Origin of the sequence: Enterobacter sp. DTU_2021_1002640_1_SI_PRY_ASU_LCPMC_013 (genome assembly GCF_032389435.1) — a bacterium.
Lineage (GTDB): Bacteria > Pseudomonadota > Gammaproteobacteria > Enterobacterales > Enterobacteriaceae > Enterobacter > Enterobacter hormaechei_C.
Map to the genome: position 1 here is coordinate 3,506,952 of NZ_CP135594.1, position 57,671 is coordinate 3,564,622.

At 56.3% G+C, this 57,671-nt stretch carries 49 protein-coding genes and 1 pseudogene (2 of these 50 cut by a window edge); 24 read left to right on the plus strand and 26 right to left on the minus strand.

The genetic code is table 11. From position 1 onward, the window contains the following. Both narQ and acrD read left to right on the plus strand, forming a co-directional pair. Positions 1-1,256, plus strand: partial view of a nitrate/nitrite two-component system sensor histidine kinase NarQ gene (gene narQ / locus RS584_RS16755; protein ID WP_315748354.1) — the 3' portion only. 439 nt of this gene lie to the left of the window's left edge; 1,256 of the gene's 1,695 nt are visible here — the last part of the coding sequence; its start codon lies off the left edge, out of view; its stop codon occupies positions 1,254-1,256. A gap of 141 nt (positions 1,257-1,397) precedes the next feature. Beyond that, complete coding sequence (gene acrD, locus RS584_RS16760) at positions 1,398-4,511, plus strand: multidrug efflux RND transporter permease AcrD (RefSeq protein WP_017383494.1); 3,114 nt, start codon at positions 1,398-1,400, stop codon at positions 4,509-4,511. Between the two features lie 109 nt (positions 4,512-4,620). On the opposite strand, the gene ypfM is transcribed toward acrD, so the two are convergent. Further along, positions 4,621-4,680, minus strand: a complete 60-nt coding sequence (gene ypfM, locus RS584_RS16765; RefSeq protein WP_015572204.1) for a protein YpfM — start codon at positions 4,678-4,680, stop codon at positions 4,621-4,623. Positions 4,681-5,067: 387 nt separating this feature from the next. Here ypfM and RS584_RS16770 point away from each other — a divergent pair, with 387 nt between their 5' ends. The 3 genes from RS584_RS16770 to RS584_RS16780 are packed head-to-tail and all read left to right on the plus strand — an operon-like array spanning position 5,068 to position 6,777. Then, complete coding sequence (locus tag RS584_RS16770) at positions 5,068-5,424, plus strand: ArsC family reductase (protein ID WP_015572203.1); 357 nt, start codon at positions 5,068-5,070, stop codon at positions 5,422-5,424. 3 nt (positions 5,425-5,427) lie between these two features. Further along, positions 5,428-6,555 (plus strand): succinyl-diaminopimelate desuccinylase, encoded by a 1,128-nt coding sequence (gene dapE / locus RS584_RS16775; RefSeq protein ID WP_017383496.1) that lies wholly within the window; start codon positions 5,428-5,430, stop codon positions 6,553-6,555. A gap of 24 nt (positions 6,556-6,579) precedes the next feature. Then, positions 6,580-6,777, plus strand: a complete 198-nt coding sequence (locus RS584_RS16780; protein WP_000383991.1) for a YpfN family protein — start codon at positions 6,580-6,582, stop codon at positions 6,775-6,777. Positions 6,778-6,816: 39 nt separating this feature from the next. Here RS584_RS16780 and ypfH read toward each other — a convergent pair whose 3' ends face one another. From ypfH to dapA, 6 genes are all read right to left on the minus strand, one after another. Further along, positions 6,817-7,512, minus strand: a complete 696-nt coding sequence (gene ypfH, locus RS584_RS16785) for an esterase (RefSeq protein WP_023295120.1) — start codon at positions 7,510-7,512, stop codon at positions 6,817-6,819. Between the two features lie 73 nt (positions 7,513-7,585). Then, positions 7,586-9,532, minus strand: a complete 1,947-nt coding sequence (locus RS584_RS16790) for a GNAT family N-acetyltransferase (RefSeq protein WP_315748355.1) — start codon at positions 9,530-9,532, stop codon at positions 7,586-7,588. After that, complete coding sequence (locus RS584_RS16795; RefSeq protein ID WP_001303362.1) at positions 9,532-10,401, minus strand: neutral zinc metallopeptidase; 870 nt, start codon at positions 10,399-10,401, stop codon at positions 9,532-9,534. Before RS584_RS16795 ends, RS584_RS16790 begins: the two co-directional genes overlap by 1 nt. A 120-nt stretch (positions 10,402-10,521) precedes the next feature. After that, positions 10,522-11,235, minus strand: coding sequence for a phosphoribosylaminoimidazolesuccinocarboxamide synthase (gene purC / locus RS584_RS16800; RefSeq protein WP_001171626.1), 714 nt, complete (start codon positions 11,233-11,235; stop codon positions 10,522-10,524). Positions 11,236-11,344: 109 nt separating this feature from the next. Then, positions 11,345-12,379 carry an outer membrane protein assembly factor BamC gene (gene bamC / locus RS584_RS16805; RefSeq protein ID WP_006811481.1) on the minus strand — a complete coding sequence of 345 codons (1,035 nt, stop codon included), beginning with the start codon at positions 12,377-12,379 and terminating at the stop codon, positions 11,345-11,347. 16 nt (positions 12,380-12,395) lie between these two features. Then, positions 12,396-13,274 carry a 4-hydroxy-tetrahydrodipicolinate synthase gene (gene dapA, locus RS584_RS16810; RefSeq protein ID WP_003860542.1) on the minus strand — a complete coding sequence of 293 codons (879 nt, stop codon included), beginning with the start codon at positions 13,272-13,274 and terminating at the stop codon, positions 12,396-12,398. Between the two features lie 145 nt (positions 13,275-13,419). On the opposite strand from dapA, the gene RS584_RS16815 reads away from it, so the two are divergent. Together RS584_RS16815 and bcp are read left to right on the plus strand one after the other, a co-directional pair. After that, entirely contained in the window at positions 13,420-13,989 is a 570-nt protein-coding gene (locus RS584_RS16815) for a glycine cleavage system transcriptional repressor (RefSeq protein ID WP_000213743.1), read from the plus strand. Beyond that, positions 13,989-14,459 (plus strand): thioredoxin-dependent thiol peroxidase, encoded by a 471-nt coding sequence (bcp, locus tag RS584_RS16820; protein ID WP_315748356.1) that lies wholly within the window; start codon positions 13,989-13,991, stop codon positions 14,457-14,459. Before RS584_RS16815 ends, bcp begins: the two co-directional genes overlap by 1 nt. Before the next feature lie 138 nt (positions 14,460-14,597). Here bcp and RS584_RS16825 read toward each other — a convergent pair whose 3' ends face one another. Further along, entirely contained in the window at positions 14,598-15,662 is a 1,065-nt protein-coding gene (locus RS584_RS16825) for an AI-2E family transporter (protein WP_003860546.1), read from the minus strand. A gap of 220 nt (positions 15,663-15,882) precedes the next feature. Here RS584_RS16825 and bepA point away from each other — a divergent pair, with 220 nt between their 5' ends. Both bepA and arsC read left to right on the plus strand, forming a co-directional pair. Next, the gene (gene bepA / locus RS584_RS16830) at positions 15,883-17,346 is read left to right on the plus strand and encodes a beta-barrel assembly-enhancing protease (protein ID WP_015572197.1); all 1,464 of its coding nucleotides are present in this window, start codon (positions 15,883-15,885) and stop codon (positions 17,344-17,346) included. A 13-nt stretch (positions 17,347-17,359) separates the two neighbouring features. Further along, positions 17,360-17,716, plus strand: a complete 357-nt coding sequence (gene arsC, locus RS584_RS16835) for an arsenate reductase (glutaredoxin) (RefSeq protein WP_315748357.1) — start codon at positions 17,360-17,362, stop codon at positions 17,714-17,716. Here the strand turns inward: arsC and RS584_RS16840 are convergent. Further along, on the minus strand, positions 17,713-18,537 hold the full coding sequence (locus tag RS584_RS16840) for an XRE family transcriptional regulator (RefSeq protein WP_315748358.1): 825 nt from the start codon (positions 18,535-18,537) through the stop codon (positions 17,713-17,715). The two genes, arsC and RS584_RS16840, sit on opposite strands and share 4 nt — an antisense overlap. A gap of 147 nt (positions 18,538-18,684) precedes the next feature. Here RS584_RS16840 and celB point away from each other — a divergent pair, with 147 nt between their 5' ends. The 3 genes from celB to RS584_RS16855 are packed head-to-tail and all read left to right on the plus strand — an operon-like array spanning position 18,685 to position 22,382. After that, a complete protein-coding gene (gene celB, locus RS584_RS16845; RefSeq protein WP_315748359.1) occupies positions 18,685-20,004 on the plus strand; it encodes a PTS cellobiose transporter subunit IIC in 1,320 nt (439 codons plus the stop codon). A 3-nt stretch (positions 20,005-20,007) separates the two neighbouring features. Continuing rightward, positions 20,008-20,964, plus strand: coding sequence for a N(4)-(beta-N-acetylglucosaminyl)-L-asparaginase (locus tag RS584_RS16850; RefSeq protein ID WP_017383506.1), 957 nt, complete (start codon positions 20,008-20,010; stop codon positions 20,962-20,964). Then, the gene (locus RS584_RS16855; RefSeq protein WP_315750004.1) at positions 20,964-22,382 is read left to right on the plus strand and encodes a leucyl aminopeptidase family protein; all 1,419 of its coding nucleotides are present in this window, start codon (positions 20,964-20,966) and stop codon (positions 22,380-22,382) included. Before RS584_RS16850 ends, RS584_RS16855 begins: the two co-directional genes overlap by 1 nt. Before the next feature lie 133 nt (positions 22,383-22,515). On the opposite strand, the gene RS584_RS16860 is transcribed toward RS584_RS16855, so the two are convergent. From RS584_RS16860 to RS584_RS16875, 4 genes are all read right to left on the minus strand, one after another. Beyond that, entirely contained in the window at positions 22,516-23,217 is a 702-nt protein-coding gene (locus RS584_RS16860; RefSeq protein WP_211482948.1) for a DnaA inactivator Hda, read from the minus strand. 96 nt (positions 23,218-23,313) lie between these two features. Continuing rightward, positions 23,314-24,603, minus strand: a complete 1,290-nt coding sequence (uraA, locus tag RS584_RS16865) for a uracil permease (RefSeq protein ID WP_063616413.1) — start codon at positions 24,601-24,603, stop codon at positions 23,314-23,316. Between the two features lie 82 nt (positions 24,604-24,685). Next, complete coding sequence (upp, locus tag RS584_RS16870) at positions 24,686-25,312, minus strand: uracil phosphoribosyltransferase (protein ID WP_003860560.1); 627 nt, start codon at positions 25,310-25,312, stop codon at positions 24,686-24,688. A 226-nt stretch (positions 25,313-25,538) separates the two neighbouring features. Then, positions 25,539-26,969 carry a 6-phospho-beta-glucosidase gene (locus tag RS584_RS16875; protein ID WP_315748360.1) on the minus strand — a complete coding sequence of 477 codons (1,431 nt, stop codon included), beginning with the start codon at positions 26,967-26,969 and terminating at the stop codon, positions 25,539-25,541. Positions 26,970-27,235: 266 nt separating this feature from the next. Between RS584_RS16875 and purM the strand changes: the two genes are divergently transcribed. The 4 genes from purM to ppx all read left to right on the plus strand — a co-directional run bounded on the left by purM (position 27,236) and on the right by ppx (position 32,742). Continuing rightward, positions 27,236-28,273, plus strand: a complete 1,038-nt coding sequence (purM, locus tag RS584_RS16880) for a phosphoribosylformylglycinamidine cyclo-ligase (RefSeq protein WP_193042349.1) — start codon at positions 27,236-27,238, stop codon at positions 28,271-28,273. Further along, on the plus strand, positions 28,270-28,911 hold the full coding sequence (gene purN, locus RS584_RS16885; RefSeq protein WP_315748361.1) for a phosphoribosylglycinamide formyltransferase: 642 nt from the start codon (positions 28,270-28,272) through the stop codon (positions 28,909-28,911). The genes purM and purN overlap by 4 nt, the downstream gene beginning before the upstream one ends. Before the next feature lie 228 nt (positions 28,912-29,139). Then, entirely contained in the window at positions 29,140-31,200 is a 2,061-nt protein-coding gene (ppk1, locus tag RS584_RS16890; protein ID WP_015572188.1) for a polyphosphate kinase 1, read from the plus strand. Positions 31,201-31,203: 3 nt separating this feature from the next. Continuing rightward, the gene (gene ppx, locus RS584_RS16895; protein ID WP_032671813.1) at positions 31,204-32,742 is read left to right on the plus strand and encodes an exopolyphosphatase; all 1,539 of its coding nucleotides are present in this window, start codon (positions 31,204-31,206) and stop codon (positions 32,740-32,742) included. Between the two features lie 4 nt (positions 32,743-32,746). Here the strand turns inward: ppx and RS584_RS16900 are convergent, their stop codons facing one another. After that, entirely contained in the window at positions 32,747-34,987 is a 2,241-nt protein-coding gene (locus tag RS584_RS16900; RefSeq protein WP_315748362.1) for an EAL domain-containing protein, read from the minus strand. 368 nt (positions 34,988-35,355) lie between these two features. On the opposite strand from RS584_RS16900, the gene RS584_RS16905 reads away from it, so the two are divergent. From RS584_RS16905 to RS584_RS16915, 3 genes are all read left to right on the plus strand, one after another. Then, complete coding sequence (locus RS584_RS16905) at positions 35,356-35,526, plus strand: YfgG family protein (RefSeq protein ID WP_017383512.1); 171 nt, start codon at positions 35,356-35,358, stop codon at positions 35,524-35,526. Between the two features lie 154 nt (positions 35,527-35,680). Continuing rightward, on the plus strand, positions 35,681-36,148 hold the full coding sequence (locus tag RS584_RS16910) for a DUF6130 family protein (RefSeq protein ID WP_315748363.1): 468 nt from the start codon (positions 35,681-35,683) through the stop codon (positions 36,146-36,148). A gap of 10 nt (positions 36,149-36,158) precedes the next feature. Further along, positions 36,159-36,905 (plus strand): alpha/beta fold hydrolase, encoded by a 747-nt coding sequence (locus tag RS584_RS16915; RefSeq protein ID WP_193042352.1) that lies wholly within the window; start codon positions 36,159-36,161, stop codon positions 36,903-36,905. 129 nt (positions 36,906-37,034) lie between these two features. Here RS584_RS16915 and RS584_RS16920 read toward each other — a convergent pair. Next, positions 37,035-37,118: pseudogene (locus RS584_RS16920) on the minus strand (MipA/OmpV family protein); the annotation flags it as partial. Positions 37,119-37,373: 255 nt separating this feature from the next. Between RS584_RS16920 and RS584_RS16925 the strand changes: the two are divergent. Then, entirely contained in the window at positions 37,374-37,853 is a 480-nt protein-coding gene (locus tag RS584_RS16925; protein WP_003860591.1) for an RrF2 family transcriptional regulator, read from the plus strand. 65 nt (positions 37,854-37,918) lie between these two features. Here RS584_RS16925 and oqxB read toward each other — a convergent pair whose 3' ends face one another. Together oqxB and RS584_RS16935 are read right to left on the minus strand one after the other, a co-directional pair. Next, on the minus strand, positions 37,919-41,071 hold the full coding sequence (oqxB, locus tag RS584_RS16930) for a multidrug efflux RND transporter permease subunit OqxB (RefSeq protein WP_047365235.1): 3,153 nt from the start codon (positions 41,069-41,071) through the stop codon (positions 37,919-37,921). Positions 41,072-41,094: 23 nt separating this feature from the next. Beyond that, positions 41,095-42,270, minus strand: a complete 1,176-nt coding sequence (locus tag RS584_RS16935; RefSeq protein WP_023295135.1) for an efflux RND transporter periplasmic adaptor subunit — start codon at positions 42,268-42,270, stop codon at positions 41,095-41,097. Between the two features lie 337 nt (positions 42,271-42,607). Here RS584_RS16935 and RS584_RS16940 point away from each other — a divergent pair, with 337 nt between their 5' ends. Beyond that, positions 42,608-42,961, plus strand: coding sequence for a helix-turn-helix domain-containing protein (locus RS584_RS16940; protein ID WP_047365237.1), 354 nt, complete (start codon positions 42,608-42,610; stop codon positions 42,959-42,961). 101 nt (positions 42,962-43,062) lie between these two features. Here the strand turns inward: RS584_RS16940 and guaA are convergent, their stop codons facing one another. Both guaA and guaB read right to left on the minus strand, forming a co-directional pair. Then, entirely contained in the window at positions 43,063-44,640 is a 1,578-nt protein-coding gene (gene guaA / locus RS584_RS16945) for a glutamine-hydrolyzing GMP synthase (RefSeq protein ID WP_062933291.1), read from the minus strand. Between the two features lie 67 nt (positions 44,641-44,707). Then, the gene (gene guaB, locus RS584_RS16950; RefSeq protein WP_003860601.1) at positions 44,708-46,174 is read right to left on the minus strand and encodes an IMP dehydrogenase; all 1,467 of its coding nucleotides are present in this window, start codon (positions 46,172-46,174) and stop codon (positions 44,708-44,710) included. Positions 46,175-46,333: 159 nt separating this feature from the next. Here guaB and xseA point away from each other — a divergent pair, with 159 nt between their 5' ends. Genes xseA through RS584_RS16965 form a run of 3 tightly spaced genes read left to right on the plus strand, consistent with a single transcriptional unit; the run spans position 46,334 to position 49,136 of the window. Beyond that, complete coding sequence (xseA, locus tag RS584_RS16955) at positions 46,334-47,707, plus strand: exodeoxyribonuclease VII large subunit (RefSeq protein ID WP_032654466.1); 1,374 nt, start codon at positions 46,334-46,336, stop codon at positions 47,705-47,707. 58 nt (positions 47,708-47,765) lie between these two features. Beyond that, a complete protein-coding gene (locus RS584_RS16960; RefSeq protein WP_063136595.1) occupies positions 47,766-48,785 on the plus strand; it encodes a M4 family metallopeptidase in 1,020 nt (339 codons plus the stop codon). Then, complete coding sequence (locus RS584_RS16965) at positions 48,786-49,136, plus strand: protealysin inhibitor emfourin (protein ID WP_006811517.1); 351 nt, start codon at positions 48,786-48,788, stop codon at positions 49,134-49,136. Here the strand turns inward: RS584_RS16965 and RS584_RS16970 are convergent. The 7 genes from RS584_RS16970 to bamB all read right to left on the minus strand — a co-directional run. Continuing rightward, positions 49,133-49,354 (minus strand): zinc ribbon domain-containing protein, encoded by a 222-nt coding sequence (locus RS584_RS16970; RefSeq protein ID WP_015572176.1) that lies wholly within the window; start codon positions 49,352-49,354, stop codon positions 49,133-49,135. The two genes, RS584_RS16965 and RS584_RS16970, sit on opposite strands and share 4 nt — an antisense overlap. A 50-nt stretch (positions 49,355-49,404) precedes the next feature. Beyond that, on the minus strand, positions 49,405-50,439 hold the full coding sequence (locus tag RS584_RS16975; RefSeq protein ID WP_315748364.1) for a Gfo/Idh/MocA family oxidoreductase: 1,035 nt from the start codon (positions 50,437-50,439) through the stop codon (positions 49,405-49,407). Between the two features lie 61 nt (positions 50,440-50,500). Next, entirely contained in the window at positions 50,501-52,042 is a 1,542-nt protein-coding gene (locus tag RS584_RS16980; RefSeq protein ID WP_015572174.1) for a peptide MFS transporter, read from the minus strand. A gap of 517 nt (positions 52,043-52,559) precedes the next feature. Next, entirely contained in the window at positions 52,560-53,027 is a 468-nt protein-coding gene (locus tag RS584_RS16985) for a DUF6392 family protein (protein ID WP_062938252.1), read from the minus strand. Continuing rightward, positions 53,024-54,079, minus strand: a complete 1,056-nt coding sequence (locus RS584_RS16990) for an S-type pyocin domain-containing protein (RefSeq protein ID WP_315748365.1) — start codon at positions 54,077-54,079, stop codon at positions 53,024-53,026. The genes RS584_RS16985 and RS584_RS16990 overlap by 4 nt, the downstream gene beginning before the upstream one ends. An 839-nt stretch (positions 54,080-54,918) precedes the next feature. Further along, complete coding sequence (der, locus tag RS584_RS16995) at positions 54,919-56,391, minus strand: ribosome biogenesis GTPase Der (RefSeq protein WP_022648998.1); 1,473 nt, start codon at positions 56,389-56,391, stop codon at positions 54,919-54,921. A gap of 112 nt (positions 56,392-56,503) precedes the next feature. Continuing rightward, positions 56,504-57,671 carry the 3' portion of an outer membrane protein assembly factor BamB gene (gene bamB / locus RS584_RS17000; RefSeq protein ID WP_315748366.1) on the minus strand. 11 nt of this gene lie beyond the right edge of the window, so the window shows 1,168 of its 1,179 coding nt (coding positions 12-1,179); its start codon lies beyond the right edge, outside the window; it ends in the stop codon at positions 56,504-56,506.

Consider the following 57,671-nt stretch of genomic DNA (forward strand, 5'->3'; position numbering starts at 1 on the left):
TTCAGCTGGTGATTTTCATGTCGCTGACGGGTGGCCTGGGCATCCTGCTGCTGGCGGTGGTGACCCTGCGGCGCATCCGCCGTCAGGTTGTGCTGCCGCTGAATAATCTGGTGGCGGCGAGCGAGCGTATCGAACAGGGGCAATTCGACACTCCCGCGCCGGATACTACGCTTCCCAACGAGCTGGGCCAGCTTTCCCTCGCCTTCAACCATATGTCGGCGGAATTACACACCCTGTACCGTTCACTTGAGCGCTCCGTTGCTGAAAAAACCCGCCACCTGAATGAAGCGCATCAGCAGCTCGAAATGCTGTTTAAATGCTCACAGGCGTTGAATACCGGGCAGATAGACAGCCACTGTTTCCGGCATATTTTGCAGATTGTGCATGACTATACGCAGATGAATTACCTGCAATTGCGCACCAGTGACGACTGGCAGCTTTACGAAGGACAGGAGTCCCCGGGCGAGAAAATGCACAATTTACCGGTGTTAATGCAGGACACCCTGTACGGCGAACTGCGCTGGCAAAGCGCGACCGGGGATGTTCCGCTGCCGCTCATGGAAAGCGTGGCGACGATGCTGGGCCGGGGGCTCTATTTTAATCAGGCGCAGAAACATTATCAGCAGCTGCTGCTGATGGAGGAGCGCGCCACCATCGCGCGCGAGCTGCATGATTCGCTGGCGCAGGTGCTCTCCTATTTGCGTATTCAGCTTACGCTACTGAAGCATGCCGTGCCAGGCGACAATGCCCCGGCGCAGGCTATCATCACGGACTTCTCCCGCGAGCTGAATAATGCCTGGCATCAGCTACGCGAGCTGCTCACCACCTTCCGCCTGACGCTCAATCACGCCAATCTTCCTGCCGCGCTACAGGAGTCTCTCGACGGGTTGCAAAGCCAGACCCGCGCGAAGCTGGTGCTCGACTGCCGTCTCTCATCGCTGGCGCTGGACGCACAAAAACAGGTGCACCTCTTACAGATTGTGCGTGAGGCAGTGCTGAATGCGATTAAACATGCCGACGCGAGCGAGATTGTGGTCAGCTGCGTCACCACCGCGGACGGTACTCACACGGTCACGATCCGCGACAACGGCATTGGTATCGGCGACGCCAGTGAACCGCCGGGGCATTACGGGCTGAATATCATGCGCGAACGCGCGGGACGGCTCGGCGGGACATTACACTTTTCTCAGCCGCCACAGGGCGGGACACAGGTCAGCGTAACGTTCCGGACGCCTGCGGCGCAGGCTGAAAAATAGCGAGAAAGAAGGCGCGCTGAAAAAAGCGCATGATAATTTACATTATCTCCTTTATTTCTCCACGTTTGACTTGGGCCTTACCGCTAAAGTTAGGCGGGCAATAAACAATAATGACGTGCAGCAAAACGAGGTCACACTTTAATGGCGAATTTTTTCATCGATCGCCCCATTTTTGCCTGGGTGCTTGCAATCCTGTTGTGTCTGACGGGTGTCCTGGCGATTACGTCCCTTCCTGTTGAGCAATACCCTGACCTCGCGCCCCCCAACGTGCGTATCACGGCGAACTACCCTGGCGCCTCGGCACAGACGCTGGAAAATACCGTCACCCAGGTTATCGAGCAGAACATGACGGGTCTCGATAACCTGATGTACATGTCCTCACAGAGCAGCGCCACGGGCCAGGCGACGGTAACCCTGAGCTTTACGGCGGGCACGGATCCGGATGAAGCGGTGCAGCAGGTGCAAAACCAGCTGCAATCGGCCCTGCGTAAACTGCCTCAGGCGGTGCAGAACCAGGGGGTGACCGTGCGTAAAACCGGTGACACCAATATTTTGACCATCGCGTTTGTTTCAACCGATGGCTCAATGGATAAGCAGGACATAGCGGACTACGTCGCCAGTAATATTCAGGACCCGCTCAGCCGTATCAACGGCGTGGGTGATATCGACGCCTACGGCTCGCAGTACTCCATGCGTATCTGGCTGGATCCCAACAAGCTGAACAGCGTGCAGATGACCGCCAAAGATGTCACCGACGCTATCGAATCGCAGAACGCCCAGATTGCCGTGGGGCAGCTCGGCGGTACGCCGTCCGTGGACAACCAGGCGCTTAACGCCACCATCAACTCCCAGTCGCTGCTCCAGACACCTGAACAGTTCCGCAATATCACGCTACGCGTGAATCAGGACGGTTCGGAAGTGCGTCTGGGGGATGTCGCCACCGTGGAGATGGGCGCGGAAAAATATGACTACCTGAGCCGCTTCAACGGCAATGCCGCGTCCGGGCTGGGGGTGAAACTGGCCTCCGGCGCCAACGAAATGGCGACCGCGCAGCGGGTGCTAGAGCGTCTGGATGAGCTGTCGCATTTCTTCCCGCACGGACTGGAGTACAAAGTCGCCTACGAAACCACCTCGTTCGTAAAAGCCTCCATCGAAGATGTGGTGAAAACCCTGCTCGAAGCTATCGCGCTGGTGTTCCTTGTGATGTACCTGTTCCTGCAAAACTTCCGCGCTACGCTGATCCCCACGATTGCGGTGCCGGTGGTGCTGCTGGGTACCTTTGCGGTGCTGTATGCCTTCGGTTACAGCATCAACACCCTGACCATGTTCGCCATGGTGCTGGCCATCGGCCTGCTGGTGGATGATGCCATCGTGGTGGTGGAAAACGTTGAGCGCATCATGAGCGAGGAAGGGCTTTCGCCCCGCGAGGCCACGCGCAAATCGATGGGACAGATTCAGGGCGCGCTGGTCGGTATCGCCATGGTGCTGTCGGCGGTATTTATCCCGATGGCGTTTTTTGGCGGCACCACGGGCGCGATTTATCGCCAGTTCTCGATCACCATCGTCTCTGCAATGGTGCTCTCCGTACTGGTGGCGATGATCCTTACCCCTGCCCTGTGCGCGACGCTGCTGAAACCGCTGCATAAGGGCGAACACCACGGTCAAAAAGGCTTCTTCGGCTGGTTTAACCGCATGTTTAACCGCAATGCGGCGCGCTATGAAGCGGGCGTGGGTAAAGTTCTGCACCGCAGCGTACGCTGGATGGTGGTTTATGTCCTGCTGCTCGGCGGCATGGTCTTCCTGTTCCTGCGGCTGCCAACCTCGTTCCTGCCGCTGGAAGATCGCGGCATGTTTATCACCTCCGTGCAGTTACCGAGCGGCTCGACCCAGCAGCAGACCCTGAAAGTGGTGCAGAAGGTTGAGAACTACTTCCATACTCAGGAGAAAGATAACGTGGTCTCCGTCTTCTCCACCGTCGGCTCTGGCCCTGGCGGTAACGGGCAGAACGTGGCGCGTATGTTTGTGCGCCTGAAAGACTGGGACCAGCGCGACAGCGATACCGGCTCCTCCTTTGCCATCATTGAGCGTGCAACCAAAGCGTTCAACAAAATCAAGGAAGCGCGCGTTTTCGCCAGCAGCCCCCCCGCCATCAGCGGCCTGGGCAGCTCAGCCGGGTTTGATATGGAGCTTCAGGATCACGCGGGTGCCGGGCATGACGCGTTGATGGCTGCTCGCGACAAGCTGCTGGAGCTGGCCGGGAAAGATCCGCAGCTTACCCGCGTTCGTCATAACGGTCTGGATGACAGCCCTCAGCTACAGGTGGATATTGACCAGCGTAAAGCGCAGGCGCTGGGCGTCTCCATCGACGACATTAACGACACCCTGCAAACGGCATGGGGCTCAAGCTACGTGAATGACTTTATGGATCGCGGCCGCGTGAAGAAGGTCTACGTTCAGTCTGCCGCCAAATACCGCATGCTGCCGGACGATATCAACCGCTGGTATGTGCGCAATAACACCGGCGGCATGGTGCCGTTCTCGGCGTTTGCGACGTCACGCTGGGAGACCGGTTCACCGCGTCTGGAGCGTTACAACGGCTATTCGGCGCTGGAGATTGTCGGTGAAGCCGCGCCGGGCGTCAGTACCGGTACCGCAATGGATATAATGGAAAAACTGGTTCAGCAGTTACCGACCGGCTTTGGCCTGGAGTGGACGGCGATGTCCTACCAGGAACGGCTTTCCGGCGCTCAGGCGCCTGCCTTGTATGCCCTTTCGCTGCTGGTGGTGTTCCTCTGTCTGGCGGCGCTGTATGAAAGCTGGTCAGTGCCGTTCTCGGTGATGCTGGTGGTGCCTCTCGGGGTCATCGGAGCGCTGCTGGCAACCTGGATGCGCGGCCTGGAAAATGATGTCTATTTCCAGGTCGGACTCCTCACCGTAATCGGATTGTCGGCGAAAAACGCCATTCTGATCGTCGAATTTGCCAATGAGATGAATGCCAAAGGTCACGAACTGATGGCCGCCACGCTGCACGCCTGTCGTCAGCGCCTGCGTCCGATCCTGATGACCTCTCTGGCGTTTGTATTTGGCGTCCTGCCGATGGCCACCAGCTCCGGCGCAGGCTCCAGCAGCCAGCACGCGGTGGGAACGGGCGTTATGGGGGGAATGATTTCGGCGACGATTCTGGCTATCTATTTCGTACCGCTGTTCTTTGTGCTGGTACGCCGTCGTTTCCCGCTGAAGGATAAGCCGGAATAACACGTTGAAATAAAAAAGGCGGCTTTACAGGCCGCCTTTTTATTGTGTGATTCTTTCACACTATGGTTATTTTAGTTAATTAAGTGCTCTTGCATTTCTTACCGGAAATTCATTTACGAAGCATGCCTTCGATAAAATCTTTCCAGTTCCCCAGTTCACGTTCAATCATAACAACCTCTCTTATTATTATGTGCATTCTACGAAAACGTATCATCATTGTGAAGCCACTTTAACCGATTGCTGTGATTGAGCCCCGCTGTGCTGGTAGGTTTAAGATCACTATGAGCGTTGTCGGGTAAATTTTATGTGACCTACAGCAATATTTTGAAATAGTCGGAAAAATGACAGCATTTTTAATTTCCCCCTGAGTTTATTGGCAATTTAAACAGGGTGGACAACTATGCTTAAAAGATGAAAGACTATTCAGCTTACAGCTGTTCGTTGAATTATGGAGAATTGTAAATCCCGAAAAATTCCGAATGTGTTATATTCCACTTAAGGATATATCTTCGAAAATATTGAACATTTAATCCACAAAAGAACAAAAGGATTCACTATGGTTGTGATGTATGGCATTAAGAATTGCGACACGATTAAAAAAGCCCGCCGCTGGCTGGAAGCACACAACATCGACTATCGCTTCCACGATTACCGTGCCGACGGGCTTGACCCCGCGTTTCTCCATTCCGCCATCAACGAACTGGGATGGGAAGCGCTACTGAATACCCGCGGGACCACCTGGCGAAAACTGGATGAATCTCTCCGGGCCACGATCAACGACGCCGACAGCGCAGCCAAACTGATGCTTGAAATGCCGGCAATCATCAAACGCCCATTGCTCTGCAAGCCAGGTCAGCCTATGCTGCTGGGTTTCAGTGAAACCCTTTATTCAGATTTATTCGTTGAGGTGTAGTCTATGTCATGCCCGGTCATTGAGCTGACTCAGCAGCTTATTCGCCGTCCTTCCCTTAGCCCGGACGACGCAGGTTGTCAGGCATTAATGATTGAGCGCCTGCGTGCCATCGGTTTTACCGTGGAGCACATGGATTTTGGCGATACGCAGAACTTCTGGGCATGGCGCGGTCAGGGAGAGACGCTGGCGTTTGCCGGACATACTGACGTAGTTCCCGCAGGCGACGCAGACCGCTGGATCAACCCGCCTTTTGAGCCGACCATCCGCGACGGCATGCTTTTCGGACGCGGCGCTGCGGACATGAAAGGTTCTCTGGCTGCGATGGTCGTGGCGGCAGAGCGTTTCGTCGCCCAGCATCCGAACCATAAAAACCGTCTTGCGTTTTTGATTACCTCCGATGAAGAAGCCAGCGCCCACAACGGCACCGTGAAGGTCGTTGAGGCGCTGATGGCGCGCAATGAACGTCTGGACTACTGTCTGGTGGGCGAACCGTCCAGCACCGAAGTGGTGGGCGATGTGGTGAAAAATGGCCGCCGTGGATCCCTGACCTGTAATTTGACTATTCATGGCGTGCAGGGCCACGTTGCCTATCCGCACCTGGCGGATAACCCGGTACACCGCGCCGCGCCGATGCTGAACGAACTGGTGGGCATTGAATGGGATAAAGGCAACGAATTTTTCCCGCCAACCAGCATGCAGATAGCCAACATCAAGGCTGGCACCGGCAGCAACAACGTCATTCCCGGCGATCTCTTCGTCCAGTTTAACTTCCGCTTCAGCACCGAACTGACCGACGAGATGATCAAAGCGCGCGTGATTGCGCTGCTCGAGAAATATCAGCTGCGCTATACCCTCGACTGGTGGCTGTCTGGCCAGCCGTTCCTGACGCAGCGCGGTAAACTGGTGGATGCGGTGGTGAACGCCATTGCGCACTATAATGAAATTAAGCCACAACTGCTGACAACGGGCGGCACGTCTGACGGACGCTTTATCGCCCGCATGGGCGCACAGGTTGTCGAACTGGGTCCGGTTAACGCGACGATTCACAAAATCAATGAATGCGTGAACGCTGCCGATTTACAACTGCTGGCCCGCATGTATCAACGTATTATGGAGCAGCTCGTCGCCTGACGGGTGCTTAAAGAGGATTAGCGAATGGACTGGCTTTCAAAGTACTGGTGGATTCTGGTGTTGGTATTTCTGGTAGGCGTGCTGCTTAACGTGATTAAAGATCTCAAGCGCGTTGACCACAAAAAGTTCCTTGCCAACAAACCGGATCTTCCGCCGCACCGTGATTTTAACGACAAGTGGGACGATGAAGACGACTGGCCGAAGAAGGACCAGAAGAAGTAATCGCTCTGTTTCCCCTCTCCCTAAAGAGAGGGGGACACCTCACATAAACTCGACGATATCATCGTCATTCGGCTTACCGCCGCTGAGCGCTTCATCAAAGTAGTGCTTCGGTACGGTATAACGCAGATGATCGAGCGCGAACTGCATGCTGCGATCGTCAATGGCATGCCCCAGATCGTCTACGATATCCAGCGTCACATCTCCGCCCTCGCGCATCAGCGTCTCCTGGGCAGCAACCGCATGCGAAAGCTCAATTACCCGGTCTTCCCCTCCATGAATGAGATGGATCGTGGTCTGCGTGGTCGCGCTTTGCGGTAACGTCGCAAAACGCCCGTTAAAGGCAATCACGCGGGACACCAGTCCGGGCTGCGCTTTTACGCTTTCCAGCGACATGATTGAGCCCTGAGAGAAGCCAATCAGCGCCGTTGCGTCGGCGCCTACGCCGCTCTGCTGCTGCCAGTAACGCACGGTATCGATAAAGGCTGGCATAGCGGCATCAATACGCGCCTGACGATTCTCCTCCGTCACGCCCTCGACGGAAAACCACTGCCGCCCGTCCGGACCGCACGGCTCCACGCCGCCGATGCTGACGATCAGCGCGTGTGGGAAAACGGGTGCAAACCAGCTGCCAATCTGTCCCATATTGACGGCATTGTCGCCCACGCCATGAAACAGAAGCAGGAGTTGTTTAGCAGGTGTATCCGGGCTTTGCACAACAAAATGGTCATGTTTCATGGCGATCTCCTTAATTGATAAGCAGGATTTTACGCCTCTGCGGGGTAATGACCATGCCACTTTACTGAAGAACTCATTGAAAAAATTGCCATTGCAAAATGTCGGCTTTCAGCTGCTGGCTACGGGAGTAATCAAGCCTTTCAAGCGCGTGAGCGGTTTCCTCGCGTAGCTTCGCCAGCAACGCTTTGCGCCCGAAATCGTGCGTATTCCCTTCCATTTTCCCCCGCAGTGCCGGGAGCGGCATGTCCACGGCTAACAACAACCGCGTCAGCGCCGCAACCGAAGTTGAAAACGCCCGGTGAGCAAAGGCAAACCCCGCCAGCTCCAGCCAGTCGTCACTATTAAGGGTAGCTTCCCATGCATCCGTCACCGGGATCTTTTCGCCATTCCAGGCCGACAGGACGCGCATATCACGACATAACCGCTGATGCGCCTGTTCGCAGAGCTGATGCCCCGCCTCGCTCAGCGGCAGCAACGCCATCGCCGTATAGCACCCGCTGCTGGCTTCCCGGTGGCTGCCCATTCGCACCAGCACAAACCCGCACTGCCGCCAGAAACGCCACAGCTCGTCGGTATAGCCAAAGCTGACCGAGAGATAATCTTCTCCGCTGGCACTGCGGATCAGCCGCTGGCCGATGCCTTCCCGCTGGCGATGGGGATGAACCGCAATGCGGCTGACGCGTCGGCCTTTCAGCGTCGCCGCGAGCGGCGAGCCGCCGTGCGCAGCCAGCGACTGCGCCACCAGATTTCCACGCGGCCGACGAAAGCCCGCCCAGACTGCGCGGCTAAGTTCAGGGGGTAATCCCCCCTCCTCCACCAGCCAGAGCGCGCCCGCGATCTCCGCGCCCGCCTGAGCAACAGCAAAGTGCTGGCCGGGGGCGTCCATCATCCGGCGTAAGTCGAGGGGTGACGTCCGGTAGTGCGCGGCGCAAAGCAGTTCATACACGCCTGCCCCGCGCGTCGGATCGCTCTCCCACATCCCGGGCTCCAGCGACGTTAAACGTACCTCGCCTTCCGGTTTGCGATCGATAAGCGCATCGTCGAACAGCAGCGCGTTCGCCACTATCCGCTCAAGGGGACATCCGGCAGCCCAGCGAACTGGCGTGGATAAGGTATAACGCCGCAGCCCGCTAAACCGGGCGCAGAACTTCAGCAGGAATCCCCTGCCCGTGCCTTCATAACCCTGCACCGTGGTGGTCAGCAACACGCGGGGAAAGCGCGACGCCAGCTTCTCCAGCAGCGGGCCGGGGATGGCGGCCGCCTCATCGACAATCAGCCAGTCAGCTTCTGTTGTGGAGGCCAGCAGCGCATCCGGGGCCATAAAGTGAAAATGTTCCCCGGCGAAACGCGCGATGACATCCGTCGCCCCTTTTGCCGGTGCCGTCACTACTGCACTCCCCTGAATGCCGTTGAGCAACATGCCCGCCAGGGCGGACTTTCCGCGTCCGCGCGGTGCCGTCACGGCGGCCACGCCCGCAGGCATGGTCAGAAGAGCGTCGAGGATCTCAGCTTGCTCGCGCTGCGGTTCACCGCTGGCAGGCTGCCAGGCGGGTAAATCTGGCGTAACGGGAAGGCACAGAGGACGATGTTGATGCCAGACGATGGCATCTGAATCGGCGGCAAGCGTCCGGCAAAAGTGGTGAACAAAGTGCGGGGTGGCGATCAGCTCGGCGCTGTCGCTCCAGCGTAGAGAATCCGCGTCGGGCCTGTTAGCCCAGACGGAGAACGGCGGCACCAGCAGCATCAGAAGGCTTCCGGCGCGCAGGGTCCCGCTGAGGGCGGCGAAGGCCGAGACGTCAAACCCGCGACGCGCGTCAAAAACGGCGTGCAGGTATTCACGTCCCAGCAGGCCGCTGATGGCCTTAGAGGGGTTTTCCTCCAGCCACAGCCAGTCTCCTGGTAACGTATCGCGCAGGATGGTCGCCTGGCTCAACGTCCACGCTTCATCGCCGCTGAGCACCACCAGCCGGCGGTGCCCGGTACGCTGAAGCTTGTTGACCAGCTGCTCAAACCCCAACATCACATAGCTTTGCCGAAGGTATTACACTGCGACGGGTTGCCGCTGTCGAAGCCACGCTTAAACCAGCTGTAGCGCTGCTCTGAGGTGCCATGGGTAAAGCTGTCCGGCACAACGCGGCCCTGGCTCTGCTGCTGCAAGCGATCGTCACCAATCGCCTGTGCGGCATTCAGGGCCTCTTCCAGATCGCCTGTTTCCAGCACGCCCTGCTGCTGCATGCTGTGTCCCCAGACGCCAGCGAAGCAGTCGGCCTGAAGCTCCATGCGTACGGACAGACGATTCACCTCCGCCTGAGAAGCATTCTGCTGCATCTGACGCACTTTAGGCTCAATGCCGAGGAGCTTCTGCACGTGGTGGCCGACTTCATGCGCGATCACGTAGCCCTGGGCAAAATCGCCGTCGGCGCCCAGCTTGCTTTTCATGTCGTCATAGAAGGAGAGATCGATATAGACGGTGCTGTCCGCCGGGCAGTAGAACGGCCCCATAACGGACTGCCCGGTGCCGCAGCCGGTGCGGGTTGCGCCCCGGTACATCACCAGTTTTGGCGGCTGATAAGTCCGCCCCATTTTCTCGAACTGCTGACCCCAGGTATCTTCGGTCGTCGCGAGAATAACGGAAGTAAATTTCGCCGCTTCATCTTCATTCGGGCTGATGGAGCGCTGAGAATACTGCTGCTGTTGCCCGGTTTCACCGGTCATCAAACCGGTCAGGTCGACGCCGTAGTAGCCCGCCACCAGCACGACGACCAGCAGAATAATGCCGCCCTTGCCGCTGGGTAACCGGAAACCTGGCCCGCCCATAGACGGACCACCGCCACCACTGCTGCGTCTGTCTTCTACGTTGTCACTTTCACGACGCCCTTGCCAGCGCATAAACACCTCGAACTATTCCATTTATAATAGCTATGATCGTAGGCGGTTAATGAAAGGATTACCATAGTAAACAAGGATAAGACGCCAAAGGATGCCAACATCCTTTGGCAAATGCGCAGTTTAGTCGAGCTTAACGCCTAAACGGTGAGCAACCGCTTCGTACGCTTCGACCACGCCACCCAGACTCTGGCGGAAACGGTCTTTGTCCATTTTATCCAGCGTCTCTTTGTCCCACAGGCGGCTGCCGTCCGGCGAGAATTCGTCGCCCAGCACCACTTCGCCCTTGTACAGACCGAACTCCAGCTTGAAGTCGACCAGGATCAGGCCCGCGTCATCAAAAAGCTTTTTCAGCACGTCGTTGGCTTTGTAGGTCAGTTCCTGCATGCGCGCCAGGTTCTCTTTGCTTACCCAGCCGAAGGTTTCGCAGTAGGATTCGTTGACCATCGGGTCGTGCATGGCGTCGTTTTTCAGGAACAGATCGAACAGCGGTGGATTCAGTTCGATACCCTCTTCAATGCCCAGACGCTTCACCAGGGAGCCTGCGGCACGGTTACGGATCACGCACTCAACCGGCACCATATCCAGTTTTTTTACCAGACATTCCGTATCGGACAGCAACGCTTCCATCTGAGTCGGGATACCGGCTTCGGCCAGTTTGGTCATAATGAAGTGGTTGAACTTGTTGTTCACCATGCCCTTACGATCGAACTGCTCAATGCGTGCGCCGTCTCCTGCTGACGTATCATTGCGGAATTCGAGCACCAACAGATCCGGGTTTTCCGTGCTGTATACGGTTTTCGCTTTGCCACGATACAACTCAGCTTGCTTCTGCATCTTCATTACTCCTGGTGTGATGATTTGTATTCAAAACTGGCCATATTATGCCACGCACACGTTTGCGTAGCACGAAAATAAAAAGGGCTGGATTAACCAGCCCTCACTATTATTTGCTGAATGCGGCCTGGAAGGCAGCGACCAGCGCATCGTTCTGCGCCTGGGTCAGCGTGTGTCCTTTCGGATCGATAAATTGCAGGCTGCTGCGGTTATCGAGGTCGCCAACCTGGATTTTGTAGTCACCGGAAGGCAGCTGTGGATCGCTTGCCCCCAGCTCCTGCCAGGCGCTATCAGACAGCGGCTTATAGGTCGCTGTGATGCTGCCCGTTGAACGGGTGCTGTCGGTCACCTTCATGCCCACTTTTTCAAGCGTTGCTGGCAGGCGCTGCCAGGTCTGATTAAACGGCGCACGCACCACCAGCATTGGCAGGCCGGTATCGTCTGCACCGCTCTGCACGTCAAACGTTGAACCGTTACGGTTCTGCGCGGCGTTTGCGGCATCGGTAGCGTTCTTATCCAGACCAGCGGCAATCACGTTCAGCATTTCAGTGCTGTAGCGCTGCATGGCGGCCGGATCGGCAACCGGTTTACCTGCCTGCTCAAGATTCAACAGCTTAACGGTAACCGCCTGCTGATAACCCTGCGGCTTAACGGAGACTTGATAACGACCACGATACTGCTGGTCTTCATCGAGACGGTTCCACTCAATCCAGTCGGTGGTTAAGGTCTGGCTGGCGTCGTCGCGTTTATCAATCGTATAGTTTTTCGACTGAATAACGCTCACAACCTGCGGCCACAGCGTGGTACCGCGTGCGCTTTCCACCAGCAGAGAGGCCGTATCACCGGTAAACTGCGTGCGCGCGCCACTCACCAGCGCCAGAGGCTGAGCCGGCGGACGAATATCAAGCGCTTTACCCACCAGGCCACTGCCGTTGGTAACCGGAATATTATAATCACCGTTCTGGATCGGCAGGATCATGCCGGCAGGCGCGTGAAGTTCAGCAAGCGGCGGCGCATCCAGATAGGATTCATCACCGCTCACCTGGCGCTTGTAGCGCGAGTCTGAACTACAGGCAGCGAGGAGCATAACAAGCGAAACACCCGCAACCTTCGCCAGGCGCGACTTCTGTACTGAATAAGCCATCAAATCTCCCTAAACTTTACAGCAAACCGGCATGCTTCAGCGCGCCAGCGACAATTTCACGACCGTGGTCGGTAATCGGTGTCATTGGCAGACGCAGCGTGTCGGTTGCTACAAGCCCCAACTCCTTACATGCCCATTTCACTGGGATCGGATTGGGTTCGACAAATAATTTATTGTGCAACGGCATCAGACGCTGATTAATCACGCGAGCTTCATCAAAGTGACCGGCTGCGGCCAGTTTGCACATGTCAGCCATATCACGCGCCGCCACGTTCGCCGTAACGGAAATCACGCCATTACCACCGAGCTGCATAAAGTCCAGCGCGGTCGCATCATCGCCGCTCAACAGGATAAAGTCGTCTGAAACCAGCTCTTTGATCTGATGAACGCGGCTTAAGTTCCCTGTCGCCTCTTTAATCCCGATAATATTTTTTACTTTCGAGAGACGGCCAACGGTTTCCGGCAGCATATCGCAACCGGTACGGGACGGCACATTATACAGAATTTGTGGCAAGTCAGTATGTTCAGCGATGGCTTTGAAATGCTGGAACAAACCTTCCTGAGTAGGACGGTTGTAATAAGGGGTCACCGTCAGGCAGCCGACAATGCCGCTGTCGTTAAAACGCTGAGTCAGGCTAATCGCTTCTGCCGTTGCGTTTGCGCCCGTACCCGCGATGACAGGAATACGCCCGTCCGCCAGTTCCAGGGTCAGCATCACAACGTCGCCGTGCTCTTCGTGGCTCAGCGTAGCGGATTCACCGGTAGTCCCTACCGAAACGATCGCCGAGGTTCCATTGGCGACATGGTAATCAATGAGCTTCTTCATGCTTGACCGGCAGACATTACCTTTTTCATCCATCGGTGTAACAAGCGCGACAATACTTCCCGTGAACATGAGCCATCCTCTGTGCGAACAAGAGCCTCAATGTTACGTTTGGAACTGTAATAAAAGCAAGCGACCTGAGGCTCTCAGGCGGTTGTATGCATGTTTTTTTTATGCTTTCCTTAGGAAGACTTAACCACGCAAAGGAAGAACAGGTTTGACAACCTCATCACAACATTACCTGGTTATCACTGCGCTGGGTGCTGACAGGCCGGGTATCGTGAATACCATCACTCGCCACGTGAGCAGCTGCGGCTGCAACATCGAAGATAGCCGGCTGGCTATGCTTGGCGAAGAGTTCACGTTCATCATGCTGCTTTCCGGAACATGGAATGCCATTACCCTCATCGAATCTACCCTGCCGCTGAAAGGCGCTGAGCTGGATTTACTGATTGTGATGAAGCGCACCACCGCGCGCCCGCGTCCGGCTTTGCCTGCCACGGTCTGGGTACAGGTTGAAGTGCCTGATTCACCTCATCTGATTGAACGTTTTACGGCGCTGTTTGACAGCCATCAGATGAACATTGCCGAACTGGTTTCCCGCACGCAGCCGGGCGATGAAAACGCAATCCCGACGCTGTTCATTCAAATTACCGCACACAGCCCTGCCTCGCAGGATGCGTCAAATATCGAGCAAGCGTTCAAAGCCCTCTGTACAGAATTACACGCGCAAGGCAGTATAAGCGTCGTCGATTATTCGCAGCACGAACAGGATGGAGTTGAGTAATGAACCCACTGAAAGCCGGTGATATCGCACCGAAATTTAGCTTACCGGATCAAGACGGCGAGCAAGTAAATTTGACCGACTTCCAGGGACAGCGTGTTCTGGTCTATTTCTACCCGAAAGCCATGACCCCGGGCTGTACCGTACAGGCCTGCGGTCTACGCGACAACATGGATGAGTTGAAGAAGGTCGGTGTGGAAGTGCTGGGCATCAGCACCGATAAGCCAGAGAAGCTGTCACGCTTTGCGGAAAAAGAGCTGCTGAACTTCACGCTGCTTTCCGATGAAGACCACCAGGTTTGCGAGCAGTTTGGCGTCTGGGGTGAGAAGTCCTTTATGGGCAAAACGTACGACGGTATTCACCGCATCAGCTTCCTGATTGACGCTGACGGTAACGTTGAGCACGTGTTTGATGATTTCAAAACCAGCAACCACCACGACGTGGTGTTGAAGTGGCTGAAAGAGAACGCGTGATAATTTTAGTGCCGGGTGGCGCTGCGCTTACCCGGCCTACAAGGTAAATGCAAAACGGTAGCATGCGCTACCGTTTTTAGTGTTTGCCCCCTCTCCCCGCGGGAGAGGGTTGGGGTGAGGGCATCAGCCCGCATTAACCTACTTCTCTTCCACCGCTGGCACATCCGGCCACGCGTGGACCACGGCTTTAATCAGCGTCGCCAGCGGAATGGCGAAGAATACCCCCCAGAATCCCCACAGCCCGCCGAAAATCACCACTGACAGGATAATAACCAGTGGATGCAGGTTAACTGCTTCTGAGAACAGCACCGGTACCAGCAGATTTCCGTCCAGTCCCTGAATAATCAGGTATACGGCGAAACAACTCCAGAACTCCGTACCCAGACCAAACTGGAACAGCGCCACCCCCACAACCGGAATGGTCACCACAAACGCGCCGATATACGGGATCAGAACCGAGAATCCGACCAGCACCGCCAGCAGCAGCGAGTAGTTCAGTCCGAAGATCACGAAGCCAATCCAGGTCGCCACGCCCACCACAATCATCTCCAGCACTTTGCCGCGAATGTAGTTGGTGATCTGCTGGTTCATCTCCTGCCAGACCTGACCGGCGAGACCGCGATTGCGCGGCAGCACGCGGCGTACCGCGTTCAGCATCTGCTCTTTATCTTTGACCAGGAAGAACACCATTAGCGGCACGAGAACAAGGTAAACCGCCAGCGTCAGCAGGCCTACCAGCGAGGCCAGAGAGTATTTCACCACCGAGTCACCCATGGTCATGATGCGGGCGCGCATGTTTTCGGCCATCGCATCGATGATCCCGGCGTCCATCAGCGCAGGATAGCGGCGCGGCAGCGTGGCGGCAAAATCAGACAGTTTATTCAGCATGCCGGGCATATCGCGGATCAGGTAGATCCCCTGTTGCCAGGCGATGGGCATCACCACGAAGGACATCAGCAGCAGAATGCCGACAAACAGCACCAGAACAATGCTGGTCGCCCAGCGGCGGGAACAGCCGATATGTTCCAGACGCGCGGTGGGCCACTCCAGCAGATACGCCAGCACAATCGCCACCAGTAGCGGTGCCAGCAGGCCACTAAAGAAGAACAGGATACCGAATCCGGCAACCAGAATGACCAGCAAAGCAATGGCTTCCGGGTCGCTAAACCGACGCCGATACCACTGCATTAACATTTCGAGCATACAACCCTTCCCTGAATCGAATGGCGGGAGTGAGACGGTGAATTGTATCTAACTGTCACAAAAAAGACTTTCCTTTTTGTTTCACTGTCAGGTTTCGCAAAACCCTGATGAATGGGATTTTCTTCATCTCTTAACACGGCTACACTCGCAGAGCAGCGGAGATGAACGTTATGCGGGTTCATCGGTCAAATTAGCACATCCAACATACAGGACAGTGGTTATGTTCAGGCAGTTGAGAAAAACACTGGTTGCGACACTGATTGCCGCCGTGACGGTGGGTCAGGTGTTGCCCGCTTTCGCTGACTCGTCCGATTCATTGCCGGACATGGGCACCACGGCAGGAAGCACGCTCTCCATCGGGCAGGAGATGCAGATGGGTGATTATTACGTACGCCAGTTGCGCGGCAGTGCTCCGCTGATTAACGACCCATTGCTGGTGCAATACATTAACGGCCTGGGGATGCGTCTGGTGGCGCACGCCGACTCGGTAAAAACGCCCTTCCACTTCTATTTAATCAATAACGACGAAATCAACGCCTTCGCTTTCTTTGGCGGGAACGTGGTACTGCATTCGGCGTTGTTCCGTTATTCCGATAACGAAAGCCAGCTGGCGTCCGTCATGGCGCACGAAATTTCGCACGTCACCCAGCGCCATCTGGCGCGTGCGATGGAAGATCAGAAGCGTAACGCCCCGCTAACCTGGGTGGGCGCGCTGGGCTCTATTCTGCTGGCGATGGCCAGCCCGCAGGCCGGGATGGCAGCGCTTACCGGGACGCTGGCGGGGACGCGTCAGGGGATGATCAGCTTTACCCAGCAGAATGAGCAGGAAGCAGACCGCATCGGCATTCAGGTTTTACAGCGTTCCGGCTTTGACCCGCAGGCCATGCCGAGCTTCCTGGAAAAGCTGCTCGACCAGGCACGCTACTCGTCGCGTCCCCCTGAAATTCTGTTGACCCACCCGCTGCCGGAAAGCCGCCTCTCGGATGCGCGTAACCGTGCCAACCAGATGCGTCCGGTCGTGGTGCAGTCTTCGCAGGATTTCTACATGGCCAAAGTGAGAACGCTTGGCATGTACAACTCCGGACGTAATCAGCTCACCAGCGATCTGCTGGACGCGCTGGCGAAAGGCAACGTGCGCGAGAAAAACGCAGCGCAGTATGGTCAGGCGCTCCAGGCGATGGAGGCCAGCAAGTACGATGAAGCGCGTAAAGCGCTACAGCCGCTGCTGGCGGCGGCGCCTGACAATCCGTGGTATCTCGACCTCGCCACCGATATCGATCTGGGGCAGAAAAAAGCGACCGATGCGATTAATCGCCTGAAAGGGGCGAAAGATCTTCGTAACAATCCAGTATTGCAGCTTAACCTGGCGAACGCCTACCTACAGGGCGGCCAGCCCGGCGAGGCGGTGACCATTCTGAACCGCTACACCTTTAACAATAAAGATGACCAGAACGGCTGGGAGCTGCTCGCCCAGGCCCAGGGGCAACTGGGTAACCGCGATCAGGAGCTGGCCGCGCGTGCGGAAGGTCTGGCGCTGGCGGGTCGCCTCGATCAGGCCATTTCCCTGCTGAGCAGCGCCAGCTCGCAGGTGAAGCTTGGCAGCCTGCAACAGGCCCGCTACGATGCGCGAATCGACCAGCTGCGCGGCCTGCAACAACGCTTTAAGCCGTACGAGAAGATGTAATAAAGGAGAAGTCATGACAGACGCGGTAAAAATCTACCATAACCCTCGCTGCTCCAAGAGCCGAGACACCCTCAGCCTGCTGAAGTCTAACGGCATCGAACCGGAAGTGGTGCTGTATCTGGAGACGCCGCCGGACGCGCAGACTATCCGCCAGCTGCTGAAGATGCTGAACATGGGCAGCGCACGCGACCTGATGCGTCAGAAAGAAGATCTGTATAAGTCGCTCAATCTGAACGATACCAGTCTCACTGAAGAACGGCTGATTCAGGCGATGGTCGACAATCCAAAGCTGATTGAGCGCCCGATTGTGGTGGCGAACGGCAAGGCGCGTATCGGCCGTCCGCCGGAAGACGTGCTCGGGATCGTCTAATCGTTACGCCGCAGCGCTTCCAGAAACGCCTGCGGCGTACGCTCTCCCAGCTTTTTCTGCGCTTTTCCCCGGTTGTAAAACTCACACAATTGGATCAACAGCTCTCCCATCGGTTCACTGTTCACCCGCGGAATGATTTCGCGTAACGGCACGGTGACCTGAAGGGCGAGATAATACTGTGAATGCACTTTTACGGTGACGTCATGCTCCGGCAAGTTCACTTCTAGCCCAAAAGTCTCAACAGATTGAATATCAGCCGGACAGGCAGCCAGCACCTCGTTCGTCCAGCGGGTCAGCAACTGCGGCGATACGCCAGCATAAAGCCGGGCGTAACACCAGCCGCTGACGGGTTCACGCGCCCAGAGCAGGTGTTGCTCGCCACCGTCGTCCATATGCAGCGACAGCGGCTGATGATGCAGGAGTAGCTTCTGCGGCATGATCCCGGCCTTCAGCGCCTTTTTGCCCTGCAACGACGCCCCCTTTTGTTTTACCGAAGCTGGTTTGAGGTAGCGGTTCAGGGTCGCGCGGGAAACGGCGATCCCGAGTCCGTCATTCACCAGCAGCAGCAGATCGTCCAGCGGTGCCCCGGTGATATCCCGCAGGGCATTTATCAGTGTCGCCTGCTCTTGTCTCAGCGCTTTGTGTATCACTTTTGGCGTGGTGTGGTTATCCGAAACCTGGTCGCGGTTGCGCCAGCGCCTGACGGTGGTGACCGAGATCCCCAGCTCAACGGCAAGTTCCCTGTCGCTTTTATCTGACTGCTGAAGATAACGACGGATACGCGGTGTGGTGGTGGCATTGGCATGCAGTTTGATTTCCATCGCGTCTCTCTCCGGAACTAATCTTATGAGATTTATATCAGAGCAGCGAATGCTTTGTGACCGATTTCACCTTTCGCTCGCCGCGCTTCACTGATAATCCACAGACATAACATAAACAACACCTCTCAATCTTGTACGGAGTTCACAATGAACAATGTTCTGGGATTTCTTGAAGCAAAACTGATGCCGCTGGCGGCGAAAACGGCCCAGCAGCGTCATCTTGGGGCCATTCGCGGCGCCTACGTGTCTTTCATGCCGTTTATTATCGTCGGCTCCATTCTGCTGGTGATCTCCTCCTTCCCGAATCAGGCCTATCAGCAGTTTATGTCTCAGGCCTTTGGTGAGAGCTGGAGTGCAATTATAGAGATCCCGTTTAACGCGGTGTTCTCAACCATGTCGCTGTTTATCAGCTTCCTGGTGGCCTACCGCCTGGCTGAGCATTATGGTGAGGACCGCATCTCCTGCGGCATCCTGGCGCTGGTCGCGTTTCTGATCCTGACGCCCTTTATCAAAGTGGCGGAAAACGGCGGCATTACCGTGATGCCGGTAGAGTGGATTGGCAGCAAAGGGCTGTTCGTGGCGATGATCGGTTCCCTGCTGTGGACGGAACTGTTCTGCTGGCTGAAGCGCAAAAAGCTGGTCATCAAAATGCCGGACGGCGTGCCTCCGGCGGTGCAGGAGTCGTTCGCGGCCCTGATCCCAGCCCTGCTGGTGATGATTCTGGTGCTGCTTATCCGCATCGTCTTTGAAAACACCCACTACCACACCATCCACCAGTTTATTTATGAAGTGGTTGCCACCCCGGTGCGCCACTACGGCACCTCTTATTTCGGGGCGCTGATGACCGTATTCAGCATCACCATTCTGTGGTCAGTGGGCATTAACTCCGGTTCGATGATCAACGGGATTATTCGCCCGCTGTGGATGGAGAACCAGACCGACAACATCGCCGCGATCCAGGCGGGAACGACGCCGCCGCACATCATCACCGAACAGTTTTTTGACATGATCTGGATGGGCGGCGCGGGCGCCACGCTGTCGCTGGTGATTGCGATGCTGATTTTCGCCCGCAGCAAAAACATGCGCGAAGTAGCGCGCCTCGGTGCGGGCGCGTCGGTGTTTAACATCAACGAACCGATCCTGTTTGGCCTGCCGGTGATCATGAACCCGATCATGCTCATCCCATTCAATCTGGTGCCGCTGGTGCTGGTCACCGTGCAGTATGCGGCGATGAAAATTGGTGCGGTCGCCGTCACCACCGGGGTGTTTATCCCCTGGACGCTGCCGCCGGTTATCAGCGGCTTTATCGTCACCGGGCACCTGAGCGGCAGCGTGATGCAGCTGATCAACCTGCTGATTGGCGCCATGCTGTACCTGCCTTTCATGCGTATCCTGGATAAACAGTACCGCGCCGCGGAGCTGACTACCGCTACGCAAACCGACACCACCCTTGCAAAACAGGAGTAAAGCATGTGGGGAATTATCGCAACCTGGCGAATGGCGCTTGAAGGCGTCACGGAGTCTGCGTCTGCGCTGGCTGCGGGCAAACCTGTCGCTCCGGCGGTGGTGGATGCCGTCGCCGCCGTCGAGGACTTTCCGTTTTATAAATCTGTCGGCTACGGCGGGCTGCCCACCGAAAACGGCGAGGTGGAGCTGGACGCGGCCTATATGGACGGCGACACGCTGGCGTTCGGCGCCGTGGGCAATCTGGTGGATATCGCCAACCCGGTGCGCGTGGCGCATGCGCTCAGCCGCCAGCGCTATAACAGCCTGCTGGTCGGCCAGGGCGCGCGCGAATGGGCGCTGAGCCAGGGCTTTGCCGACAAAACCATGCTCACGGATCGCGCCATGCAACACTACCGTAAGCGCTGCCGCGAAACGCTGGACAAGGGGTTAAGCCCCTACGACGGACATGACACCGTCGGCATCATCGGCCTCGATAAACAGGGCTCGATGAGCGTCGCCACTTCCACCAGCGGCCTGTTTATGAAAAAACGCGGTCGCCTCGGTGACTCACCCATCATCGGCTCCGGCTTTTACTGCGACAGCGAAACCGGCGCGGCCACCGCCACGGGCGTCGGTGAAGATCTGATGAAGGGCTGTACCAGCTACGAAATCGTTCGCCGGATGGCGCAAGGGATGACGCCGCAGCAGGCGGCGGATTCGGTGGTGTTCGAACTGGAAGACAAGCTGATGTCGCGCTTTGGCCGCGCGGGCGATCTCTCCGTGGTGTGCATGAACAGCAAAGGAGAATTTGGCGCCGCGACCAACATCAAAACCTTCTCGTTTGTGGTGGCGACGGCTCGCCAGCCCCTCACCGTTTTCCGTACTGAACGCCTGCGGGAGAAAACGCACTATCACGCGGTAGATGAGGAGTGGATGCAGGCCTATGCCGCGCGGATCCGCGCACCGATTGAGGAGTCATGATGATCACATACCAGTTTATCAACGCGCTTTCAGACGCGAAGCCGAACAGCCATTTGATTGCGCGCGCTGACAGTTCCCTGTTACCGAAAAGCGCTCTTGTCGCTGAAATGCGCCAGCAGAACACCGTCGCGGACGCGCGCTTTGGCTGCGCGCCGTTTGCCCGCATCACCCTGTTGCCGGATACGCTCTGGCATGACGCCCTGACCGAAGGGTTGCTCACCGCCCTGCGACCGCTGCTTGCCGCCCCCGCCAGCGCCGAACTCGTGCTGGACGTGACGGATATTGACGATGTGGTGCTGGCGCAGGTACTGCGTTATCTCTTTAATCAGACGCACAGGCTCAGTGACCTGAAGCTGAAGAAAACGGACGAAGCGCTGCGTCTTACCTGCATCACTGCCCTCTGCCTGCCGGAACAGCAGGCGAAACTGGAGACAACCTTCCGCCAGCAGCAGGCCATTGCGCTCGGCATGGTCGCGGCGCGACGTCTGGCGGATATACCGTCCGACCGCTGCACGCCGCAGTTTGTGGTGGAAGAGGCGCAAAAACTGTGTGCCGCCAGCCCTGCCCTGCGCTGCGAGGTGTTGGATGAAAAGCAAATTGTTGAGCAGGGGCTGGGGCTACTGCACGCCGTTGGCAAAGGGGCGACCTGCCCGCCGCGCCTGCTGGCTATTCACTATAACGGCGTGTCTGATGGCCCGGTGCGCTGCTACGTGGGAAAAGGCATTACCTTTGACACCGGCGGCCTGTGGCTGAAGGAAGGCGCGGGCATGTACACCATGAAATATGACATGTGCGGCGCGGCTAACGTGCTCGGGCTGATGCTGACCGTTGCGGAGCTGAAATTACCCGTGCGCATCATGGGCGTGCTGGCGCTGGCGGAAAACGCCATCGGCCCCGACGCCATGCAGCCCGGCACGGTGGCGATGGCCTGCAACGGCACCACCGTTGAAATCAACAATACCGATGCCGAGGGCCGGCTGGTGCTGGCAGACGCTATCGCCTGGGCGAGTCAGCGCCATCCACAGGCGCACTATATCATTGATATGGCGACCTTAACCGGAGCGGTGGTGAAAGCGCTGGGGTATGAGCTGAGCGGGTTGATGACCCAGGATGAGCCGCTGCGTCAGGCACTGACGTACGCAGGCAAACGGAGCGGCGACGAGGTGTGGTCCCTGCCGCTGGATGCGCGGCTAAGAAAGCAAACCGACAGCGCGATTGCCGATCTGTGCAACACGCCGACCAACAACGCGGCGATCAGCGCGTCGGCGGCGTGGCTGCTGCACCATTTCTGCCCGCCGACGATCCCGTGGGCGCATCTGGATATCAGCGGGACGGCGCTGTGGCGTGAAAGCGGACGAAGCGTGGCGTCGGGAAGACCGATTCCGCTTTTGGTTGAGCATCTGATGGAAGATTGTTAAGCCCGGTGGCGCTGCGCTTACCGGGCCTACAAAGCGTAATGGGTTTTCGTAGGCCGGGTAAGGCGCAGCCGCCACCCGGCAAAACTAGCTATCGTAGGCCCGGTAAGGCGCAGCCGCCACCGGGCGAGCAAATTCAAAGCTTGAGAATATCTTTCACAAACGGAATGGTCAGCTTGCGCTGGGCGGTGATGGAGGCGCGATCGAGCTGATCGAGCGTATCAAAGAGCGTGCGCATCTCCCGATCCAGACGCTTGAGCAGGAAGCGCCCTACGTCTTCCGGCAGTTCAAATCCGCGCAGTCTGGCGCGCAACTGAAGTGCCTGGAGTTTGTCTTCATCCGACAGCGGTTGCAGCTTATAGATTTGCCCCCAGTCCAGACGAGACGCCAGATCCGGCAGTCCCAGATTGAGCTGGCGCGGCGGACGATCGCCGGTGATCAGCAGCCGGGTTTTGCCCGACTCCAGAATGCGGTTGTAGAGGTTAAAGATCGCCATTTCCCACGGTTCGTCCCCCGCCACGCATTCGATATTATCGATGCAGACCAGGGAGAGATGTTCCATGCCCTCCAGCACCTCAGGTACAAACCAGGTGCGTTTATCCAGCGGCACATAGCCTACCGCGTCACCGCGCGCCGAAAGCTCCGCACAGGCGGCATGCAGCAGGTGGCTGCGTCCCGCGCCTTCGCGTGACCAGATATAGATGTATCCGCTGTGTTCCTGGCGCAGCACGTTTTGCAGTGCAGCCAGTAAAGAGGGGTTATCACCCGGCCAGAAACTCGCGAAAGTTTCGTCGTCAGGGAGATAAAGTGGCAGAGAGAGCTGTGCCGGTCCGTTCAGAAATACCTCAACCAGAGATCTTACATAAAATCGGAATGGAGTTTAACACGGAACCTGCAAGGAGAGAACCGGGCGATCCTTCGCCCGGCATGACAATCACTGTGACGCTTTTTCGCTTTCGTCCGCGTCCAGCACCACCTCTTCCGGGCGGATCACCGAGATCAGCTTGAAAATCAGGCTCAGGCCGACGCCGACGATGGTCGCCAGCGCCATACCCTTCAGCTCTGCCGCGCCGATGTGCACCTTCGCGCCGCTCACGCCGATAATCAGGATAACGGAGGTCAGGATCAGGTTCTGCGCCTTGCTGTAATCCACTTTGGATTCAATCAGCACGCGAATACCGGAGGCACCGATCACCCCGTACAGCAGCAGGGAAACGCCGCCCATCACCGGAACCGGGATAATCTGGATCGCCGCCGCCAGTTTACCAACGCAGGAGAGCAGAATGGCGATGATCGCCGCGCCGCCGATAACCCAGGTGCTGTAGACGCGGGTGATCGCCATTACGCCGATATTCTCACCGTAAGTCGTGTTTGGCGTGGAGCCGAAGAAACCAGAGATGATGGTGGAGAAACCGTTGGCAAACATGGAGCGATGCAGGCCCGGGTCGCGGATCAGGTCGCGCTTCACAATGTTCGCCGTCACCACCAGGTGGCCGACGTGCTCAGCAATCACCACCAGCGCGGCAGGCAGAATAGTGAAAATGGCGAACCATTCAAAGCGCGGGGTGTAGAAGGTTGGCAGCGCGAACCAGTGCGCCTCGGCAATCGGGGTGGTATCCACAACGCCCATCACGAAGGAGAGCGCGTAACCCGCCAGCACGCCGATCAGGATCGGGATAATCGCCATAAAGCCGCGGAACAGGACGGAACCGAATACCGTCACGCCCAGCGTCACCAGCGAAATAATAATGGTTTTAGAATCCGGTGACTGACCGTCCGCAGGCAGAAGCCCAGCCATGTTCGCCGCCACGCCCGCCAGCTCCAGGCCGATGACGGCAACGATGGCCCCCATTGCCGCAGGCGGGAACATCACGTCCAGCCAGCCGGTACCGGCTTTCTTCACAATGAAGGAGACCAGGCAGAACAGCACGCCGCACATGATAAAGCCGCCCAGCGCGACCTCATAACCCAGCGGCAGCAACAGCAGTACCGGGGAGATAAACGCGAAGCTCGACCCGAGATAGGCCGGGATTTTGCCTTTACAGATGAAGAGGTAAAGCAGCGTACCGATGCCGTTAAACAGCAGCACGGTAGCCGGGTTAATGTGAAACAGGATTGGCACCAGCACGGTTGCGCCAAACATGGCGAACAGGTGCTGCAAACTAAGCGGGATTGTCTGTAAAAGCGGCGGTCTTTCACTCACCCCGATAGCACGGCGCGTCATAGTGTTTTCCTCTGAGTGTCATTGTTGGTTTTTATTCAAAAAAAAGCCGACTATCAAAGTCGGCTTCTTTATCGTTATTCGATTATTTAGTACCAAAAATCTTATCGCCGGCATCGCCGAGCCCCGGGATGATGTACCCGTGCTCGTTCAGTCCCTGGTCGACAGACGCGGTATAGAGTTCAACGTCCGGGTGCGCTTTTTCCAGCGCCGCGATACCTTCCGGCGCCGCAACCAGCACCAGCACTTTGATGCTGCTGCATCCCGCTTTTTTCAGCAGGTCGATGGTGGCGATCATCGAACCGCCTGTCGCCAGCATCGGGTCAACCACCAGCGCCATACGCTCGTCGATGTTAGAGACCAGCTTCTGGAAGTACGGGACCGGCTCAAGCGTCTCTTCGTTACGGTAGATACCCACCACGCTGATACGCGCGCTTGGGACGTGCTCCAGCACGCCTTCCATCATGCCCAGACCCGCACGCAGGATTGGCACCACGGTAATTTTTTTACCTTTGATCTGCTCAACCTGCACCGGGCCGTTCCAGCCTTCGATGGTCACTTTTTCCGTTTCCAGATCAGAGGTCGCTTCGTAGGTCAGCAGGCTACCCACTTCAGAAGCCAGTTCGCGAAAACGCTTCGTGCTGATGTCATGCTCACGCATCAGGCCCAACTTGTGTTTAACGAGTGGGTGTTTCACTTCCACAATCTTCATTCTCTTTCTCCTCTGAGGTGGCATCCGCAAAAAAATCGCGGGATTATACCGCTTTTTTCGGATTAGGCCATACCCATCTTGCTTGACGTATATCAAGCAAAGTGATTTAGAGACAAAAAAACCGGAGGCGAAGCTCCGGCTTGGGTGCGGGTTCTGCCCGGTGGCGCTGCGCTTACGCGGGCCTACGTGTAGTGTAGGTCGGGTAAACGTTAGCGCCACCCGACAATTACAGGTTATCGCCGTTGCTGGCAATCACCTGCTTATACCAGTCGAACGATTTCTTCTTGCTGCGGTTCAGCGTGCCGTTACCTTCGTTATCTTTATCGACAAAGATAAAGCCGTAGCGTTTCTTCATCTCGCCGGTGCCGGCAGAGACCAGGTCGATACAGCCCCACGGGGTATAGCCCATCAGATCCACGCCGTCTTCCACCACCGCTTTTTTCATCTCGCGGATGTGTGCGGAAAGGTAGTCGATGCGGTACTGGTCGTTCACCGTGCCGTCGCTCTCCTGCACGTCGATCGCGCCAAAGCCGTTCTCAACGATAAACAGTGGCAGCTGATAGTGATCCCAGAACCAGTTGAGGGAGTAGCGCAGCCCGACAGGATCGATCTGCCAGCCCCAGTCCGATTTCTGCACGTACGGGTTAGAGACCAGGCTCTTACTTTCGTCGTAGTCCAGCTGCGGGTTGTCCGCCGTCGCCTTGGTAGCGAAAGACATGTAGTAGCTGAACCCGATGTAATCCACGCAGCCCTGCGTCAGCGCCACTTTATCTTCTTCGGTAATATCCAGCGCGAAGCCGCGACGTTCAAAGTAGTTGAGCAGGTGCTGCGGATACTTGCCGCGCACGTGAACGTCGGTGAACCAGTAGCGGCGATGCATGGCGTTCATCGCCATCATCATGTCGTCCGGGGCACAGGTCAGCGGATAGATGGGGCACATGGCAATCATGCAGCCGATTTGCAGTGACGGGTTAATCTCGCGCCCCGCCTTCACCGCCAGAGCACTGGCCACCAGCTCATAGTGCGCCGCCTGGAACATCACCGGCTCGCGATCTTCTCCCGGCGCATATTTCAGCCCGGAGTTGGTAAACGGCGCAAAGTCTTCGTGGAAGTTGGCCTGGTTGTTGATCTCGTTAAAGGTCATCCAGTACTTCACTTTATGCTGGTAGCGCTCAAAAACGACCTTCGCGAAGCGAACAAAGAAGTCGATCAGCTTACGGTTGCGCCAGCCGCCGTATTCCGTCACCAGGTGGAAAGGCATCTCGAAGTGGGAAAGCGTGATCACCGGCTCGATGCCGTGCTTCAGGCACTCGTCAAAAAGATCGTCATAGAATTTGAGTCCCGCTTCGTTCGGCTCCAGCTCGTCGCCTTTCGGGAAGATACGCGTCCAGGCGATGGAGGTGCGGAAGCATTTGAACCCCATCTCGGCAAAGAGTTTGATGTCTTCTTTATAGCGGTGATAGAAGTCGATGGCTTCGTGGTTTGGGTAATTTTTCCCCTCCATCACGCCGTTGGTGATTTCACGCGGTACCCCGTGGGCGCCTGCCGTCATGACATCGGCAACGCTCACGCCCTTGCCGCCCTCTTTCCAGCCGCCTTCGAGCTGGTGCGCCGCAACGGCCCCACCCCACAGAAAACCTGCTTTAAATCCTGACATTCGCTATCCCTCATTCTGCGTTATTTTCTGCAAAAACAGTTACAGAAACCGGTTTCAGTTTGATGATGTGCAAAGGGGATAGCCGTTGCAAGCAGATCGCCGAAACCGGTTTCATTTTCGTGAACAGAGTCAAGTTTGTTGCCCTGGACAGCCCGCACAGAAAAAAAGATCCTCGCGCCGAGAATAGGCTCGCAAACGTTTGCCTGGACTGTTAGAATTGCGCCGATTTTTCTTACTAGCTATGCAATCGCGTGGGGATTTAAGCCGTGACCAACAAAACTTCTCTCAGCTACAAAGATGCCGGTGTTGATATTGACGCAGGTAATGCGCTGGTTGACCGAATCAAAGGTGTGGTGAAAAAAACCCGCCGCCCGGAAGTGATGGGTGGCCTGGGTGGATTCGGCGCACTGTGCGCGCTGCCGCAAAAATATCGTGAACCTGTGCTGGTCTCGGGTACGGATGGTGTCGGTACAAAACTGCGCCTGGCGATGGATCTTAAGCGTCACGATACGATTGGTATCGATCTGGTGGCGATGTGCGTCAACGACCTGGTGGTACAGGGCGCCGAGCCGCTGTTCTTCCTCGATTACTACGCGACCGGCAAGCTGGACGTAGATACCGCAGCCAGCGTCATTAACGGTATCGCCGAAGGCTGCCTGCAATCCGGCTGTGCGCTGGTCGGCGGTGAAACCGCGGAAATGCCTGGCATGTATCACGGTGAAGATTATGACGTCGCAGGCTTCTGCGTCGGCGTGGTAGAAAAATCAGAAATTATCGACGGCAGCAAAGTGGCTGACGGCGATGTGCTGGTTGCGCTGGCCTCCAGCGGTCCGCACTCCAACGGCTACTCTCTGGTGCGTAAAATCCTCGAAGTGAGCGGTTGCGACCCGCTGACCACCGAGCTGGACGGCAAACCGCTGGCCGATCACCTGCTGGCCCCGACCCGCATCTACGTGAAAAACGTGCTGGAGCTGATTGAGAACGTTGACGTGCACGCCATCGCTCACCTCACCGGCGGCGGCTTCTGGGAAAACATTCCGCGCGTGCTGCCGGACAATACCCAGGCGGTGATCGACGCATCCTCATGGCAGTGGCCGTCCGTCTTCAGCTGGCTGCAAACCGCAGGCAACGTGAGCTCTCACGAAATGTACCGCACCTTTAACTGCGGCGTGGGCATGGTTATCGCCCTGCCCGCCAGCGAAGCGGATAAAGCGGTTAAGCTGCTGACAGAAAAAGGTGAAAACGCGTGGAAAATCGGTACGATTAAAGCTTCCGATTCCGAACAGCGTGTGGTCATTGAATGAAAAACATCGTGGTGCTCATTTCCGGCAACGGAAGCAATTTGCAGGCAATCATAGACGCCTGCAAACAGAAGAAAATCAATGGCACCATTCGGGCAGTATTCAGCAACAAGGCCGATGCATTCGGCCTTGAGCGCGCGCGGGAAGCGAACATTCCTGCGCACGCGCTGGAAGCCAGCCAGTTCGCCGGGCGTGAAGCCTTTGACCGTGAGCTGGTGCAGGAGATTGACGCCTACACGCCTGACGTGGTGGTGCTGGCAGGCTACATGCGCATCCTGAGCCCGGCTTTTGTTGCACACTACGCCGGACGACTGCTCAATATCCACCCTTCCCTGCTGCCAAAATACCCCGGTCTGCACACCCATCGTCAGGTGCTGGAGAACGGCGATGAGGAGCATGGTACCTCCGTGCATTTCGTCACCGACGAGCTGGACGGCGGTCCGGTCATTTTGCAGGCAAAAGTACCGGTCTTTGACGGCGACAACGAAGACGACGTGACCGAACGTGTGCAGACGCAGGAACACGCCATTTATCCGCTGGTGGTAAGCTGGTTTGTCGATGGACGTCTGGAGATGCGCAACGGCGCAGCCTGGCTGGACGGCGTGAAGTTGCCCCCGCAGGGTTATGCGGCTGAAGAGTAGTCTGTTTGAATTGCCCGGCGGCGCTTCGCTTGCACGGGCCTACGGTCCCGTAGGTCGTGGTAAGCGCAGCGCCACCCGACACCCCCTCCCCCAACCCTCTAAATTCCCCAACAAAAAAATAACTGTCATACTTTTCTGGCACTGTTGGACATATCGTGGAAATGCTCGCCATAATAAGGACGAGACGGATTTACCACGTCCTGTGATTGAACTGGAGTGTGAGCTGTAATGGGTCAGGAAAAGTTATACATCGAGAAAGAGCTAAGCTGGTTAGCATTCAACGAACGTGTACTTCAGGAAGCGGCCGATAAAAGCAACCCGCTGATTGAACGTATGCGTTTTTTAGGCATCTATTCCAACAATCTGGATGAGTTCTACAAGGTTCGCTTCGCCGAACTGAAACGCCGAATCATCATCAGCGAAGAACAGGGCTTAAACTCCCACTCGCGGCATCTGCTTGGAAAAATCCAGTCTCGCGTGATGAAGGCCGATCAGGAATTTGATGGCCTCTATAACGAGCTGCTGCTGGAAATGGCACGCAACCAAATCTTCCTGATCAACGAACGCCAGCTCTCCGCGAATCAGCAAAACTGGCTGCGCCACTATTTCAAACATTATCTGCGCCAGCACATTACCCCGATTCTGATCAACCGTGAAACCGATCTGGTGCAGTTCCTGAAAGATGATTACACCTATCTGGCGGTAGAAATCATTCGTGGTGAGACCATTAACTACGCGTTGCTGGAAATACCGTCTGATAAAGTCCCACGCTTTGTAAACCTGCCGCCGGAAACCCCGCGCCGGCGTAAGCCGATGATCCTGCTGGATAACATCCTGCGCTACTGCCTGGACGATATCTTCAAAGGCTTCTTCGATTATGACGCGCTCAACGCCTACTCGATGAAGATGACCCGTGACGCCGAGTACGATCTGGTGCATGAGATGGAGGCCAGCATGATGGAGCTGATGTCTTCCAGCCTCAAGCAGCGCCTGACGGCGGAGCCGGTGCGGTTTGTCTATCAACGCGATATGCCGGACGCGATGGTGGAGATGCTGCGCGATAAGCTGACCATCTCCCGCTACGACTCCATTATCCCCGGTGGGCGTTACCACAACTTTAAAGATTTCATTGGCTTCCCGAACGTCGGCAAGGCCAATCTGGTGAACAAACCGCTGCCGCGCCTGCGCCATATCTGGTTCGATAAGTTCCGCAACGGGTTCGACGCCATCCGCGAACGGGATGTGCTGCTCTACTATCCGTATCACACCTTTGAACACGTGCTGGAATTGCTGCGTCAGGCCTCGTTCGATCCGAACGTGCTGGCGATTAAAATCAACATTTATCGCGTGGCGAAAGATTCCCGCATCATCGATGCGATGATCCACGCGGCGCACAACGGCAAGAAAGTGACCGTGGTGGTTGAGCTCCAGGCTCGCTTCGACGAGGAGGCCAACATCCACTGGGCGCGCCGACTGACGGAAGCGGGCGTACACGTCATCTTCTCCGCACCGGGGCTGAAAATTCACGCCAAATTGTTCCTGATCTCCCGTAAGGAGGGCGACGACGTGGTGCGCTACGCCCATATCGGTACCGGGAACTTTAACGAGAAAACCGCGAGAATCTACACCGACTATTCGCTGCTGACTGCCGATGCCCGCATCACCAACGAAGTGCGTCGGGTGTTCAACTTCATTGAGAACCCGTACCGCCCGGTGAGCTTCGATTATCTGCTGGTGTCACCGCAGAACTCACGCCGCCTGCTGTACGATATGATCGACAAAGAGATTGCCAATGCGCAGAACGGCTTGTCGTCCGGCATCACGCTGAAGCTCAACAATCTGGTGGACAAAGGGCTGGTGGACCGCCTGTACGCGGCCTCCAGCTCCGGCGTTCCGGTAAATCTGCTCATTCGCGGCATGTGCTCGCTCATTCCGGAACTGGAAGGCATCAGCGACAATATCCGCGTGATCAGCATTGTGGATCGCTATCTTGAACACGATCGCGTCTATATTTTCGATAACGCCGGTGATAAGCGCGTATACCTCTCGTCCGCCGACTGGATGACGCGTAACATTGATTACCGTATTGAAGTGGCGGCACCGCTGCTGGATCCTCGCCTGAAGCAGCGTATCCTGGACATTATCGAGATCCTGTTCAGCGATACGGTGAAAGCACGTTATATCGACAAAGAACTCAGTAATCGCTATGTACCGCGCGGCAATCGCCGTAAAGTGCGCTCGCAGCTGGCGATTTACGATTACATTAAATCACTTGAGCAATCCGATTAACCTATGCCAATAAACGATAATACCCCACGCCCGCAGGAGTTCGCCGCGGTCGATCTTGGCTCAAACAGTTTCCATATGGTCATCGCCCGCGAGGTGGATGGCGCGATGCAGATCATCGGTCGTCTGAAGCAGCGTGTGCATCTGGCCGATGGTCTCGACGCGCGTAACATGCTGAGCGAAGAGGCCATGGAGCGCGGGCTGAACTGCCTGTCGCTGTTCGCAGAACGTCTGCAAGGCTTTTCGCCGTCCAGCGTCTGCATCGTCGGGACGCATACGCTACGCCAGGCGCTGAACGCGCCGGAGTTTCTTAAGCGTGCGGAAAAGGTTATCCCCTACCCGATTGAGATCATCTCCGGTAACGAAGAAGCACGCCTGATTTTTATGGGCGTGGAGCATACGCAGCCGGAAAAAGGCCGCAAGCTGGTGATTGATATCGGCGGTGGCTCCACGGAACTGGTGATTGGCGAAGATTTCGAGCCGCGTCTGGTGGAAAGCCGCCGTATGGGCTGCGTCAGCTTCGCGCAGATGTATTTCCCGGGCGGCGTCATCACCCGCGAAAACTTCCAGCGCGCGCGCATGGCCGCCGTACAAAAACTGGAAAATCTGGCCTGGCAATACCGTATTCAGGGCTGGAACGTGGCGCTGGGCGCATCGGGGTCGATTAAAGCGGCCCATGAAGTGCTGCTGGCAATGGGTGAAAAAGACGGGTTTATTACGCCTGAGCGCCTGGTGAAACTCACCGAAGAGGTGCTTAAGCATAAGAGCTTCGACGCCCTGAGTTTGCCGGGTCTGTCCGACGAACGTAAAGCCGTGTTCGTACCGGGGCTGGCGATCCTCTGCGGCGTGTTTGACGCGCTGGCGATCAAAGAGCTGCGCCTCTCTGACGGCGCCCTGCGTGAAGGCGTGCTGTATGAGATGGAAGGTCGTTTCCGTCATCAGGATATTCGCAGCCGCACCGCGCAGAGCCTGGCCAACCAGTACAACATCGACCGCGAACAGGCGAAACGGGTGCTGGAAACCACGGTTCAGATGTACGAGCAGTGGGAGGAGCAGAATCCGAAGCTGGCGCATCCGCAGCTGGCCGCGCTGTTGAAATGGGCCGCCATGTTGCACGAGGTGGGGCTGAACATTAACCACAGCGGAATGCATCGCCATTCAGCCTATATTCTGCAAAACAGCGATCTGCCTGGCTTCAACCAGGAGCAGCAAACCATGATGGCGACGCTGGTGCGCTATCACCGCAAAGCCATCAAGCTCGACGATCTGCCGCGCTTTACGTTATTTAAGAAAAAGCAGTTCCTGCCGCTCATTCAGCTGTTGCGCCTGGGCGTGTTGCTCAATAATCAGCGACAGGCAACCACCACGCCGCCGACGCTGAAGCTAAAAACGGATGACTATCACTGGACGCTGAGCTTCCCGAACGACTGGTTTAGCCAGAACGCGCTGGTGCTGCTGGATCTGGAAAAAGAGCAGCAGTACTGGGAAGCGGTCACCGGCTGGCTGTTGAAGATTGAAGAAGAGAGTTCTGAGGCGGCAGCGTAACGGCTCAGGCGCTCTCCTGAGAAGGCTGCGTGTCGAGCAACGTATCAAGCTCAGCCGGCAACCCAATCAAATAGCCCTGCACATAATCGATACCTAGCGCGTGCACCGCGCTACGTATCTCTTCCGTTTCCACATATTCCGCCACCACCAGCATTTTCTTCATCCGGGCCAGATGGCAAATGGAAGCCACAATCTGGTAATCCAGGCTGTTGCTGACAATATTGCGAATAAAGCCGCCGTCGATTTTGAGAATATCTGCGTCCACGCTTTTTAACCGCGCATAGCTGGCGTAGCCGGTGCCAAAATCATCAATGGCGATCCGGATGCCCATTTTTTGTAATTTCCTGAGGGTCGACGCCGCCATATCCGCATGACCAAAGGCGCTGCTTTCGGTCACTTCAAAGATCAGCTGCCACGCTTCAACGGCGTATTTGGCTAACAGGCGGCTCACTTCAAGCGGGAACTGCGCCCTGTAGGCGGTAGAAGGTGCGAGGTTGATCGCAAAGCGCTGGCCCGGCAAACGCTGGCGGTGCTGTGCCAGGAAACTCAACGTACGCTCCAGTACCCATAAATCAACACGCGACGATAAACCAAACTCCTGTGCTATGGGCAGGAACTGCTCGGGAAAGATCAGCGCCCCGTTATCATCACGCATTCGCAGCAGCACCTCGTGGTAACTATCGCCGCGCAGCCCGCGAACGGGCTGAACCAGCAGGGTAAAAGCGTCCTGCTCCAGCGCGGCCTGCAAACGACTCATCATCGCGACCTTATCTTTCAGGCTACGCTGCAAATGAACAGCCCCGCGCTGCTGAAGATTTTCCGGGTGGTTGGTAGAAAGGGAGAGATCGGCCACGATACCCAGTTCCCCCAGCACCAGATAGAGGTGATTGACGGGTGAGCGCACATAGCAATAGCTCACGCCGACCTGAGGCTGTACCGGCATACCATCCCAGACAAAAACGAACTGCTTGATATGCTCGTCCAGCGTCTCAATGCGCTGTTGATGCGACTCCGCCTCCAGACGCACCGCCATGTCATACCCGGTGAGGTGATAGACTCGCTCATTGGGCTGAAGGGTGCCGTTTATCCATTGCGCCAGCTGCTGTTTATACTGGATCCGCAGCATCACGCCGTAATTGCGTCCCAGCACCTCCAGCTCGGGCACGCGCAGTAAACAGAGCGCTGACCACGGATGACTGGCCAGCTCGCGCGAAAGCGCCCGCAGGTTGGGCATATGCACCACCGGATCGAGAAAAGCCTGACTGCGGGAGCGAATATTGATGGCCCGCTGGCGTGTCGCCAGCATCGACATGTACGTCACAACGAAGGAAAAGACCAGATAGCTGGATGAGGTGATCGCCAGCTGAATGCCATACCCCTCTTGCACCGGAATGTAGTGATAAAAAAAGTGAATCGACACCAGCAGGACCGGCGTCCAGATGAGTGACATCAGCTTGTAGCCAAAGCGCATCGCACCCCAGAGCATCACGGGCATCAGCAGGGACAAGGTGTAGTTGGTACTGAAAATGGAACTGTTTGCATTCATGGGCAGCAGCAGCATGACCAGCAACCCGCCCAGGGCTAAAAACCACACCACAAACTCAACGGCCGTCACCTTTTTGTCTATTTGCGCGCGGAGCTGGGACATCAGTCCCTTGATATAGCGCGGATGACGTATCAGGCGGATCAGCAGGTAGCTTAGCGGCACGCCCGTCAGCCCGCTCACCAGCAGCCCCTGATAGTTAATAAGGGTCCGAATATTGAGGGGATTCAGTCCTGCGAGGCTCTGGCGGCTCTCATAGACGCCGAGATAGACCGCAAACTGAAACAGCAGCAGAAATAGCGTTGCCGGGCAAAACACCTGCCAGAAAATACGCTGCCCCATCAGGCGTATGTCACCGTAAGCGGTCATATTACGCCGGGGCGCAAACACGCGATAACCGCCCCAGCTGAGCACCAGAGGAACGATAAAATGCAGAATGCCGGCCATGGCTTCAAATAACCCAACGGAGGGGTAATAACGTAAAAACAGCGACACCACCACCCCGGGGAGGGCTTCCAGGCCAAAGAATAACATCAGCGTCAGCAGAAAGGAGAGCGGGAGATAATAGAGCGCAACGATACCGTCGCCCAGCTGCGTTAAGGTATTAGCCACACTAAGCACCGGGAGTAACACGACGGGTAAAATAAGAGGAAGTGCCCACCAGCGGTCTTTATTTTGCTTCAGGATGTGGTGAATATTCATAGATGCTCGTTTACAACCCTTGCGCTCCTGAGGGTAAATGAAGACAGGCATCCAACCTGACGTACACGTTGCCTGGAAAATTCCTGGCAAGCACAGTGGAGGAGGGATTTTAAATATCAACGACGGGATGCGGTTGACCTAAATCAAATTAATTTATCTGAATAAACCTTTCTTACGTTTTTTTTGAGTATTTTTCCTGTAATTATCAATGCGATAAATAAAACTGTTGTTTTTAATAACATAAATTAATGTAAGCATTGACGCTATTTTACATTTCGCCGAATTGACCCTGACTTGCGGCTGTGCCTTAATAGCCGTATCGCCCAAAAGGGTATACTCAGGAAAAGAAAGTGAGTCAGGCTACGCGTATGCGAAAACGACATCGATTTAACACCCGGATGACCCGCATCATACTGCTCATCAGTTTCCTGTTTTTCTTTGGCCGCTTTGTTTATTCCTCCATTGGCGCCTGGTATCACCATCAGGACAAAATTCAGTCGCAGCAATCAGGTCTTGTGGTGGATTCGCCCGAGCGCTAAAGCGTGTTCGCTCCCGGCAGACAAACTGTATCGCACTGTATCCCGAGCGCTACGCTGACAAACCGGTACAAAACGCCCGCAAAAGCAAACATCCCCGATACATAAAAATGGTCTTCTGTGTCCCTCGCCATAATGAACTAATGAGGAGACACAGATGATTCGTCGATATTTCCTGCTCCCTGTATTTGTGTTGACGTCATTTGCTGGCGCACTGGCCGCACCGTTGGATGGCCTGAGCGCCGCTGATGTCAACGGTCCAGCCGCCGTCGCCCCGCCTGAACAACCCCAGCCGCGGGCAAAACTGATTGTCGATCCGCCGCTGGCGGGACCGCTAAGTAAAGGTGCGGTCTTTATTCAGTACCGTATCGAAAACCTGCGCATTGAACCTGTATTTGGACCCGACGCGCTGAAAGTCACTCCGCGTATCGGCCATATTCACGTTGTGGTGGATGACGCGCCCTGGCACTGGGCTGATACCAGCGGCGAGCCGGTGATCCTGGTCGGGCTGCCCGCAGGAAAGCACAAGGTGACGATCGTCGTTGCCGACCCGACGCATAAACCCATCGACCATAAAACCGTTGAATTCACCGTGCCGTCACACGCCGCGATCCATCACTTTTAAGGAGCCTGATATGAAAGTATTGTCTGTATTAACGGCGGCGCTACTGGCAATTTCCACCAGCGCGCTGGCCGGGACAAAAGCCAGCGTGGTGCTGGTGCATGGGGCGTTTGCCGACGGCAGCAGCTGGAATAAGGTGATTACCCGGCTACAAAAACACCATACCGAGGTTATCGCAGTTCAATTGCCCCTCACCTCGCTGAAAGATGATGTCGCCGCCACGCAGCGCGCTATCGCCCGGTCTCATGGGGATGTGGTACTGGTCGGGCACTCCTGGGGCGGGACGGTAATCAGCGAGGCGGGAAACAATGCCCGCGTGAAGTCACTGGTTTATGTCGCCGCTTTTGCGCCGGATTCCGGCCAGTCGACGGCAGACCTGGCAGACAGCTTCCCTGCTCCACCGGGGAGCGCCAGTCTCGCTAAAACCACAGAGGGGTATTTATATCTGCCGACAAAAGCGGTCAGCGAGAATTTTGCGCCTGACGTGAAGGACACCGAGCGCAATGTGATTGCCGCGACGCAGGGCCCCATTAAGGCCGATGCGTTTGGGGAGAAAATCGCGCATGCCGCCTGGCATGACAAACCGAGCTGGTATGTGGTCAGCAAAAATGACAGGATGATCGATCCTGAGCTTGAGCGTGCAATGGCGAAAAAAATCAACGCCAACACCACGGAGGTGACGGCAAGCCATGTATCGATGGTCAGCCAGCCGGACGTCGTTACCCGTACGATTGAACAGGCGTTATCGGGTCAACAGTGATAAAAAAAACCGCAGGATGAACGGTCCGACATCGGGCCACGCCATCCTGCGGGCTTTATGCACTTCCAGCTCCTGCAACGGGGTTATGTGCGGTTTTGTCACAAACGCGCCTTCCCCCTCACTGAACCATCAGAAGCTGTACGTCACCTTCAAACTTCCCCCAGGAAACGTTTTTCGCTGAACAATGGGGCTATCGCCAGCCTCTCCCGTCAGCTACGTAACCGGCAGGGTCAATCTGAGTACGTCAGCCGAAGGCGGTCTTATGGTGACCGTTGATTTCCCGAATCCGGCGTTCGCATGAACGTAAACGCGGCGCTACACGTCCTGACATGTGTCAGCACAGCGTTACTTCATGTATGCCGCAGATTGCTTCAATAAAATTACCGTATTTGTTATATTGTTACTTACTGATTATTCACCTCTGCGGTGCCAAAAAGAACAAGATTCACCGCAACCCAGGACAGAAAAATGTTAGATTACCGCTTCCCGACAGCTTTGCAGATGGTTCTCAGCGTAGCGATGGCGGAGCAATCGGGTGAACGTTCGACGAGTGCAATCCTGGCTTACGGCCTGGAAGCGAATCCGAGCTTTATCCGCAAATTAATGGTTCCTCTCGCCCGCGACGGCATTATCGTCTCGACGCTTGGCCGCAATGGCTCTATCCATCTTGGCCGCCCGGCGGAAGAGATTACCCTGCGTGATATCTACCTCTCCGTCACTGAAGATAAAAAGCTGTGGGCGTCCCGTCCTGACGTCCCGGCCCGCTGCGTGGTCAGCGCTAACGCCTGCTGGTACTTCAAATCAATCGCTGATGAGGCGGAGCAGGCTTCGTTAGCAGTTTTAGCGCGCCATACCGTCGCCAGCGCGCTGGAAGAGGTGAAAAAAGCCGATACCAGCGGGTGCGATCCGGTGCCGGAACTCTGTACGCAGCATAAAAAAGCGCCTTAATCTTTACCGATTGCGAAAAAAAGCCGCCTTCACAATGAAGGCGGCTTTTTGCTATCTGCTACGTCCTACGCAGGCAACACCTCTCTTTCCGCTTTGCCGCGCGTCACGAACTTACGCAGCGTCACATAAAAGACCGGCGTCAGGAACAGACCAAACAGCGTCACGCCCAGCATCCCGGCGAACACGGTGATCCCGGTGACGCCGCGCACTTCTGCCCCTGCCCCGTGACCAAGGATCAGTGGAATGGTCCCGGCAATAAAGGCGATAGAGGTCATTACAATCGGGCGTAAACGCAGGCGGCACGCTTCCAGCGCGGCCTCCATAATGCCTTTGCCCTGAATTTCCAGCTCCCGGGCAAACTCCACGATAAGAATCGCGTTTTTACAGGCCAGCCCCATCAGTACTACCAGCCCTACCTGCACGAACACGTTGTTATCGCCCCCAGTCAGCCAGACGCCGAACAGCGCGGAGAGCATCGTCATCGGCACGATGAGGATCACCGCCAGCGGCAGCGTCCAGCTTTCATACAGCGCCGCCAGCACCAGGAACGCCAGCAGCACCGCGACCGGGAAGACGATCAGCGCCGTGTTGCCCTGGGTGGCCTGCTGGAAGCTCAGGTCCGTCCATTCAATATTCATCCCATTCGGCAGGATCTGCTTAGACATACCGTCCAGCTGCGTCATCGCCTGCGCGGAAGAGAGCACGCGCGGGTCAGCATCACCAATCAGATCCGCCGCCGGGTAGCCGTTGTAGCGGATCACCGGGTCCGGACCGTAGGTGGTCGTGATTTTCACCATACTGCCAATCGGCACCATTTCACCCTGGCTATTACGGGTGCGTAAATTCGCGATATCTTCCACGCTGTCGCGGAACTGCCCGTCGGCCTGTGCCATTACGCGCCAGGTGCGACCGAACTGGTTGAAGTCATTCACATAAGACGAGCCCAGATAGGTTTGCAGCGTCCCGAAGAGATCGGTGAGCGACACGCCCTGCGCTTTCGCCTTATCACGGTCAACCTGCACATCCAGCTGCGGAACGTTAGCCTGGTAGGTTGAGATGGGAAAATGCATCCCCGGCGTCTGCATAATCGCCCCGGACATGGTGTTCACCGCGTTTTGCAGCGCGCCATAGCCCAGACCAGCGCGATCCTGAATGTACAGCGAATAGCCCGATCCCTGGCCCAGCCCTAAAATCGGCGGCGGCAGAATCGAGAAGCCAAAGCCCTGCTGGATTTGCGCGATTTTCGCGTTGATCTCCGCGTTTATTTCCGCCGCAGTATGTTTACGCTGGTCGAACGGCTTCAGGCCAAAGAAGACCGTCCCGGTGTTCGGCGTATTGGTGAACTGGAGCGCATTCAGGCCAGGAAACGCGACCGCATAATCCACGCCTTCGGTATTCATCCCGATTTCGCTCATCTTGCGGATCACCGCATCGGTGCGCGCCAGCGACGAGCCTTCCGGCATCTTCACGCCGCCAATCAGGTACAGCTTATCCTGCGTCGGAATAAACCCGCCGGGAACGACTTTAAACATCACGCCCGCAGCGCAAAGCAGCAGCAAATAAACCACAAACACCGCCCCGCGTCGGCCGAGCGTTTTGCCCACCAGCCCCTGATAGCCAGTCGAGCTGCGGTGGAAAAAGCGGTTAAACGGACGGAAAATCCAGCCGAACAGACGATCGATAAGCCGGGTCGGGAAATCTTTCGGGGCGCCATGCGGCTTCAACAGCAGCGCGGCCAGCGCTGGCGAGAGCGTCAGCGAGTTGATCGCGGAGATCACCGTGGAAATGGCTATCGTTACCGCAAACTGCTTGTAGAACTGACCGGTCACGCCGGAGAGGAACGCCATCGGAACGAATACCGCACACAGCACCAGCGCAATGGCGATAATCGGCCCGGATACTTCACGCATCGCCTGATGTGCTGCCGCAAGCGGGGCGAGCCCCTCTTCGATATTTCGTTCGACGTTTTCCACCACCACGATGGCATCGTCCACCACGATACCAATCGCCAGCACCAGCCCGAACAGACTCAGAGTATTCAGCGAAAAGCCCAGCAGGTAGAGAATACTGAACGTGCCCACTACCGATACCGGCACCGCAATCAGCGGGATTATCGACGCGCGCCAGGTTTGCAGGAACAGGATCACCACCAGCACAACCAGCACCACCGCTTCCAGCAGCGTTTGCACCACCGCGCGGATCGAGTCGCGTACAAACACCGTCGGGTCGTAAGGCGCCGCCCATTTCATATCGTCCGGGAATCGTGTGGACAGTTCGTCCATTTTGGCGCGCACCGCGTTAGACAGATCGATGGCGTTTGCCCCCGGCGACTGGAAGATACCAATCCCGACCGCGTCTTTATTGTTCAGCTGGGAGCGCAGCGCGTAGCTGCCGGAACCCATCTCGATACGCGCCACGTCGCGCAGTCGGACGACCGTACCATCCTGCGTGGTTTTCAGGACAATGTTGCCGAACTCGTCTTCGGTATGCAGGCGGCCCTGGGCGTTAATGGAGATCAGGAAATCGCTCTCTTTCGGCAGCGGCTCGGCGCCAAGCTGCCCGGCGGACACCTGCACGTTCTGCTCCTGCATCGCCGTGACCACGTCCGAAGCGGTCAGCCCGCGGGCCGCGACCTTGTTCGGGTCCAGCCAGACGCGCATCGCGTATTCGCCCGAGCCGAAAATCTGAATCTGCCCCACGCCGGGCAGACGCGCCAGCTCATCCTTCACCTTCAGCGTGGCGTAGTTACGCATATACAGTGAATCGTACTTACCGCCAGGCGAAAACAGATGCACCACCAGCGTCAGCGTTGGCGACTGTTTCTGAGTCGTGATGCCCAGACGCCGTACGTCTTCCGGCAGACGCGCTTCGGCCTGCGCGACGCGGTTTTGCACCTGAACCTGCGCCTGATCCGGGTCGGTGCCCGGGCGGAAGGTGACGGTAGTCACCAGCACGCCGTCGGAACCCGCGACGGATTTCATGTACATCATGTTTTCAACGCCGTTGATCGCCTCTTCCAGCGGCGTCGCCACGGTCTCAGCAATCACTTTCGGGTTGGCGCCCGGGTACTCGGCGCGCACCTGCACGCTTGGCGGCACGACGTCAGGGTATTCGCTCACCGGCAGCAGCGGGATGGCGATTAATCCTGTGATAAAAATCAGAATCGACAGTACGGCGGCAAAAATCGGCCTGTCGATGAAAAAACGGGAAAAGTCCATGGATTGGATTCTCAGGTAAGGGATCAGTTGAGGGCGGCGCTGGCGGTCATGGCAACGGTTTTCGCGTTAACCGGCATACCCGGCATAAACACTTTTTGTAAACCATCGACGATGACTTTATCCCCGGGATTCAGCCCCTGCTGTACGATACGTAAACCGTCGGCCAGACGCCCGGGCGTAATGTCGCGGCGCTGCGCTTTCCCGTCTTTATCCACGATATAGACATATTTACGATCCTGATCGGTCAGCACCGCCTTATCGTCAACAAGCGTGGCTTTAAATTCCGCACTGCCCGGCAGACGCACGCGGGCAAAGAGTCCAGGCGTGAACTGACGCTGTGAGTTATCCAGCAGCGCGCGCATGCGGATCGTTCCGGTACCCGGTGTGAGCTGGTTATCCAGGAAATCCACTTTGCCCTGATGGGGATAGCCCTCCTCGCCCGTCAGGCCAATCTCCACCGGCAGCGCCGCATGATCGCCGGACACCCGCTGCCCGCTGCGGGCCAGGTTCTGATAGTGAAGGTAGGTTGACTCGTCCACGTCGAAGTAGACATAAACCGTTTTCTGCGAGACCAGGGTGGTGAGCACGCTGGCGCTGTCGCCCGCCGTCACCAGGTTACCGCTGGTGATCAGCGCCCGGCTGGCGCGACCGTCGATAGGCGCGGTCACTTTGGTGAAGTCGAGGTTAAGTTGCGCAGCGTCTACCGCCGCCTGCGCGGCGCGAATATCGGCCTGCGCCTGGGTAGCGGCGGAACGGCGCTGCTCCCACTCTTCACGGGATACCACGTTGGTATTGACTAATTTATCGGTACGGTTAGCCTCGCTTCGCGCCAGGCTGGCCTGCGTTTTGGCTCTCGCCAGGTTCGCCTGCGCCTGCTCCAGCGCGGCGCGATAGGTTCGGTCATCAATCGTGAACAGCACCTCGCCCTTTTTCACCTCCTGGCCGTCGGTGTAATTCACTTTCTCAATGTAGCCGGAGACGCGCGGACGCAGCTGAACGCTTTCCACCGCTTCAATGCGACCGTTAAAGCTGTCCCACTGGCTAATGGATTTCACCACCACGTCAGCAGCGCTGACAACGGGCGCTTGCGGCGCGGCATTTTGCGCGACGCTGTCATCGCACCCGACGAGAAGCGCGGAGAGTAAAACCACCCCCATCGCGCTCAGATGAAAGTTACCCCAGGTTTTTTGCAGGCTCATTATTTTTATTCCGGTTATTGTAGCCGCCGGGCAAGACGCAGCGGGAGGCGCCGCGCCACTTCCTTTGTCCGGTAGCTGGCTGAAGGCCATTTGTGTCGTTCATCGCCACAAAACTGTAACAGTTGCGAATACACTATCGCGGCGATTGTAGGAAGGCGCTTAATTAAGTGCAAGAATAATTGTTGCACTTTATGTGCTATTTGCGGCGAAGATAAATCACGTGTTTTGAGAAGGGATTTAAATGCAACAATAAAACTTGCAATTAATGTAAAAACGGGTCACCTTTAATTGCAACAAACAAAGGTGCTTTTTAATACGTGGCGTAGGGGGAAGCAAAATGAACACGGGTGCATTTATTCACGATTTACTCGACTGGATCGACAACAACCTCGATAGCCGTCTGGACATTGAAACCGTCTCCAGGCGAGCCGGCTATTCGAAATGGCACCTCCAGCGGCTTTTCAAAGAACATACCGGCTCCCCTCTCGCCGAATATATTCGCGCGCAAAAGCTGCAAAAATCGGTTGAGCGCTTGGCCCACAGCGATGAACCGATTCTGAACGTGGCGATCGCGCTGGGCTTTGACTCTCAGCAGTCCTTCAACCGCAGCTTTAAGCGTCAGTATGGTCAGGCCCCCGGGGCATGGCGACGCAGTATCGGCTGCCGTGAATCGCGGCAGATGAGGCAGTAATTCACCACCGGGCCGGATATCGGCCAAAAAGAAAAACCCTCTGTAAACAGAGGGTTTTATCAGTCTTACCTGCTTATAACTTCGCAGGAAAGGTTATGGGCTTACTCCCACTCGATCGTCGCCGGTGGCTTGCCGCTGATGTCATACACCACGCGGGAAATGCCGTTCACTTCGTTGATGATGCGGTTAGACACGCGGCCTAAGAAGTCATACGGCAGGTGCGCCCAGTGCGCGGTCATGAAGTCGATGGTTTCCACCGCACGCAGGGAGACTACCCAGTCGTACTTACGGCCATCGCCCATCACGCCGACCGAGCGAACCGGCAGGAACACGGTGAACGCCTGGCTCACTTTGTTGTACAGGTCAGCTTTGTGCAGCTCTTCGATGAAGATCGCGTCCGCGCGACGCAGCAGGTCGCAGTACTCTTTCTTCACTTCGCCCAGCACGCGCACGCCCAGACCCGGGCCCGGGAACGGGTGACGGTAGAGCATGTCGTACGGCAGACCCAGCTCCAGGCCGATCTTACGCACTTCGTCTTTGAACAGCTCACGCAGCGGTTCAACCAGGCCCATCTTCATCTCTTTCGGCAGGCCGCCCACATTGTGGTGAGATTTGATGACGTGCGCTTTACCGGTGGCGGAGGCCGCAGACTCGATCACGTCAGGGTAGATGGTGCCCTGCGCCAGCCATTTCACATCTTCCAGCTTCAGCGCTTCTTCGTCGAACACTTCCACGAACACGCGACCGATGATTTTACGTTTCGCTTCCGGATCGTTCTCGCCTTTCAGCGCGTCCAGGAAGCGCTGCTCGCCTTCCACGTGAACGATGTTCAGACCGAAGTGGTCACCGAACATGTCCATTACCTGCCGGGCTTCGTTCAGACGCAGCAGACCGTTGTCCACGAAGACGCAGGTCAGGTTTTTACCGATGGCGCGGTGCAGCAGCATCGCGGTTACGGAGGAGTCCACGCCGCCGGAGAGGCCGAGGATTACTTTGTCATCACCAACCTGCTGGCGGATACGCTCCACGGCATCGTCGATGATTTTTGCCGGGGTCCACAGGGCTTCACACTGGCAGATGTCACGCACGAAGCGCTCCAGCATGCGCATACCCTGACGGGTGTGGGTCACTTCCGGGTGGAACTGCACGCCGTAGAAGCGTTTTTCTTCGTTCGCCATGATGGCGAACGGGCAGCTTTCAGTGCTGGCAACGGTCACGAAGTCGGACGGGATAGCGGTGACTTTGTCGCCGTGGCTCATCCACACGTCCAGCAGCGGTTTGCCGTCTGCGGTCAGGGAGTCTTCGATACCGCGCACCAGCGCGCTGTCGGTGACGACTTCAACCTGTGCGTAGCCGAACTCACGCTCGTTAGAGCCTTCTACGTGGCCGCCCAGCTGCATCGCCATGGTCTGCATGCCGTAGCAAACGCCGAACACCGGTACGCCCGCTTCGAACACGTACTGCGGCGCACGCGGGCTGTTCTCTTCGGTGGTGCTTTCCGGGCCGCCGGAAAGGATGATGCCGCTTGGATTGAACTCGCGAATCTGTGCTTCCGTGACATCCCACGCCCACAGTTCACAGTAAACGCCCAGCTCACGCACGCGGCGCGCCACCAGCTGAGTGTACTGAGAACCAAAGTCCAGGATGAGAATGCGATGTTTATGAATGTTTTCCGTCATTGACGCTAATTCCGAGGCAAGTGAAACAAAACAAAGCGCCCGGCATTGAGCCGGGCGCGGAAATTTATCAGGAGCCCAGACGGTAGTTCGGGGACTCTTTGGTGATCGTCACGTCGTGAACGTGGCTCTCCTGGATACCCGCACCGCTGATGCGTACGAATTCCGCTTTGGTACGCAGCAGGTCAATGGTACCACAGCCGGTCAGACCCATACAGGAGCGCAGGCCGCCCATCTGCTGGTGAATGATCTCTTTCAGGCGGCCTTTATACGCCACGCGGCCTTCAATACCTTCCGGCACCAGTTTGTCTGCGGCGTTATCGGTCTGGAAGTAACGGTCGGAGGAACCTTTGGACATCGCGCCCAGGGAGCCCATACCGCGGTAGGATTTATAAGAACGACCCTGGTAGAGTTCGATTTCACCCGGGGATTCTTCGGTACCGGCCAGCATAGAGCCCACCATCACGGCTGCTGCACCTGCGGCGATCGCTTTGGCAATGTCGCCAGAGAAGCGGATACCGCCGTCCGCGATGACCGGAATACCGGTACCTTCCAGCGCTTCAACCGCGTCAGAAACCGCCGTGATCTGCGGCACGCCTACGCCGGTGACGATACGGGTGGTACAGATAGAACCAGGGCCGATACCCACTTTCACCGCGCTGCAACCCGCTTCCGCCAGCGCGCGAGCGCCTGCGCCGGTTGCCACGTTACCGCCGATGATCTGGAGATCCGGGTATTTAGCACGGGTTTCACGAATACGTTGCAGAACGCCTTCGGAGTGGCCGTGGGAGGAGTCAATCAGCAGCACGTCAACGCCCGCAGCAACCAGCGCGTCAACGCGCTCTTCGTTACCCGCACCTGCGCCAACCGCAGCGCCGACGCGCAGACGGCCATGCTCGTCTTTACAGGCGTTCGGTTTACGTTCTGCTTTCTGGAAATCTTTAACGGTGATCATGCCGCGCAGGTGGAAGTTCGCGTCCACAACCAGCGCTTTCTCAACGCGTTTTTCGTGCATTTTCGCCAGCACCACGTCGCGTGTTTCGCCTTCACGCACGGTCACCAGACGCTCTTTTGGCGTCATGTAGACGCTGACAGGCTGGTTCAGGTCAGTCACGAAACGCACGTCACGACCGGTAATGATACCCACCAGTTCGTTGTCTTCAGTGACTACCGGATAGCCTGCAAAGCCGTTACGCTCGGTCAGGGCTTTCACTTCGTGCAGCGTGGTGGTTGGCAGAACGGTCTGAGGATCGGACACGATACCGGATTCATGCTTCTTCACGCGGCGAACTTCTTCCGCCTGACGCTCGATAGACATGTTTTTGTGGATAAAGCCAATGCCGCCTTCCTGTGCCAGGGCGATAGCCAGACGCGCTTCAGTCACGGTGTCCATTGCTGCGGAGAGCATAGGAATGTTCAGACGAATGGTTTTCGTCAACTGCGTGCTGAGGTCGGCAGTATTCGGCAGAACGGTGGAGTGAGCGGGAACGAGGAGGACGTCGTCAAACGTCAGTGCTTCTTTAGCGATACGTAGCATGGGCAATATCTCTGACCTGGGTGGTTAAATATTGCCGTGGCATTATACAGAGCGTAACCGATTGCATCCACACTTTTTTGAAAAAAATGCTTGCGCTCACCTCTCAGCAGGTTACTATCGACTGAATAACTTGCTGATTTAGAATTTGATCCCGCTCACATGTTATCCTCTCAATCCCCCTCAATTTATACTGTCAGCCGCCTTAATCAGACGGTACGTTTGCTGCTTGAGCAGGAAATGGGACAGGTCTGGATCAGCGGTGAAATCTCTAACTTCACGCAGCCTGCTTCCGGTCACTGGTACTTTACGCTGAAAGACGACACCGCTCAGGTGCGCTGCGCGATGTTCCGCAACAGCAACCGTCGCGTGACGTTCCGTCCTCAGCATGGCCAGCAGGTTCTGGTTCGCGCCAACATTACCCTGTATGAGCCGCGCGGCGATTATCAGATTATCGTCGAGAGCATGCAGCCCGCGGGCGAAGGCTTGCTGCAACAGAAGTACGAGCAGCTCAAAGCCATGCTTTCGGCTGAGGGATTGTTCGACCAGCAGTTTAAAAAGCCCCTGCCCTCACCCGCTCACTGCGTTGGGGTCATTACCTCGAAAACCGGTGCGGCCCTGCACGATATTTTGCACGTCCTGAAGCGCCGTGACCCTTCCCTGCCCGTCATTATTTACCCAACTGCCGTTCAGGGTGACGATGCGCCGGGGCAGATCGTGCGCGCGATTGAACTGGCAAATGCCCGTCAGGAGTGTGATGTCCTGATCGTCGGGCGCGGCGGCGGCTCGCTGGAAGACCTTTGGAGCTTTAACGACGAGCGCGTGGCGCGGGCAATCTTTGCCAGCCTTATCCCGGTGGTAAGCGCCGTCGGCCATGAAACGGATGTGACGATAGCGGATTTTGTCGCGGATTTACGCGCGCCAACGCCGTCCGCGGCGGCAGAGGTAGTCAGCCGTAACCAGCTGGAGCTGCTGCGTCAGATCCAGAACGGGCAGCAGCGCCTGGAGATGGCGATGGACTACTTCCTCGCCAACCGTACCCGCCGCTTTACCCAGCTTCACCATCGTCTGCAACAGCAGCATCCGCAATTGCGTCTGGCGCGTCAGCAAACCGTGCTGGAACGTCTGCGTCAGCGGATGAACTTCGCGCTGGATAACCAGCTTAAGCGTGCGGTATCTCGCCAGCAGCGCGTCACGCAGCGTCTGAACCAGCAAAACCCGCAGCCGAAGATTTATCGCGCACAAACGCGTATCCAGCAGCTTGAGTTCCGCCTCGCGGAAAATATCCGCTCACGCCTGAGCACCACGCGCGAGCGTTTCGGCAATGCGGTCACCCATCTGGAAGCCGTCAGCCCGCTCTCCACGCTGGCTCGCGGCTATAGTGTGACCACCGCGACGGACGGCAAAGTGCTGAAACAAACGAAACAGGTTAAAGCCGGGGATGTGCTCACCACCCGGCTTTCTGACGGCTGGGTCGAGAGTGAGGTGAAAGAGATCAAACCGGTGAAAAAAACGCGCCAGCGTAAAAGCGGATAAATCTTCGCCGGTTACAAACTATACTGCTGCTATTGCCTTTTTTAATAAGGAGAGCAGCATGCCCCATCTTCATAGCGTCATCCCTCCGTATATTCTTCGCCGTATTATCGAAAGCGGTTCTGAGCCGCAGCAGCGCTGCGCCCGTCAGACCTTGACCCACGTCCAGACGCTGATGGCCCATATGCCGGGCAAACCCGCCGCGCCGCATGTGAATAAAGCCGGTCAGCTTGAGCGTGACATCTACGATGCGAAACAGACCCAGGAGCTGCCGGGTACCCAGGTGCGCTATGAAGGCCAGCCCTCCAACGGCGATGTGGCGGTGGATGAAGCGTACGATTATCTGGGTATCACCCATGATTTCTTCTGGAAAGAATATCAGCGCAATTCGCTCGATAACAAAGGACTGATCCTCACCGGCACCGTGCACTATGGCCGGGAATATCAGAACGCCTTCTGGAACGGCCAGCAGATGGTCTTTGGCGATGGCGACGGGGAAATCTTCAACCGCTTCACCATTGCCATCGACGTGGTGGCGCATGAGCTGAGCCACGGCGTGACCGAGACCGAAGCCGGACTGATCTATTTTGAGCAGTCGGGCGCGCTGAACGAGTCCTTATCAGACGTGTTCGGCTCGCTGGTGAAGCAGTATCATCTGAAGCAAACCGCCGATAAAGCAGACTGGCTGATTGGTGAAGGGCTGCTGGCAGCGGGGATTAACGGCAAAGGGCTACGTTCCATGTCTGAACCCGGTACCGCCTACGACGATCCGCTGCTCGGCAAAGACCCGCAGCCCGCGCACATGAAAGATTTCATCAAAACGCGCGAGGATAACGGCGGCGTGCATCTTAACTCCGGCATCCCCAACCGCGCGTTTTACCTGGCCGCAACGGCGATTGGTGGCTACGCCTGGGAAAAAGCGGGTTATGCCTGGTACGACACGGTTTGCGATCGCAACCTGGCGCAGGATGCGGATTTTGACGCTTTCGCAAAACTGACGATAGCGCACGGCGAGAAACGATCCGGTAGCGACGTTGGGGCGGCCATTAAACAAGCCTGGGAACAGGTAGGAGTACTGTAAATGCAGGTTCCGGAACTGACGGATGACGCCGTGGTTGAGCTGGCCCGGGAAGGCGGCGTCGCCTTTATCCCTAAGCTGAGCGGCCAGCGCACCATTGCGCTCTCCTCGCTTAATGAGGCCCAGCGCCAGCGCCTGGTGAGCATTCTTGAGCAGGCTTTCCCGCGCGGCCAGCCGCCCGGGCAAGCCTCTTCCCCCGGCAGCGGTGACCAGCGCTATTTCCGCATCCAGATTATCTGGACCGGCCAAAATCAGGCGCACTACGCCGATATCATCGTGCTGGTACCCGAGCAGGAAGCACCTGAGTCGCTGGTGGAACTGTGGCAGAAAGGTGAAGGCTGCGTGTGCGATTAACCTTCAGCCCGAACAAACTCCACGCGTTTTTTAGAGATAAGACCGTGGCCGTTCTGGCAAAAATAGTCCACCGCACCGCAGGCTTTTAGTACCTGGAGTGGCTGATGACACTCCGGGCAGCGGGCTTCGAGCGCGATATCTTTATTACAACTTTCGCAGTGCGCTACCCCGTTCAGGGGCTCCAGCGGTGTCTGGCAATCCGGGCAGGTAATCGTCATGGTGACTCCTTCAAAGCGTTCAGGTCTGCGATAATTTTACCACGTCGCGTTCAGTGCGGGCCACGCAACTGTTGCTGTAAGGTTAGCAGCAGCGTCACCTCCTCGACCCTCCGGCGCGTCGTGCGGCTCACCTGGTGCGGATCCCGTTCAAAGAGACTTTTTGCCCCCAGAATATGCTCCGCAAGGCAATGCTCGTAGATCGTTCCGGGAATATGCCAGCGCTGAATTTCTTTACCCTTAATCAGCTCCAGCACATCTTCTGCGCCGCGTCGGTCGTGGCTGACGATACGCCCGTCGCGCAAATAGAAGCGTAATCCCTTTTGCCCGCCCGCAGGTCCCGCGTATTTGTTAAGCCAGATGTCCACCGGCACGCCGCTGATGCTTCCCTGCAAATGCGCCTCGCCTTCCGCCGTGGTCAGATCGCCCTTTGCGATATCGCGGCCCAGGCGGTCTTTTGCCGTCACCACCTGCAACGTCATATCGTCACTGCCGCCCAGGTAACGCACCGTTTCACGCAGCATCGCCAGCACGTGCGTACCGATATCCAGAATCACACCATCAGGATGGCAAAGCGTTCGCGCGTCTGGCTCGCCGGTGGCGAAGTTGAGCGCAATGGGCTCTCCTTCGGCGTTATACCCGCTTGGCTCCTGCAAAAAGCCTTCGATTTTGACGATGTCAAAAACATGAGCGACCAGTGATTGCTTTACGCTATCGAGACGCGCCATCCAGTGATCGAGCGCCAGCACGCGGTCGGCGGCTCCCGGTTGAGCCAGCAGCGCTTTCAGTTTTTCAATTTGGGGCAGCGTGGCGACAATCGGTTTTTCTACCACAATACGCGACGCGGGTGAGGCCAGCGCCTGCTCAAGTACCTCGAGATGGTACAGGGAGGAAGTGGTGATAAACAGGGTGTCCTGCGGGTGGGAAAGAAGTTCACCGAGCGACGCGCAACGTGTGACCCCTTCAGGCTGCTTCTCGGGGTGAAGATCAAAACCTAAACAGCGCGGAGTATCAGGAAAAAGATTTCGTATTGCCGGTAAGTAAGCCGTTTCAACCACAGCACCAAGCCCAACAAACCCTAACAGCATGTTCTTACCTCGTTAAGTCAATTGCCGGGGCATAACGCCACCCCGGCAAGGTCGAGGTTTATCAGGCGTTAGCGGCCGGTTTAGTCTGCGCATTTTCCAGCATGCGGCGCACCGGAACAATGAGGACGATCAGCACCGCAGCACAAATCAGCAGCGCAATGGAGCAACGGGCAAAGAGGTCTGGCAGCATATCCAGCTGGTCGGCCTTCACGTGACCACCAATCAGCCCCGCAGCCAGGTTACCCAGCGCACTGGCGCAGAACCACAGGCCCATCATCTGGCCGCGCATTCTCTCCGGCGCCAGCAGGGTCATGGTCGCCAGACCAATCGGGCTCAGGCACAGCTCGCCAAGGGTGAGCATCAGAATGCTGCCCACCAGCCAGAACGGCGACACGCCCGCCCCACCGTTGCTCAGCACGTTCTGCGCCGCCAGCATCATCAGGCCAAAGCCCGCCGCCGCGCACAGAATACCGATTACGAACTTGGTGATGCTGCTCGGACGAATGTTTTTGCTCGCCAGCTTCGGCCATGCCCAGCTAAATACCGGGGCCAGCAGAATGATGAACAGGGCATTAATCGACTGGAACCACACCGCCGGGATCTCAAAATCACCGATCATGCGGTTAGTGTAGTCGTTGGCGAACAGGTTGAAGGAGGTTGGCTTCTGCTCGAACGCGGACCAGAAGAACGCGGCGGAGACCAGCAGAATAAAGCACACCAGCAGCCTTGCGCGCTCTTTGCGATTCAGCCCGGCGAAGATGAACAGATAGATGAAGTAGAGCGCGACGGAGGCGGCAATCACATACACCAGCACGCTGGCGACCGCGACCGGATTAATCACAATCACGCCCTGGGCAATCAACGTTACGATGATTGCAACACCCACAGCCAGCGCCAGCAGCCAGGCACCCACGCCGTTACGTTTCACTACCGGACTGTTCCAGGTGGAGTCCAGACCGACTTCACTGTCGTAGCGCTTCATGGCCGGAACGGCAAACACGCGGAAGATAATCAGGGCGACCAGCATCCCGATACCACCGATACCAAAGCCCCAGTGCCAGCCGTGGGTTTTAATCAGCCAGCCGGAAATCAGAGGGGCAATGAACGAGCCCATGTTGATGCCCATATAGAACAGCGAGAAACCGCCGTCACGACGCGCATCGCCTTTTTTATACAGGGTGCCGACCATGACCGAGATACAGGTCTTGAACAGGCCGGAGCCGAGCACGATAAACATCAGGCCGATGAAGAACAGGTTGTCGCCCATGATGGCCGACAGGGCGATCGACAGGTGCCCGAGCGCAATCAAAATCGAACCGTACCAGACGGCCCGCTGCTGGCCGAGCCAGTTATCCGCCAGCCAGCCGCCCGGCAGCGCAGCGAGGTACATGGTGCCGGCAAAGATGCCGACAATCGCCGAGGCGTTTTCACGCGCCAGGCCCATCCCGCCGTCATAGACGGTGGCGGCCATAAACAGAATCAGTAGCGGGCGAATACCGTAAAACGAAAAACGCTCCCACATCTCGGTGAAGAACAGCGAACCGAGCGGATAAGGATGGCCGAAGAAGGTTCGGCTCTCTTTTTGATTAACAGAGGATTGCATAATTCTCCCGAAAAGGTATGTGTCGTGCTTGTAAACACCAGCATGTACGCCGAACGGTTACGTATCCGATCGATTTTTTACATGCGGCGAAATGTTGGTTAACCATTTGATAACCAGGCGCTAGTTTTGTCTAGTACCGAACCCTGGACTTTAAGACGAAAATTCGATGATTGTCTACTTTTTTGGATTTAAAGATGGTTAGGAGTGAATAGTGATTGACTTCACAGAGGGTTAGCCATTGCTGTGAAAGCGCGAAAAAAAACCGCAACAGACGCGGGTTATAGCGGGCTCAGCTAAGGTTTTTGCTTTGCTTAATGCGAAAGAATATTAAAGGCAAAAATTATTGTTTTATAAATCTTTTTCAATACAAATCAATCAATGTCTACACACCTGGGTACATCATTTTCATTGATACCCATCAAGAGAATTAATTTTCACACTTAAAACTATCGACCGATTCCACCAGCCAAGACGAAGGATCCTGGCTGGTGTTTTGTTGCGGTAAGTATCTCCGATGTTACCAGCGAAGTTCTGACGTTGGCATGAAGGTTACAGACCTCACGCTATCCGCTACGTCATAGCTAATCTGCATGCTTGTAGGATTTACATACCCTTTTGCCTCATAAAGATCCGTCCATCCAAAAGAACGCTTCATAATCACTTTAGGGGGAGTGCTTCTTAATGGCTCACCAATATTTTCATGTACCCATTTCCGGTTCATCTTTTTAACTAATGGCTCAGGCAGATTGTTTGGAAACACCCAATCGGCTTTGTCATCGTCCTGAATGGTTAAAGTCAGTGCCTTCAAAATCCGTCCTTCTCGCCAAAAAGATAAAAACACCCCTTCTTTGGACATATCGAGACTTAGAACAGGAGAGCCGGACGCACCTTTAGGAGGTGACTTGTATATGATTAATTCAGAATCAATCAGCTCTTTGTAACTTTTTCCTAACCCCTCAATTAGTGCATTAACGTTTATTGTCATTTGTATAATCCCTGTTCACTGTTCAGTCTGTGCATTTTCGCCCTCGCCGCCTCAATTTGACTTTCTGTTGCTCCATTTGCTTTTAGCGCTGGTTCGATAGCATCCAGGTTGCGATCAAGCGCCGTGCGCAAGTTTCTTGAATCGAGATCGATTTGTGCCGGAGTATTACGGCCTCCATACGTTTCACTTATTTTTTGATGCACTTCTTTAGGGATTACTATTGCTGCCACATCATCAGCTAATTTACTGATATCTTTTGGATCAACATCAGGATAAAGCGCCGTTAAATATGCTTCAACCGCCGCTCTTGACGGCATATGATCCGCCTCGTAAATCCCCTGCCGCGAACGGCGTTTAAAGTCACTGTATAGCTCGACCTCCAGAAACTCCACCGGTGGTTTGCTCAGGTAGATATAAATCGGCGGCAGGTCAGGAAACGGCAGGATCAGAATGTAATCCGCGAAACTCTTTTCCTCCGGTGCCGGGCTGGTGGTCGCCGTTATTCCGGTGTTATCCGGCAATGGGTCAACAACCACCGGGTTCGGCAGCACCGGCCGCGCCTGGTTGCCGGTATTCCATGGCGTTTTCTCGTCTGTCCGGTCAGGCGTCCACACGATGGTTATGTGCGGTTCTTCCTCCGTGGTGAATGTGTACGCCTGCGCCCTGCTGTCGAACTCCATTTTTCTGACGCGCACACTGTCCCGGCCAGGTGGCGTGTGCCATCCATGCGGCACCGGGTTCCCCCTGCCGTCGTTCTCCCACGTATAGCGAACACGGCTTGGGGCTTCACGCATCTGCTCCAGGCGCATACGGTCGATAAAGTCCTGTTCGCCGTCGTTCAGCCTGCCGGGCATCATTCCCACCAGCAGCCCGGCCACGGGCGCACCCGCTCCGGCTGCGGCCACCTCACCCAGCCCGGCAGCGCCACGCACCGCCCAGGTGCCGTAGGTCAGCGCCCTGCCGCTTATCAGCTCCAGCAGGCTTGCACCTGCCGTGGCCGTCTGCGCGCGTGCAGCAGCAGAAGCGGCAGCAACGGCCGCCTGATAATCCATTTCCTCATGGTTGCCGTTCCACCAGCGATAAAGGGCGCTGCGCTTTTTCGGTTTGGAGATGTCCTCTGGCTTTTTCTTTTTTGCGGTCTGTGCGTGCTGCGGAGCGTCTGAATCGGTTGCCGTTCCAGTTCCCTTACCCCTACGATTATCGCGCGTGCTCCATCGTCCATTGCGGCAATTTCTTCCGCTGTAAATGGCGACGCTTCCAGCCCTGCTAATATTTCTGGCGTTAATTTATTGGTATATTGCTGATTCATGTAAATTCCCTTAATTCCAGTTAATTAAAAATTCAAATAATCCTACTACGGATAAGGGTTTATCATTTTTACTCAGCATTTTTGGTTCATATCGAATAATAGAATATTTTCCTGACAATAAATAATTACGGTGAATATTGATGTGTGATTTCCAGCGGTATTTGAATTACGCTTTACGCTATTAATGATTGCGGCGTACCACTGCCGCTGCGTGCCTCCACCGCTTCTTTCGTTATAACCACGAAATAAAAATAGCTCCTGTTTTAACGGGCTAACTTAAATTAAGGGATTTTTTTCTGCCTGATTGCCATCGGAACATATTCATTTACAAGCACGTTGAATTAGCAGCGGCCCCATTTGGCGATGAGTTAGCGATGGCATAACTTACCGGCCATCTCGCAGCACAATAGTACCGGCCCCTGACCGTCAGCCAAGGCGTGCAGTTCATTCCATACATGCCGGACATCCAACTCCCGAAACCATCGAAGATGGCCGCGATTCGTTATGCTATCTCAGACAAAAAAAACCCGCATGGTTAGCGGGTTTCGGTAATGCATCAAACTTGGTGCGGCCTGATGAAAGTTATTTGCTTTTCTTAATGTGCTTAATCAAACGCTTACGCTTACGCATCTGGTTCGGCGTCAGGGTGTTGCGTTTATTCGCAAACGGGTTTTCCCCTTCCTTGAACTGAATACGGATAGGCGTACCCATCACGTCCAGCGACTTGCGGAAGTAGTTCATCAGGTAGCGTTTGTAGGAGTCCGGCAGATCCTTCACCTGGTTACCGTGGATCACTACGATAGGCGGGTTATACCCTCCGGCGTGAGCATATTTCAGCTTCACGCGACGACCGCGCACCAGCGGCGGTTGGTGGTCTTCAGCAGCCATGTTCATGATACGGGTCAGCATCGCCGTGCTCTGACGGCGGGTAGAGCTGTCATAGGCTTCACGAACGGATTCGAACAGGTTGCCAACACCACTCCCGTGCAGGGCAGAGATGAAGTGAACGCGGGCAAAGTCGATAAAGCCCAGACGGAAGTCCAGCGTCTCTTTCACCTGCTCGCGCACTTCATTGCTCAAACCGTCCCACTTGTTGACGACGATAACCAGTGAGCGCCCACTATTGAGGATAAAGCCGAGCAGAGAGAGGTCCTGATCGGAGATACCTTCACGTGCGTCGATGACCAGCAGCACCACGTTGGCGTCTTCAATCGCCTGAAGGGTTTTGATCACCGAGAATTTTTCCACCACATCGGTGATTTTCCCGCGCTTACGCACCCCTGCGGTGTCGATAAGTACGTACTCACGTTCATCGCGCTGCATTGGAATGTAAATGCTGTCACGCGTTGTGCCTGGCATGTCGTAAACCACCACGCGCTCTTCACCGAGAATACGGTTAGTAAGCGTAGACTTACCTACGTTTGGGCGACCCACGATAGCCAGCTTGATAGGCAGATCCTGCGGGTTGAAGTCGTCTTCCGGCTCTTCCTCGCCTTCCTCTCCGGCTTCAAACTGCGCCCAGTATTCAGCGTCCTCGTCCACCTCTTCCGGCGGGTTCACTTCATCTACCCACGGCAGCAGAACGGTTTCCAGCAGGCTGGTAACGCCACGACCATGCGAGGCCGCGATAGGATAAATATCGCCCAGGCCTAAAGACCAGAAATCCGCAACAGCCTGATCGGCATCGATGCCGTCAGTTTTGTTCGCCACCAGGAAGGTTGGCTTTTCGCGTGAACGCAGATGTTTAGCGATAGCAGAATCCGCGGGCATCAGGCCAGCGCGAGCATCCACCATAAACAGAACCACATCCGCTTCTTCGATAGCCAGCAGAGATTGCTCTGCCATGCGGGTTTCTACGCCGTCTTCCGTACCGTCAATACCCCCGGTATCGATACAGATGAACTCGCGTCCTTCCACCTCTGCACGACCGTACTTACGGTCACGCGTCAGCCCCGGGAAATCCGCAACCAGCGCATCACGGGTGCGTGTTAAACGGTTAAAAAGAGTGGATTTTCCAACGTTAGGGCGCCCGACAAGCGCGACCACAGGTACCATGTTTGAAGCCTCATAAAATTCAAAATAACGTCGCTTTCGCAGCGTTTTTAAAAATGTCAAAACGGCTCCTGAGTGAACAGGAGCCGTTTAGTATACTACAACCGCTGTGTAATTAACGCGTGATCGCGTACAGCGTGCCGTCTTTTGCCTGAATCAGCAGTTTGCCGTCAGCCACAACGGGCTCCGTCAGGAAGCCTGAGCTATCCACTTTCTGCTGTGCCACGAAGCGACCATTCTCTGGATCGATCCAGTGCATATAGCCTTCGCTGTCGCCCACCACCAGGCTGCCGTTATACAGTGCCGGTGCGGTCAGCAGACGGTACAGCAGATCGCTCTGCGTCCACAGCGTCACGCCACCTTCGGTGCTCAGCGCCAGCAGACGGTCGTTCTGATCCACCATATAAATACGGTTGCCGTCGACGATGAAATCGTTCACGGAACCCAGCTCACGTTTCCACATGATCTGGCCGCTACGCAGGTCCAGCGCCGTCAGGTTGCCGTTGTATGCCAGCGCGTAAACCACACCGTCGACGATAACTGGCGTGGTGTCCACGTCACTCAGACGGTCAATTTCAGTTGAACCGGTCGCCTGGGAAATACGCTGCTGCCAGATCATCTGGCCCTGCTGCATCAGTACCGCGCTGACACGGCCGTTGTCACCACCCACAATGGCGGCGCCAAAGGCGGTCGCCGGAGCAGATTCGCCACGCAGAGACAGCGCTGGCATATCCAGGTTAACCGTCCATTTTACCAGACCATCGGCTTCGTTCAGCGCCTGCAACTGGCCGTTGCTGGTATGGATCAGCACCAGGCCGTCGCTGACAACCGGACGCGACAAGGACTCACCGGCAACGGTGGTCTGCCATGCAACCGAACCGTCGCTGGCATTCAGCGCGTAAACCTGCGCTTTTTCGCTGCCCACATACACGTGACCGCCGGCAACGGTCAGGCCGCCAGAAAGCAGTGCAGGTTTACGGGAGAACCAGCCGTCTTTTTCCGCCAGGTTAATGGACCACACTTCTTTTCCGTCATCAGCGTTCAGCGCTTTAACGGTGCCTTTGCGATCGGCCGCATAGACAACGCCGTCAGCAAATGCCGGGTGCAGGTTGGAATAAAAATCGCCAATACCATCACCCACGGAGGTGTCCCAGGCGGTGGATGGGGTGAACTGGTTTTCAACCGTCGGCAGCGGGGACATTTTAACAACGTCTTCTTCGCCACTGAACAGTGAACAACCACTCAATAACGTAACAGAAAGCAGTCCTGGCAGAAGTAATTTA

What these genes read in the sequence shown, in the direction of transcription:
- RS584_RS16855 (WP_315750004.1), top strand. Translation starts at nt 20,964, where the DNA reads ATGATCACATACCAGTTTATCAACGCGCTTTCAGACGCGAAGCCGAAC.
- RS584_RS16940 (WP_047365237.1), top strand. Translation starts at nt 42,608, where the DNA reads ATGAACACGGGTGCATTTATTCACGATTTACTCGACTGGATCGACAAC.
- guaB (WP_003860601.1), bottom strand. Translation starts at nt 46,174, where the DNA reads ATGCTACGTATCGCTAAAGAAGCACTGACGTTTGACGACGTCCTCCTC.
- RS584_RS16790 (WP_315748355.1), bottom strand. Translation starts at nt 9,532, where the DNA reads ATGTTGGGGTTTGAGCAGCTGGTCAACAAGCTTCAGCGTACCGGGCAC.
- arsC (WP_315748357.1), top strand. Translation starts at nt 17,360, where the DNA reads ATGACAGACGCGGTAAAAATCTACCATAACCCTCGCTGCTCCAAGAGC.
- RS584_RS16825 (WP_003860546.1), bottom strand. Translation starts at nt 15,662, where the DNA reads ATGCTCGAAATGTTAATGCAGTGGTATCGGCGTCGGTTTAGCGACCCG.
- ppx (WP_032671813.1), top strand. Translation starts at nt 31,204, where the DNA reads ATGCCAATAAACGATAATACCCCACGCCCGCAGGAGTTCGCCGCGGTC.
- ypfH (WP_023295120.1), bottom strand. Translation starts at nt 7,512, where the DNA reads ATGAAACATGACCATTTTGTTGTGCAAAGCCCGGATACACCTGCTAAA.
- RS584_RS16990 (WP_315748365.1), bottom strand. Translation starts at nt 54,079, where the DNA reads ATGGATTATCAGGCGGCCGTTGCTGCCGCTTCTGCTGCTGCACGCGCG.
- RS584_RS16960 (WP_063136595.1), top strand. Translation starts at nt 47,766, where the DNA reads ATGCCCCATCTTCATAGCGTCATCCCTCCGTATATTCTTCGCCGTATT.
- RS584_RS16875 (WP_315748360.1), bottom strand. Translation starts at nt 26,969, where the DNA reads ATGTCAGGATTTAAAGCAGGTTTTCTGTGGGGTGGGGCCGTTGCGGCG.
- RS584_RS16975 (WP_315748364.1), bottom strand. Translation starts at nt 50,439, where the DNA reads ATGCTGTTAGGGTTTGTTGGGCTTGGTGCTGTGGTTGAAACGGCTTAC.
- bepA (WP_015572197.1), top strand. Translation starts at nt 15,883, where the DNA reads ATGTTCAGGCAGTTGAGAAAAACACTGGTTGCGACACTGATTGCCGCC.
- RS584_RS16770 (WP_015572203.1), top strand. Translation starts at nt 5,068, where the DNA reads ATGGTTGTGATGTATGGCATTAAGAATTGCGACACGATTAAAAAAGCC.
- ppk1 (WP_015572188.1), top strand. Translation starts at nt 29,140, where the DNA reads ATGGGTCAGGAAAAGTTATACATCGAGAAAGAGCTAAGCTGGTTAGCA.
- upp (WP_003860560.1), bottom strand. Translation starts at nt 25,312, where the DNA reads ATGAAGATTGTGGAAGTGAAACACCCACTCGTTAAACACAAGTTGGGC.
- guaA (WP_062933291.1), bottom strand. Translation starts at nt 44,640, where the DNA reads ATGACGGAAAACATTCATAAACATCGCATTCTCATCCTGGACTTTGGT.
- acrD (WP_017383494.1), top strand. Translation starts at nt 1,398, where the DNA reads ATGGCGAATTTTTTCATCGATCGCCCCATTTTTGCCTGGGTGCTTGCA.
- bamC (WP_006811481.1), bottom strand. Translation starts at nt 12,379, where the DNA reads ATGGCTTATTCAGTACAGAAGTCGCGCCTGGCGAAGGTTGCGGGTGTT.
- RS584_RS16980 (WP_015572174.1), bottom strand. Translation starts at nt 52,042, where the DNA reads ATGCAATCCTCTGTTAATCAAAAAGAGAGCCGAACCTTCTTCGGCCAT.
- RS584_RS16970 (WP_015572176.1), bottom strand. Translation starts at nt 49,354, where the DNA reads ATGACGATTACCTGCCCGGATTGCCAGACACCGCTGGAGCCCCTGAAC.
- RS584_RS16935 (WP_023295135.1), bottom strand. Translation starts at nt 42,270, where the DNA reads ATGAGCCTGCAAAAAACCTGGGGTAACTTTCATCTGAGCGCGATGGGG.
- RS584_RS16915 (WP_193042352.1), top strand. Translation starts at nt 36,159, where the DNA reads ATGAAAGTATTGTCTGTATTAACGGCGGCGCTACTGGCAATTTCCACC.
- oqxB (WP_047365235.1), bottom strand. Translation starts at nt 41,071, where the DNA reads ATGGACTTTTCCCGTTTTTTCATCGACAGGCCGATTTTTGCCGCCGTA.
- purC (WP_001171626.1), bottom strand. Translation starts at nt 11,235, where the DNA reads ATGCAGAAGCAAGCTGAGTTGTATCGTGGCAAAGCGAAAACCGTATAC.
- RS584_RS16795 (WP_001303362.1), bottom strand. Translation starts at nt 10,401, where the DNA reads ATGCGCTGGCAAGGGCGTCGTGAAAGTGACAACGTAGAAGACAGACGC.
- xseA (WP_032654466.1), top strand. Translation starts at nt 46,334, where the DNA reads ATGTTATCCTCTCAATCCCCCTCAATTTATACTGTCAGCCGCCTTAAT.
- purN (WP_315748361.1), top strand. Translation starts at nt 28,270, where the DNA reads ATGAAAAACATCGTGGTGCTCATTTCCGGCAACGGAAGCAATTTGCAG.
- dapE (WP_017383496.1), top strand. Translation starts at nt 5,428, where the DNA reads ATGTCATGCCCGGTCATTGAGCTGACTCAGCAGCTTATTCGCCGTCCT.
- der (WP_022648998.1), bottom strand. Translation starts at nt 56,391, where the DNA reads ATGGTACCTGTGGTCGCGCTTGTCGGGCGCCCTAACGTTGGAAAATCC.
- RS584_RS16965 (WP_006811517.1), top strand. Translation starts at nt 48,786, where the DNA reads ATGCAGGTTCCGGAACTGACGGATGACGCCGTGGTTGAGCTGGCCCGG.
- RS584_RS16985 (WP_062938252.1), bottom strand. Translation starts at nt 53,027, where the DNA reads ATGACAATAAACGTTAATGCACTAATTGAGGGGTTAGGAAAAAGTTAC.
- RS584_RS16910 (WP_315748363.1), top strand. Translation starts at nt 35,681, where the DNA reads ATGATTCGTCGATATTTCCTGCTCCCTGTATTTGTGTTGACGTCATTT.
- bcp (WP_315748356.1), top strand. Translation starts at nt 13,989, where the DNA reads ATGAACCCACTGAAAGCCGGTGATATCGCACCGAAATTTAGCTTACCG.
- dapA (WP_003860542.1), bottom strand. Translation starts at nt 13,274, where the DNA reads ATGTTCACGGGAAGTATTGTCGCGCTTGTTACACCGATGGATGAAAAA.
- RS584_RS16925 (WP_003860591.1), top strand. Translation starts at nt 37,374, where the DNA reads ATGTTAGATTACCGCTTCCCGACAGCTTTGCAGATGGTTCTCAGCGTA.
- RS584_RS16900 (WP_315748362.1), bottom strand. Translation starts at nt 34,987, where the DNA reads ATGAATATTCACCACATCCTGAAGCAAAATAAAGACCGCTGGTGGGCA.
- celB (WP_315748359.1), top strand. Translation starts at nt 18,685, where the DNA reads ATGAACAATGTTCTGGGATTTCTTGAAGCAAAACTGATGCCGCTGGCG.
- uraA (WP_063616413.1), bottom strand. Translation starts at nt 24,603, where the DNA reads ATGACGCGCCGTGCTATCGGGGTGAGTGAAAGACCGCCGCTTTTACAG.
- RS584_RS16780 (WP_000383991.1), top strand. Translation starts at nt 6,580, where the DNA reads ATGGACTGGCTTTCAAAGTACTGGTGGATTCTGGTGTTGGTATTTCTG.
- RS584_RS16840 (WP_315748358.1), bottom strand. Translation starts at nt 18,537, where the DNA reads ATGGAAATCAAACTGCATGCCAATGCCACCACCACACCGCGTATCCGT.
- RS584_RS16850 (WP_017383506.1), top strand. Translation starts at nt 20,008, where the DNA reads ATGTGGGGAATTATCGCAACCTGGCGAATGGCGCTTGAAGGCGTCACG.
- RS584_RS16905 (WP_017383512.1), top strand. Translation starts at nt 35,356, where the DNA reads ATGCGAAAACGACATCGATTTAACACCCGGATGACCCGCATCATACTG.